The organism is Candidatus Venteria ishoeyi (assembly GCF_030378065.1).
Lineage (GTDB): Bacteria > Pseudomonadota > Gammaproteobacteria > Beggiatoales > Beggiatoaceae > Venteria > Venteria ishoeyi.
On the sequence record NZ_JAUCGJ010000013.1, the window covers coordinates 1 to 57671 of the forward strand.

The window sequence follows — 57671 nt, forward strand, 5'->3', positions numbered from 1 at the left end:
AAGCCAAACATAGCTCTCATGAGGCGTTCGTTTTTCTGTATTCTGTCAAGATTCAACATTTTTTTGGCTCTGTGGATGACTCAAATTACAAGTTTGTATGTTTTTGTCTTATTTGGCAACATCTCTATTTTAAGTTTTACCGTTAAACATTAGAGATAAATCTGTTCGCCTGAAAGGCGAAGGTTTTAACCTTGTGCATGGAAAATTAAATACTTAATACAATATGGAAGCAATTTTCAGTATCTTTAACAGTCAATGAAGCTTGCATTGAATTCAGGTAAAATAAGCCACTTTCCCAGCTTCTTTTTTTATCAGGATGCGTTTTTATCATGGCACACTTAAGTATTGAACAACTAAGCGAACAAGAACGGCAGCTTTCAGCGCGTTATCAGGGCTTTTTACAAGCCGGTTTAAATCTGGATTTAACCCGTGGCAAGCCCAGTACCGAGCAACTGGCTCTTTCTGATGCTTTAGACGGTATTTTGGCGGGCAATTATAAAACCCGTGACGGTGTGGATGTACGCAATTATGGCGGCATAAACGGTATTCCTGAAGCGCGTGAGCTTGGCGCAGCCTTACTGGGTGTCAGCTCTGAGCAAACTTTGGTGGGTGGCAACAGCAGCCTGACCTTAATGTATCAGTATATGATGTTTTGTATGTACATTGGTATACAGGGCGAAAACAGCGCCTGGTTTATTGAAGCCGCAGGCAAACCGGTTAAATTTTTATGCGTGGTACCCGGTTATGACAGGCATTTTACGATTTGTGAATCCCTGAACATAGAAATGATTAATATTGATATGACTGCAAGCGGCCCGGATATGGCGCAGGTTGAGGCTTTAGTTAAAGCCGACAATAATATCAAGGGCATCTGGTGCGTACCGAAATATTCCAACCCCAGTGGCGAGTGTTATTCAAAAGCAACTGTGCAACGCTTGGCGCAGCTTGGCAATATCGCGGGTAAAAATTTCCGTATTATGTGGGATAACGCTTATGCAGTGCATGATCTGGATACAGTGCTCGATTTAGCCAATATTATGGATGCCTGTCAGCAAGCGGGTATGACAGACAGCGTATTTATTACCGGCTCTACTTCAAAAATCACCTTTGCCGGAGCTGGTGTTAGTTTTGCCGGTAGTTCAGTTGATAATCTCAAGCATTTTAAAAACTGGTTGAGTGCGCAAACCATAGGCCCGGATAAGGTCAATCAATTGCGTCATGTGCGTTTTTTGAAAAATCATGCGGGTCTGCTGGCGCATATGGAAAAACATGCGCTGATTTTAAAACCTAAATTTGATCGGGTGCAGGAACATTTAACAGCGGCTTTAGAGGGGCAGGGTGTTGGGAATTGGACAATACCTCAGGGTGGTTATTTTGTGTCTTTTAATACCTTGCCGGGTCTGGCAAAAGAAGTGGTGCGTCTGACGGGAGAAGCGGGGGTCAAGCTGACACCCGCAGGCGCAACATTTCCTTATCAAACAGACCCCCAGGATTGTAATATTCGTATCGCGCCCAGTTTCCCCAGTCTGGAGGAAATTGATCAGGCAATGCCGGTGTTTATCACTTGCGTGCAATTAGCCAGTGTGCGCCAGCAGATAGCACAAAATAGCTAATTAAAAACCTGGAAGGTTTAAGCGGACAGTGCTGGTTTTATGCCGGAACTCATTGCTGGTTTTCAGCCTGCTTTGCCTTGCGCGCCAACAAAGCCGCATGAGCGGCTTTTTCTGTATCCATCAGAATTGCAATCCAGCGGGTTTCTGGGTAGGATTCCAGCACGATTTTGACCGTCATGGTGAGTGGCAAAGACAGTAACATGCCAACCGGCCCCAATACCCAACCCCAGAATAACAAGGACAGTAAGACCACCAGCGTTGACAAGCCCAGTCCCCGCCCCATCAAGCGGGGTTCGATAAAATTCCCCCAGAAGGTGTTAATAAATAAATAACCGATGGCGGTATAAAGACCGCTGACTGGGCCGAGCTGTAACAAAGCCAGCACCACGGCGGGAACGGCGGCAATCAAAGATCCGATATTAGGTACATAGTTCAGAAAAAACGATAAAGTTGCCCAAAGCAAAGGGTAATCCACACCCAGCAGCGTTAATAATAACCAAACACAAAAACCTGTGGCAAGACTGATAAGTGTTTTCAGCATGATATAGCGGTTGATGTTTTCCGCCACTTTTTCAAAATGTTTTTTGCTTCTTTCCGGTGTTTTTAAAATCACATCCAGTTTCAGCGGCACATGTACCGCTTCCTGTAACATGAAAATTACCAGCAATAAAATTAAAAATGCTTCCGACAGGATGTTGCCCACACCGCCAATAGTGCGGGTGGTAAATTCAATAATGGTGGTGGAGTTGAAATACTGGGAAAACAAATTGGGTGAGACTTCAATGTTATGTTTTAAAAACCAGCTTTGCAGATTATCTTCCCAGGTATTAAAACGCGCCTGATAACCGGGCAGAGATTGCTGGAAATCGGTGAGCGCAGTCGTCAGTAGAGAAACTAAAAACATTTGCAGAATAATCAGGATGGTGATGACCAGTAGCATTGATACGCCACCGGAAATCTGCCGCTGCTGCAACCAGACCAGCATCGGGGCGATGATGATGGTGAGAAAAATTGCCAGTAATAAGGGCACCAGCAACACTTGCGCGGCTTTCATGCCTGCAACGAGAATGACAAAAGCGGCGCTTAACAGTAAAAATCTGCCACTGATACCGATAGGGTGCATTTGATTCATGATATTCTCTTTTAAAGATCTTCCAGGTTTTTAAAACCTGAAAGATCTATTTATCTGTATATTTCTAAATCTTTATTAGTAAAAGATTTTCCAGTTGTTGTTTTACCGCAGTCTCACCATAATGCTGCTCAATATAGGCCTGACCTTTATCCGCCAATGCCTGCCATTGCTGGGCATTTTCATAAGCCTGGCACACGGCTTCAGCAAAGCTTGCCGTGTCATCGGCAATCAGTGCATTTTCACCATCTGTCAGACCCATGCCTTCTGCGCCAATTGACGTTGTCACCACGGGTAAACCCAAAGACATCGCCTGTCCCAGTTTGCCTTTCATGCCCGCACCATAACGCAGCGGAGAAACAAATAAACGTCGCTGATTAAACGCAGGTTCCACTTCATCCACCCAGCCGATGGTTTTTATGTATTCGCTGGCGAGGGCTTGCATATTGGTTTTCATATGACTACCCAGTAAATATAGCTTAATTCCCGGCAATTTTTTCTGAATCAAGGGGAACACTTCTTCAACAAAATAAAATACCGCATCTTCATTCGGTGCATGATCGTAATTGCCAATAAATACCAGGCCATCACGTTGTGCAAAACTTTGTGGGGGCAGTGTCGGGCGGGTGTGGATATTGGGCATCACGGCATATTGCAGCCAGGGTAAGTCTTTTTGCAGATGTTTACCATCTTCATCAGTGACGGTTAATACCAAATCAGAAATTTTACAATTATGCAGTTCTTTACGTTTGGTGATTTTGGCTTTGCGGGCAATTTCGACATCATTTTCAATCTCTGCCTGGCGCTGCTCACGGATATAGTGAATATCCACGGTATCGTAAAAAATCGTAGTTTCCGGTGACAGCAGGCGCACAAAGGGAATGTAACGAAAGCCGACTTCCACCCGTCCGATAAAGGCATAGTCATAAGTCAAATCATGCATCGCCTGTTGTATGGTGTAATCACCGTGATAGACGGCAATCCCCAGGTCTTCCAGTGCTTGTCGGTAACGCGGTGCGCTGTCGGCATTATCCGCCACAAAAGTGATGTGATAACCCAGTTTCACCCAGATTTTCAGCAGGGTATATAAACGCAGGGAAGCGGAATCCTGATCAAATTCCAGCAATGTGTCATTCACCACTAACACCGTTGGGCGTTGTGCGGGATTGATAAAATGACGGGGCTGGCTGAACGCACTTAAATGGGTCGGTAATTGCGCCTGCCAACGTCGGGAAAAAAGCTGCTGCTCGGCAAAAGTAACGGGGGGCGTGACAATGGCCTGAGCACGTTGGTAACTGAACTTGCTTTGATACAGACTGTGTTTGCCCTGCTGTTCAAATTGCATAAGCATGTCATTAAGCTGCATTAAGGGCTGGTCGTATTCTGACAATATTGACAAGTCAACCTGCACCAGAGCACTGCGGCGTAAACGTAGCAGTGTGCTGTGACAGGCATTTACCTTGCGTCTATAGTTATATTCAGGATGATCGACAGGCATACCTGCTGCCGGATATTTTAAGCCGCCATCGCGCACGGTAATCGCATAGGCCGCCTGAATACGTTGCTTTGCATCCAACTCGCAGGGTATCAACGCAGCAACCTGGGGATCGTGCCATAAATCGGCGGTTTGTTGTAAGAGATTGTTTTCCGGCAGGGCATGAACATCACATAAAAAAATGCTGTCAGCCGTGCTTGTCTTTGCTTCCTCAAGTAAAACCGGTAGCGCAGCCGTGTTTTTCACCACCCAGCCCTGGGCTTCACATTCGGCTTGCTGGCTTGCTGACAAGGCGGAACAAATCCACACTTGCGCGGTTTCTTGTTCAGCCTTTAGCCATTGCTCCCAACGATATAATAAGCTGCGTAACCTGCTGCCATCTTCTGCTAAAACCAGTCCGCTAACCAGCAATAAATGCTGTGCTGAAGTGGTGCTTAATACGTTGGAAAATTGATGGTTTTTGGGTGCAGCAGCAACTGTAGTTGATTCTAATGGCTCTGCGGATACCACTGCTTGTAACCAGGGTGATTTTTCCTGGCACCATACTGCCAGCGAAGCTTCAGGTCTGGCATCGGGGGAATCCAGTTCTATCCAGTAATTTTTACCCGCAGAATTGCTAATGGGTTCAAAACGAATCGGGTGAAATTGATTATCAAACACTTCCATGCCATCAAATTGCACTACGCGCACCACAGGGCCTGGTTTAACGTGATTGTATTCCCGGATAATCAGACGTAATTGACAAGAATTCACCCGCAGGCAGGTACCAAATAGTAAATCCAGACGATAAAAATCATTTTCCAGACAATATAAGGTGAAAGCCAGCACGGTTTTGGCATCGCTTAAAAAAAAGGGCTGTTTACCCAGTTTTGGGGTGTTTTCCATAAAACATGGCTTGTCTTCACTGCCTGCAATACTCATGAAATTGGGCTGTAATTCTGACAACGGATTGGGCGGTGGCAGGTGCTTGGTGTAATCTTCAGCCAGCATCAGCAGCCCTGAATTATGGGGCTTGCTCTGGTGGTTTTGGGTTTTGCCAAACAAAGCCTGTACTTGCTTTGCAATACTTTCCACCGCAGGCACATGGCGGCGCACTTGCGGCCAGCGTGATGCTTCCAGGCGCTCCATCAAACCGCGTAATTCGGCTTGTAAACGCTCATCACCCATTTGCAAGGCCTGTAAATCAGCAGTTTCATCAGCGTGTTCTGAATGGCTGCCCTGTTGCCGCACCCATGCAAGTAAACGTAAATAATCCTCTCGACAATCACCCTCACCGGCTAAGGCATAAGCGATAGGCTGCGCAATCAAAGCCCGTTCAAACGCGGGTTTGTTCATACCTGCGGCAAGTTGCTGGCTTAATTCATGCAACCTGTCACGTAATGCGGTATTTTCTGCTTGTAAAGATTGCAGTAATTTTTGTGTATCAGGTAAATCAGACATTTTTAAGAAATTCCGGGAAATAAAAATTCTTGAATTATAGCAAGCGTATAATAAAAGATTCAGATTCAAGCGCAAAAAAACAGGATATAAAAACCATGAGCATTGCGCCTTTGCAACTTCTGGTAATTGAGGATAACGAAGATGACTTTTTTCTGCTTCAAGATGCTTTAGATACCGCCTTCGATAAAGAAAATATCACAGTTGAGGCACGGCGTATTGATTGTGCAGCAGCTATGGAAGCAGCACTGCTTGAGCAGAGTTGGGATGTTATTATCAGTGATGTCTGCCTGCCAGATTTCAGCGCACAAGCAGCACTGGAAATTTATCAGGCGCAGCAGTTGGATATTCCTTTTATTATCATATCAGGGGTGATCCGTGAAGAGGATTCGGTCAGTTTACTGAAAGCTGGCGCACATGATTTTATCAGTAAAGAAAATTTTGCGCGCTTGGTGCCTGCCATTTTGCGGGAATTGGGCGATACCGCAGAACGTCACCAACATCAACAAGTTAAAATTGCGTTTCATAAAGATGAAGAAATACTGGAGCAGATTTTTGCAACCACTAATTTTCTGCTGGCGTACATGGATAAGTCCTTTAATTTTATCCGGGTGAATCGCGCGTATGCCGTGGCAGGAAAAAAGCAGGCTGAAGATTTTATTGGGAAAAATCATTTTCAACTCTATCCCAATCAAGAAAATGAAAAGATATTCCAAAGGGTTGTTGATACCGGAAAACCTTATTTTGTACAGGCAAAACCTTTTGAACATCCCGAACAAATAGAGCGTAACACCACCTATTGGGATTGGAGTTTAACGCCAGTGACTAATGCTCTGGGAGAAACTACTGGCGTTCTGCTTTCAGTGGTTGATGTGACTGATCGCATCCAGGCCCAGATTCATGCCGCACGTCTGGCAACAGTGGTGGAACAAGCACCCGTGAGTATTGTAATAACAGATACTGATGCGAATATTATTTACACGAATCCTTATTTTGAAAAAAATACCGGCTATTCTGCACAAGAAGTATTGGGAAAAAATCCCCGCATGTTGCAAAGTGGTGAACACAAATCAGATTTTTATGAAAATATGTGGGTGCAACTGACACAGGGGAAAACCTGGTTTGGGCATTTAATCAATCAGCGTAAAAACCATCAGCACTATTATGAAGCGGCATCGATATTCCCCATTAAAGATCAGGCTGGCAAAATTGTTAATTATGCCGCCGTAAAACGTGACATCAGCGCACAAATACAAGCAGAAAAAGAATTAAAACAGCACAAGAATAACCTGGAAGAACTGGTTACCGCCAGAACCAGTAAGTTGCAACAACTGGAGCAGGAACTTAAACAAATTTTTGAGCTATCTATTGATATGATCTGCATTGCCAGTATGGATGGTTATTTTCTTAAGCTTAATCCGGCATTTGAGGACATTCTGGGTTACAGCAAAAATGAATTACAAGCACAATCATTTTTTGCTTTTATTCATCCTGAAGATCGTCAAAAAACAAAAAAGATGATTCAAACCCAGTTGGGCAAAGGTATTCAAGTATTACATTTTGAAAACCGTTACCGTTATAAAACGGGTGGATATTGCTGGCTGGAGTGGAATTTTCACCCGGAACCTCAAGAACAAAGAATTTATGCGGTGGCGCGTGATATCAGCAAACGCCGACACATTGAACAACAACTCTTGCAGGCGAAAGAGGCCGCAGAAGCAGCAAACCGGGCCAAGAGTATTTTTCTGGCGAATATGTCACATGAATTGCGCACCCCCTTAAATGCCATCCTGGGCTTCTCACAGTTAATGACACATGCGCCTGAAGTCACATTAAAGCAACAAGAACAACTCAATACCATTAATCGCGCCGGTGAGCACCTGTTGACAATGATTAATGATGTGCTGGACTTATCTAAAATTGAAGCAGGCAAGACCGAGTTGCATCTGGAAAATTTTGATCTGCATAAAATGCTTAAAAATCTGCTTGAGATGTTTATGTTTCGGGCGCAAACTCAAGGACTGAGTTTGGAGGTGGAGATTGATGACAGTGTGCTTTGTTATATTCAGACTGATCCCGGTAAATTACGCCAGATCATCACCAATTTACTGGGTAATGCGCTTAAATTCACCAAAAAAGGGGGCATCACCTTACGCGCAGATTGTCGCCTTGATTCCGATCAGAAACTGTGGTTGCATATTGATGTCGAAGATACGGGGGTGGGTATTGAAGCGAATCAGTTACAGGCAATATTTAGCCCTTTTGTTCAGGCGTATTCGATACTTCAGATGGAGCAAAAAGGAACCGGGCTGGGGTTGGCTATTTCGCGTTCATTCATTGAATTAATGGGGGGCAGTATCCATGCACAAAGCACACCCGGAAAGGGTACTTTATTTCATTTCAAAATTCCGATAAAAAAATCAGCAGGCCCGCGCCTGTTGACAAAACTCAACAACTGGAAATCACCGGGTTAGATGCCAGGCAGCCAAAATGGCGGATTTTAGTGGTTGATGATGATGCCGTAAATCGCAGTTTATTGCAGGAACTTTTAGAACAGAAAGGGTTTAGCGTTTATAGTGCCGAAGATGGTTTTACAGCAATCAGTGCTTTTCAAAAGTGGTCGCCACATTTATTGTTATTGGATATGCGGATGCCGCTGATGGATGGTTATCAGGCTGCACGTAAAATCCGTGAACTGCCGGGTGGTAAAGCGGTTAAAATTATTGCCGTAACAGCCAATGTATTTAAAACGCAACGTGATAAAATTCTTGCTGCCGGATGTGATGACGTTCTTAAAAAACCTTATCATTTTAATGAATTATTTAAACATCTGGAGGACGCTCTGGGGGTGCGTTATACTTTTGCAGAAAAACAGCAGGAAATATCAACTGCAACACAGCTTTATTTACAGGCAGAAGACTTGACAGCACTGCCAGAAATACTGGTAAATGACTTATATGAAGCCACATTATCTCTGGATGAAGAAGCGATAGCACAAATTAATATTCAGATTCAGCAACAACACCCTGCCGTTGCAAAAGCAATTCAGGCACTGGTCAGTGAATACCATTATGAGCGTTTGCTGGAACTCTGTGAGCAAGCACTCAATATAGAATAATTAAGGAATCAGCAATGCCTGACAGTATTATGATTGTAGATGATAACCCCGATAATTTAGCCGTTTTAAAAGGCGTATTAAGCAACCACGGTTATCAGGTGCGTCCTACTAACAGCGGAAAAATGGTACTGAAATCATTACAACACCGCATGGTTGATTTGATTTTATTAGACATCCGTATGCCTGAAATGGACGGCTATGAGGTGTGCAGACAATTAAAAGAGAATCCGGAAACTCAGGAAATTCCGGTTATTTTTATCAGCGCCTTAGATGATCCCAGAGATAAGATTAAAGCCTTTGAAACCGGTGCGGTGGACTATGTTTCCAAACCATTTAATGAAATGGAAGTGCTGGCCCGGGTTTCCACCCATTTACAATTGCATCATTTACAGCAGGACTTAGCCCGCCAAAATGAAGTGCTTGAAGAATTGGTTGCCAAAAGAACAGAAAAGTTAAAGCAGAGTAATACCGCGTTAAGTGAATCAAACGCGGCTCTAGAAAAAGCCTTGCAGGTTAAAAATGAATTTCTGATGCTGATGAGCCATGAATTTCGTACCCCCCTCAATGGTATTCTTGGTATGACCAGCTTTCTGAAAAATACCTCAGATGAAACCCAACGGGAGAATATTGAAATCATTGATTCCAGCGGTTGGCGTTTATTAAAGCTGGTTGATAATATATTAGAAACCACCAAGCAAGGGACGATGGACAGTGCAACAAAAGTTCAACTGCATCAGGCAATTGATATCCGCCATTTGTGTGATGAAAGCCTGCAAACGATTGCACAATTAGCACTGAAAAAGCATATCACTGTACATTTAAACCCCAAATATCTGAAATTGCTGGAAATTCCAATGAACACATCACGCCTGCGTCAGGTTATTGGTAATTTATTGGATAATGCGGTGAATTTTAGTCCTGAGCATAGTCAGATTGGTATTGACATTCAATATGCGCAGGATTCTCAGCAACTCTTTATTGATGTTTGGGATAGCGCTGAAACTATTCCCAATGAGGAGCAACACAGAATTTTTGATCCCTTTGTGCAGTTATGCCCAATTACCACACGTTCACATGAAGGCCCAGGTTTAGGTTTAACTTTGGCACGTAATCTGGTTGAATTGCATGGGGGACAGATTCAGGTGACGGAGCGGGAAGAGCAGGGGAATATTTTTGAAGTCAGCCTGCCTGCCAAACCCATATAAGGAATTCGCTTTTGGCTTCTTTCAGCCGCTACGCGGCTGAAAACCGCCAGAAGCTCATGCTGGTTTTTGATAGATATGGGGTTGAATTTGGCTTTCAGCTTTTTCACAAACACTACGCAAGTGAAAATTGCGGCAATAGTGCTTGGTATAATCGTGGCAATAAATACTAATGTCACGGCACTGTTACCGTACACTGGCAGCGATAAACATAACAATATATCCATCCAAAATCAGAATAGAGAATACATATGTCAATATTGAAGTTTATGCAACAACGTCTGGATTTAGTCTGGAAAGGCTTTTTTATGGGGGCGGCGGATGTGGTGCCGGGTGTCAGTGGCGGGACGATGGCGCTGGTGCTGGGTATTTATGAACGCTGGCTGGCGGCAATTCGCTCATTTGACCGGGTTTGGCTACAACATATTATGCATTTTAATATGCAAGGCGCTTTGTTTCATCCGCAATGGGCTTTTTTACTGCCCTTAGTGCTGGGTATTTTTGCTGCGCTGATGTTTTTCACCCGGGTCATTCCTTTGCCAGAGTGGCTGCACACACATCCTGAAGCGGTGTATGGGTTATTTTTTGGATTGATAGTGGGTTCTATTATCACCTTGTTGCGGGATTTACAGGTTGAAAAAAATAGTTATTGGCTGTTCTGGCCGTTGGGCGCGGTGCTGGGTTGGTTTGTCGTGACCAGCGTACCAATGAGTACGCCGGATACCAGCTGGTTTATTTTTATTAGTGGTTTTCTTGCTATCAGCGCCATGTTGCTACCCGGTATTTCAGGCTCTTTTATTCTGCTCATTTTGAAAAAATATGACACCATACTCAATGGTCTGGGGCATTTTAATCTCTGGATTATTGTACCTTTTGCCTTTGGCGCAGCCACGGGACTGGTGATTTTCAGCCGCGTGCTGGGTTGGTTACTGGGGCATTATCATACTCAGGCACTGCTCAGTATTATCGGTGTGCTGACGGCTTCCTTGTGGGTGATCTGGCCTTTTCAGGAACGCACTTACGCGCTGATACACAACAAGGAAAAGCTCATCAGCACCACGCCCTACTTCCCCAAAACGCTTGACAGTACCTTGGTGTTATCTATGGATTTGATGATCGTAGGTTTATTGGTGGTGGTGCTGTTACACCATTATTCATCCAAACCTTCTACCACAATGGCATCCAGCCATTGATTAATTTTTTGGTTTAACGCGGCTTTTGCCTTGTCATCATCGCCTTGCAAATAAATCTTTCTGACTGAAACATACACCTGCTCTGGTGAATCGGCCTTGCTGTAAATATTAATGGTAAATGGGCAAACCGCAGCATTGGCCGGATCTAACTGCACCATGCGATGTGACATTAAAGCACTGCAAAACTCAATGGATTCGGCATGATGAAATACATTGTTAAAACCCAGGTCTTTTGCCGTGCGCTGCATCATTTCTGCAATATGTAAATAACCACTGACTTTCAACCCTTGGTTGGTAATGGCCATAACCATATTTTCTTTCACCATCTCAAACTCATCTGCCGCTTTGTAAGTAACCAAAGCATCAGTCTCACTGATTTTTTCAGCACAAACAGTCGTTGAAAAAAAACCAGATGATAAGACCAGGCAGGCAGAAAGTATTTTTAACATAAGATATGTCCTTTGGTGTTATAAGCTGAATTTCCTGACCCTAACGGATAACACCCCTTCAAGGGGGTTATCCATAAAATGACTCAGGTTTATTAAAAACGTGGCCCCGCATTCTTTTGTTGTTCCGCCTGTTGAATTGCCATTTTAGACTGGAGGATGGCTTTTTTAGCTAACTTAATCGCTGTCGCCTGATCACCGTCAGCCGCTGCTTTTTTTGCTTTTTTAATCACTTTTGCGGTATCACGCCATTGATATTCAACGGCGGCTGCTTGCTTGGTTACCGCCTCCGCTTCTGCAATGAGGGCTTCTGCCGAAGCACCTGCATTGGCGTTGCTGATACTGGGCGCGGAAGCACAACCAAATAAGAATAAACAAGTGATCAGATAACCAGATAATTTTTTCATAAGACCCTCCTTCGGGTATCAATAATCAAGAAAAATAGTGTATCATATAATGTTTTTTTATTAATGCAGCCAGAGGCAAAAACCACCGATAACGCTATCAGCAAGTCAAGATTCAAATAGGATCAAGGCATGCCTCTCCTCCCTGCACCGATTAACATTTATCATAACAGGATTTGCCTTTATGCGTATCGTACAAGAAGCCCTCACTTTTGACGATGTATTACTGTTACCCGCCTATTCCAATGTATTACCTAAACAAGTGACATTGAATACCCAGTTAACGCGGGACATACAATTAAATATCCCCTTGCTGTCAGCAGCGATGGATACCGTTACAGAAGCGCAGCTGGCAATTACCCTGGCGCAAGAAGGTGGTATTGGCATTATCCATAAAAATATGACCATTGCAGAGCAGGCCAGACAAGTGTTACAGGTGAAAAAATTTGAAAGCGGCGTAATTAGTGATCCGATTACCGTAACACCTGAAACCACCATCAGGGAAGTAATAGAACTGACCAGTACCCGCAGAATTTCCGGCGTACCGGTGGTGGAAAATAACAAACTCATGGGTATTGTCACTAACCGCGATTTGCGTTTTGAAACCGGTTTAGATAACCCGGTTAAGACCATCATGACCCAGCAGGACAAACTCATTACCGTCAAAGAAGGCGCGGAACGTGAAGAAGTTTTACATCTGCTGCATAAACACCGGATTGAAAAAATTCTGGTGGTCAGTGATGAATTTGAACTGCGCGGCCTGATTACTGTCAAAGATATTCAAAAAGCCACAGATTATCCGAATGCCTGTAAAGATGAACGCGAACGTTTACGAGTGGGTGCAGCCGTTGGCACGGGTGGAGATACCGATGAGCGTGTTGCCGCTTTGGTTGCCGCAGGCGTGGACGTATTGATTGTGGATACTGCACATGGACATTCCCAGGGCGTACTGGACGCAGTGCGCCGCACTAAACAAAATCATCCGCAGGTGCAGGTGATTGGGGGCAATATCGCCACAGGTGATGCGGCTAAGGCCCTGGTTGAAGCCGGTGCTGATGCGGTTAAAGTGGGCATCGGGCCGGGTTCTATCTGTACCACCCGTATCGTTGCAGGGGTTGGCGTGCCACAGATTTCAGCGATCAGTAATGTTGCTAAAGCCCTGGAAGGTACAGGTGTACCACTGATTGCTGATGGTGGTATTCGTTATTCCGGTGATATTGCCAAAGCGATGGTTGCTGGCGCGCATTCAGTGATGATAGGCAGCTTGTTTGCCGGTACCGAAGAAGCACCGGGTGACGTGGAGTTATTCCAGGGACGCTCTTATAAATCTTATCGCGGCATGGGTTCTCTGGGCGCAATGGCGCAGAAACAAGGCTCTAAAGACCGTTATTTTCAGGATACTGAAGATAAGGAAAAACTGGTGCCAGAAGGTATTGAAGGTCGCGTGCCTTATAAGGGCAGCGTATTAGGTGTGGTTCATCAATTGCTGGGTGGCGTACGCTCCAGCATGGGTTATACCGGCTGTGCCACGCTGGATGAAATGCGTACCCGTCCAGAATTTGTCCGCATCACCAATGCCGGATCGCGGGAAAGCCATGTACATGATGTGCAAATTACCAAAGAAGCCCCTAATTATCGGGTAGATTAAAGCTAAGGAAACATGCAAAAACCTGACTTTTTGCTGAATACCCGCACCCACTTTGCCAGTCATTTATTATTATGGCTGGTTTTTGGCTTCATGCTGATTGCAACAGTCTGGGCTTATTTTGCCGAGATTGATGAAGTCACGCGCGGTCAGGGGCGGGTAATTCCTTCGCGTCAGGTGCAACAGGTGCAGAATCTGGAAGGTGGTATTGTTGTTGAGTTAAAGGTCAGCGAAGGGGATATTGTCGAACAAGACCAGATTCTGCTGCGCATTGATGACACCCGCTTTGCCTCTTCTTATCAGGACAATAATCTGCAACGTCAGGTGTTACAGGCAAAAATCAAACGCCTGGAAGCAGAAACCCGGCAACAGCCATTAAAAATGCCCGAAACCTTACCAGCAGGCGAGAACTTCTGGGGTAATGAACAAGCCTTGTATTTTTCCCGGCAGCAGGAATTAAAAACGGCTATCAGTGTTTTTAAGCGTCAACTTGAACAAAAACAACAGGCCTTAAAAGAATTACAAGCCAAACAAGGTCAATTACAACGTAGTTATCAATTAGCCAATAAAGAATTAAAAATTACCCAGCCTTTAGTTAAACAAGGCATTATGTCGGAAGTGGAGTTATTGCGCCTGAAGCGTCAGGTGAATGACTTGCGCGGCGACATGAACAGTAATCAATTGACCATTCCACGCGCTAAAGCAGCAATTAATGAAGCCAAAGGTAAAATTGCAGCCCATCAAGCCACTTTCCTCTCCTCAGCATTTAACGAACTCAATGAGACCCAGGCCCAACTCTCACGCCTGCAAGCCAGCAAGGAAACCCTGACTGATCAGGTTACCCGCACCGCAGTACGCTCCCCCGTGCGCGGCACCATCAAAACCTTACATGTCAACACCATTGGCGGCGTGGTACAACCCGGCATGACGCTGGCGGAAATTGTGCCCTTGGAGGATAATTTGCTGATTGAAGCAGAAATCCGTCCTGCTGATATTGCCTTTTTACACCCCGGACAAAAAGCCATGGTCAAATTTACCGCTTATGATTTTGCAATTTTTGGTGGTTTACCGGCGCGTCTTGAATATATTGGCGCGGACACCATTCATAACGACAAGCAGGAAGCCGTGTTCCTGATTCGAGTACGCACGGAACATCATTATCTGGGCAGCAAGGAAAACAGTCTGCCGATTATTCCCGGCATGACCACATCGGTGGATATACTGACCGGGCGCAAGACCGTGCTGGATTATTTGTTAAAACCTTTTAACCGGATGCAGGAGCGGGCGTTGCGGGAGCGGTAAAGAATGGAAAAAAATAAAGATTCTATATTGATTTGTTTTAAAGGATGTTCAGTTTTATTGGGATACTATCCTTAATACTTTGGAACAGGAAAGATAAGTGAAAATTAATGATTTGCACCTTGAAAATTACCGTTGCTTTGATACCTTTAAGATAGATTTTCATCCTCAATTAACAGTGATTGCCGCAGAAAATGGGGGAGGAAAAACCGCTATTTTAGATGCAGTTACCGTTGCATTAGGTGTTTTTGTCGGTAATTTTGATGAAGGCAAAGGTAATGGTTTTGTCAATGATGATGTACAATTACGCAGAACTTCACAGACCCCCATCACAATGGAAGCGCAATATCCATTGAGCTTAGAGGCTAGTGGCGATATTGCAGGTACGCCCCAAACCTGGAAACGCACACTCAATGGTAAAAAATCAAAAACAACAATAAAAGATGCAGTTTGCTTAAAAACATATGCCAAAAAATTACAAGTACAGGTTAGAAACGGGGAAACCGTGACACTGCCTTTGTTAGCATATTATGGAACAGAGCGTTTATGGCGAAAAACCAAATTATCTAAAAATCGTAAGGCCAAACATTCAAGATCCAGAATGATGGGATATGATGAATGCCTCAATCCAGCCTCTAATTATCTTGTTTTTGCAGATTGGTTCGCGGCACTTGAACGTGCGGATTTTGAGCATAGACTGCAACAGGCTCAGGAAAAACAAACACCGACCCATTCTGAATTTCATCCTTTACTTCAAAGCATCAAACAAGCAGTAAATATCTGTCTGCGTATCAGTGGTTGGAAAAATTTACATTATCGCGCAGGTTTAGAAACTTTAGTGGTTGAACATGATGATTATGGAATCCTGCCTTTTGCGCAATTGAGTGATGGTATTCGTAATTTACTCGCCCTGGTAGGTGATATTGCCTATCGCGCAGCCCGTCTCAATGCCCATCTTAAAGCCAATGCTGCCTTGGAAACTATAGGCATTATTTTAATTGATGAAGTGGATTTACACTTGCATCCACGTTGGCAGCAAACGGTTTTACACGATTTAACAACGGCTTTTCCCTTATTGCAATTTATTGTTACCAGCCACAGCCCCCAAGTACTCAGCACGGTAAAAAAAGAACAGATTCGACTGCTAAATGCTGGTGAAGTACATGCGCAACAACCTGCTATCAACCCTTATGGGCGAGAAAGTCGAGAAGTTTTGGAAGATATTTTTCATGTCAATTCCAGAGCACCAAGAGATGTAATAGAAGAAACAGGTTTGCTCAATGATTATTTGAAACGGGTTGAAAGCGGTGATTATGACAGTCCACAAGTCAAGGAATGGCGCGAACTGTTAGAGCAAACATTTGGCGTAGGTGATATTCATTTGCAAATGGCTGATATGGTTATTCATCAATGGCAGGCAAAAAAGGTAAATTGATATGAAGTATTTAGCGCCAGCCAGTCATACCCCTTATCAATTAGAACAACGCCAACAACAAACTATTCCAGGTAATGAGCAAGAGGCAACATCTGCCTGGAAAAATTTTAGCTACAAGAAAAAAGTGGAAGATGCCTTATTACCACGCCAACAAGGACTTTGTGCCTATTGTGAAAACCGATTGGATAGCGATATGGGACAACATATTGAGCATGTTCAGCCAAAATCACGTTATCCAGAAAAAACCTTTGACTATGATAATTTAGTACTTTCTTGTCGCGACAGCGATGCCTTAAAAGGTGGTGTTGATATTTCAGATTCCAGTTGTGGGCACTATAAAGGCAGTCGCTACAATGCAGGAAAATTTATCAGCCCAATAGATGCCGATTGTGAACACTATTTTTTCTACTCCCTGACAGGTGAAATATTGGTCAGCGATAAGTCATCTACAGAGGAACAAGAAAAAGTAAATTATACCGTTAATGAACTACTGAATCTTAATTGCAGACGCTTAGTTCGCGAACGCGCAGATATATTATTGGAAGGTTTTCGTATTTTGCAGGATTTAAAGAATCAAGAAAATGATGAAGTCTTAAAATATTTTTTGGATTCTGAATTACAAAGCACCAATGGTAAATTACAATCCTATACCAGTATTCGAGAGCAACATCTCAAATCATATTATCCAGATGCAAAAAAATAAAAGACGGAGTCTAATCTCATGAAATGGTATCGCGTTGCACACGCTGATGAATGCCCTCCTGGCAAAATGTTACGGGTTGAAATTGCAGGTAAACGTATTTTGATTGCCCATGTAGAAGGTGTCTTTTATGCGCTGGATGATACCTGCACGCATGAGGATGCCTCCTTGTATACCGGCTGCTTAAAGGGTAAATCAGTGAAATGCCCCTTGCATGGCAGTTATTTCAGTCTGGCAACGGGACAGCCCAGTGAAGAACCGGCAGAGGAGCCATTGCAAACCTACGCTATCAAACAGGAAGGTGAAGCACTGTGGATTGAATCTATGCCGGAAAATGCCTCATAAGGCGAGTAACACAGGAACAAACATGCCACATTTGCTGATTTCCGCCGCGCACAAATCCTCCGGTAAAACCACGGTCAGTATTGGCTTGTGCGCCGCCCTGCGCCAGGCGGGTGAGATTGTACAGCCATTTAAAAAAGGCCCGGATTATATCGATCCCCTGTGGCTGGGAGAAGCCGCGCAACGTCCTTGTTATAATCTGGACTTTTATACCATGGGCCATGAAGAAATTCTGCGCAATGTATCCTGTTACAGTCAGGGCAGTGACATCAGCCTGATTGAAGCCAACAAGGGCTTATATGATGGCCTGGATATTGACGGCAGTAACAGCAATGCGGCATTAGCCCATCTGCTGCAAGCACCAGTGGTATTGGTGCTGAGCACCAAGGGCATGACCCGGGGCATTGCGCCACTGATTATCGGCTATCAGGCTTTTGATCCCAAGTTGAATATTGCCGGGGTGATTCTCAATCAGGTGGGGGGAACGCGCCATGAAGCAAAGCTGCGCGCAGTGATTGAACATTATACGGATGTGCCGGTATTAGGCGCAGTGCATAAAGACCCGGCAATGGTGATAGATGAACGTCATTTAGGACTGATGCCCAGTAATGAAAATCAACAGGCGCAGCATAAAATTCAGCAAATTGCTGACCTGGTGGCAGCGCAAGTGGATTTGGCACAATTAAAAACACTGGCAGCACAGGCAACATTACCTCCCGCGCCCGTTTGTCCACCGCCAGGCGGTCAACATAGCAAGCGAGTGCAAATAGGCATACTGCGTGATGAGGCTTTTGGTTTTTATTACCCCGGTGATTTGCAGGCGCTGGAAAAGGCTGGCGCAGAGTTACATTTTATTGATGCACTGCATGACACACGTTTGCCGAAAATAGAGGGTTTATTCATTGGTGGCGGTTTCCCGGAAACCCAGGCAGCACAATTGGCAGACAATAAAATACTACGCCGGGCAGTGCGTGATGCGGTAGAATCCGGTTTGCCGGTTTATGCCGAGTGTGGCGGTTTGATGTATTTAGGCCGTCAGTTACATTGGCAGGGGCAGGCTTACCCCATGACCGGCGCTTTGGCACTGGATACGGTGATGCATGAAACGCCTCAAGGCCGGGGTTATATTCGTTTACAGGAAACTGGCTTGGGTTTATGGGGCTTAAATGATAAGCAGGGACTACCTGCGCAGTTCAGTGCTCATGAATTCCACTATTCCCAGGTCATTGCACTTGACCCGAAGCTGACATTTGCTTATAAGGTATTGCGCGGTCATGGTATTAATGGCAAACAAGATGGCATTATTTATAAAAATACCCTGGCTTGTTATGCGCATTTACGAGATGTGGATAATAATCCGTGGACCCAACGTTTTGTGAATTTTATCCAGCAAATTAAAGAGAATAGTAAAGAGCATACTCATGTCTGATATAGCCAGTTATTACAAATACCATGTTTTTTTCTGTACCAACCAACGTGCAGAAGGCGAGTCCTGCTGTCAAAGTTTTGATGCACTGGCAATGCGGGATCATGCAAAAAAACGTTGTAAACAATTGGGTCTGGTGCGCTCTGGCACGGTACGCATCAATACCGCAGGCTGCTTAAATCGCTGTGAATCCGGGCCGGTTATCGTGGTCTATCCGGAAGCTGTTTGGTATAGCTGGGTAGATCAAAGTGATATTGATGAGATTATTGATGAGCATTTAGTCAATGGTCGTATTGTAGAACGTTTGTTGATTCGGTGAATACCAAACCTGTCTGAATCGTTATAGCTTGACGAAACATCAGGGTAAGATGGATAATATCATCGCGATCACATTTTGCGATTGTAACGGTTTAACCGTTGAGTTTCTTACCCTTTATGCGAGGAATAAAAATGAAAAAGATATTTTTTGATCGTTTGAGTGTACTTACGATTGTTGCGGCGTGTGGGATTACAATGATGCCAGCGAGTGTAATGGCTAACGATTGTGAAACTTTGGAAAAAGCAGCAAAGAAGTACTGGTCAACATGTGATCCTATGGAGGCTGATATAAAAAAATATGCACAACAAAAAGATAAAGCCGACAAGGAAAAAGACTCTGGAAACTATGCAGAGGCTGCCCGTATAATGGGAACTGCATCGGGACTTAGTGCTCGAATTAAAAAGCTTGCACCTAAATGTGACAAGCTATTGAAGAAGGCAAACAAGATCCGCGATTCCATTGATAGACCAGAGGACTGTGATAAATAATACCAAGAAAAATTTACAGACACCCACTTAAATACCAATATAAAAATCTTGGTTATTGTTATGTGTCTTTAATTTTTTTTGCGGTAAACGAGGGAAAAATTGCCTTTAACAACCCGTTTGGTAGTGTGTGATTCAAAATATACTACTTTATGAGATAAAAATAACTGGGTTTAGGCTATCTTTTCAGATAGCTTAAGCCTATAAATATGCTATAAATTGCTTGCTTTCATTACTATCTACCCACTGGCTATTTTCAATAATACCCGTGACAATCAATCATCCATTAGTAAGTGCCGTAGCATAATCGAAGCGTTCAGACTCATCACAACTGTGTATCAGATTTCCGTTAGTTTCTATATGCTGGGAGTTATGGTGTTCAACTTCAGTAAGCGTCTTATTCATCAAATCTACTTCATGTTCTTCATGGTGAATATTATAGCTACACATAATCTAAACAATCATGCCTGAATGTACTGCACAAACCCTGCTGTTAGATGGTCAGGCCGGGGCTATAGAAACCCGTATTGACTGTCCTCAATCAGATAGCTCCCCCCTAATCATTGCCATTATTTGTCATCCACACCCTTTACATGGTGGCAGCATGGATAATAAGGTGGTATATATGCTCAATAGCGCCTTAAAAAATGCAGGTGCAATCACTGCACGTTTTAATTTTCGTGGGGTAGGTAAGTCGGCTGGCAGCTTTGACCACGGTATCGGCGAAACTGAAGATTTATATCAGGTGACTGAGTATTTACAGCAAGCTTATCCACAAGCGCAGCTATGGCTGGCAGGTTTTTCCTTTGGTAGTTATGTGGCATTTCGTGCGCATTTTGCCTTAAAGCCACAACGCCTGTTATTAGTCGCGCCACCTGTACAACGTTTTGCATTTGCAGAGACTGGTACAGGCCAGTTGCTTAAACAACCGACCTTGGTGATACAAGGTGGAAAAGATGATGTCGTAGACCCCGAGAGCGTAAAAACCTGGATTGATACGCAGCAACGACAAAGCAATGCCTTAAGGGATATCTTATGGCTGGAAGAAGCCGGGCATTTTTTTCATGGTTTACTGATTCCCTTGCGGGAGAGTGTACAACAATGGCTGGAGAAATAAGAATGGATGATCCACAACGTGTGCTGCAACAACGTCTGTTGACTTACCAACAACAACACCCAAAAGTGGTGACACCCGTCATGCTGCAATATTGGCAACAATGGTTAAGCTTATATTTCAGCCCACCCGAAAAAAAACAATCAGCCACAAGCAAAACCCCGGTGCATACCGAGCAGCAACAATTACGGGAATATCTGGCAAATCAATATCTGCGAGGGGCAGGCATTGAAATTGGTGCCTTGCATAACCCCATAAAACTACCATCCACGGCGCAGGTATCCTATCTGGATCATCTGCCCAATGAATTATTACGCCTGCACTATCCCGAATTGTGCCACCGTGAACTGGTGCCGGTTGATATTATTGATGATGGCGAGCAGTTGAATACTGTTGCAGATAACAGTCAGGATTTTTTAGTTGCCAATCATTTTCTGGAACATTGTGAAAACCCCTTACGGAGTATACAGCAGCATTTCCGGGTGTTGAAGCCGGAAGGTATTTTATATTATGCCTTGCCAGATAAACGTTTTACTTTTGATAAGCCACGCGAAGTCACGCCATTTGAACATTTATTACGTGATGATCAACAAGGTGTTAAACATTCCCGCGCCAAGCATTATCAGGACTGGTCGTTACAAGTGAACCAAAAGCAAGGGGATGAGCATGAAGCCTGGTGGCGTTTTCTTGAAATTGCCGATTACAGTATTCATTTTCATGTTTGGGAACAAAAAGATATGCTGGAATTATTGCTGCGAGGCGGTAAGTATTTAGGTGTTTGTTTTGAATTTGAAGCTTTTTTTCGCAATCAGGATGAAAATATTTTTATTCTGAAAAAAATCGACTCATGACCACGCCCACTACTGAGTTATCCCAATTACAATTTTATCCCATGACACCCGCTGATTTGGAGCAGGTCATGGCTATTGAGCAGCAGGCTTATCAGATTCCCTGGACCCAGCGTATTTTTTCCGATTGTCTGAAAACGGATTATGCCTGCTGCTTAATGCGTCAGGCCGAAGATTTGCTTGCTTATGGCGTGATGAGCGTGGCGGTGGGTGAGGCACATATTTTAAATATCTGCGTACAGCCACGTTACCAGGGCCAGCAACTGGGTTATCATTTGATGTTGCACCTGATTAAACTCGCCAAAAAACATGGTGCTAAAACGATGTTCCTGGAAGTACGACCCTCTAACCGTGCAGCCTGCGCCTTATATGAAAAACTGGGGTTTAATGAAGTGGGTCTGCGTAAAAATTATTATCCCGCAGAACCCACCCACTACAGCACAAAAAACCAGCGCGAAGATGCGCGGATTCTGGCACTGGAATTAGCCCTGTAAAAAACAATATCTTAATCGCTAAAAATTGCCTGCTCATATTTATTTCCTCGCTGAGTATTTGTTTTCCTGGCATCAATGAAACCGACTCATGTTATACTTCCCGGTCTCTTTGACGCATACCAAATAAGTAATTCATATGGATAATTTTACCCCTGAATTAGACCAAGCACTACGTAAAGTCTATTTATTTAACAAACTGACTGATGAGCAGATGCAGCAATTAGTGCCTAATATGAAGCACCTCAATCTGAAATCAGGCACTTATCTTTTCAGGCAAAATCAACCGGCACGTTATTTTTATGTATTATTAACGGGGCATGTAAAGCTATTACGGCTCTCTGCGGAAGGGGGAGAGAAGGTAATCGAAATCATTTCACGCAATGATACCTTTGCCGAAGCTTTGATGTTTATGGAAAAGCGCCTGTATCCTGTTGATGCACAGGCATTATTAGACAGTGAAGTGCTGGCGATATCCAACACTGATTTTCTGCAATTATTGTCCGAATCTTTTGATACCTGTCAACGTATCCTGGGTGATATGAGTTTGCGCTTGCATCATTGGCTGGATGAAATTGATAATTTGACACTGCAAAATGCCAGCTATCGCCTGGTCAATTACCTGCTGTGCCAAATTCCCACCCAGCTTGAAGATAATCAATACGATATTTATATTGATTTCCCCAAACAGGTATTGGCTTCCCGCCTCTCTATCAAACCAGAAACACTTTCCAGAATTTTGCACCAATTAACGAACAAAGGTTTGATCACGGTTGAAAAACGGGTTATTCATGTACTTAATGTGCAGGAATTCCGTAGCTGTTGGCAGGCGTAATGGGACTTCTGGATATGGATTTTGAAGCCGCCGCCAATATCATGTTGGATTTCGTGCTTCAGTGCAAACGTGGCGACCATGCTGGCTCACGCACACTACCCTGATTACCGGCAACCGCCAGACGCTGCTGAATTTGACCATCACTGGAAACCGCAGCCAGACTAGGCCCAGTGGCATAAATAATCATTTGTCCATTAGGTGCAAACGCGGGGGATTCATCCAGGGTGGTTTGGGTCAAGGTAAGCAGTTGTCCATTGCTTAAATCCTGTACAGCAATACGATAACCGTGTTGGCTGCCATTGATCAAAGCCAGTTTTTGCCCATCGGGCGAGAAGCGGGCGCGACTGTTGGAACTACCGGAAAAACTCAAGCGTTGTGCCTGTCCGCCTTTCGCTGAAATGCGATAAATCTGCGGTTTACCACCACGATCAGAAGTAAAAACCAGACTCTTGCCATCCGGTGCCCAGTCGGCTTCGGTATCAGTGGCACGGTTAAAAGTCAGGCGTTGCAGACGACGGTTACTTAAGTCCAGCAAATAAATTTCAGCATTGCCATCTTTAGATAAGGTCAATGCCAGTTTTTGACCATCAGGCGACCACGCAGGTGCGCTGTTTAATCCAGGCCATTTGGCAACCGACTCGCGCTTACCACTGCTGATATGCTGCACATAGATTTCATTGCGTTTATTTTCCAGCGAAACATAAGCCAGTTTTTGTCCATCAGGTGACCAGGCTGGCGACAGGATCGGCTCATGAGAGCTAAAAATTGCTTTGGCATCCGCACCATCCATATCCGCAATATTTAACTGATAAGGCTTCTTGCTGCTGTGCTTGACTGAAACATAAGCAATGCGCGAATCAAACGCCCCCACTTCCCCGATGAGGGCTTCATAGACTAAATCACTAATGCGATGCCCGATGCGGCGCAGATTATCATTGCGTGCAGGAAAGCTGAATCCCAGGACTTGTTCTGCTTTAGGAATATTAAACAGTTGAAAGCTAACATTATAAGCTCCGCCCACGCTGGTGACTTGGCCGATTAATAAATAATCTGTTGCCAATGTGCGCCAGGTTGGGAAATTCACCTGATCGCCGGAAACGGGTTGTTGTGGCAGGCTGGCAACTGCTAAAGGCGAGAAATGACCACTACGCGCCAAATCATTACGAATAATTTTTGCAATGTCCGTGCTGACTGCGCCTTGTCCCGACCCGCCAAATGGTACGATAGCAATGGGCAGGGTACTGTCTGCGCCTTTGGTGATTTCAATGGTTAATACCGCATGCGCAGAGCTGCTTAAAAAAAACAGCAGCCATAAAGCGGATAAAAATTGTTTGAACATAATGCTTCCTTATTGGGGACGGAATTTTAGATTCAGCGTTCTGAAATGGTTTTCAAATAATTGACTGTCTTTAGGCGTTGGTAAAGGCGATGCATTCCACACCGCATTTTCAGCAGAGGTATCAAAAGCCGGATTGCCACTGCTGACAATCACCCGCGCGTTTAATACTTCACCTGAAGCAATCATACGAATTTCCAGCGTGCATTGCAGACTTTTGGCAGCACCTGGTATGGGTTGCCAGACCCCCCAGATTTTTTGCTGAATGGCCTGCTTCGTACTATTTAACTGGCGTGTTTGTTGAACGGTGCTGAGTTGGCGCTGCGCAGCTGCTTTTGCCATTGCTTCGCGTTGTTGTTGCGCGGCTCTGGCTTTTGCTTCCTGGCGTTCTTTTTCGGCCTGCGCCTGTCGTTTAGCTTTTTCTGCCGCAGCTTGATGTTTGCGCTCAGCGTCTGCTTTGCGTTTTGCTTCTGCTAAACGTTGTTGCTTAGCCTCTGCTTTGCGTTGACGCGTCGCGGCTTCTTCAGCCTTACGCTGTGCTATTTTTTTCTGCTCAGCAGCCTGTTGTGCTTTTTCAGCTTGCACTTTACGCGCTTGCTCGGCTTTTTCTTGCTCTGCTTGTTTGCGCCGTTGCATAAGCTGGGCTTGCTTTTTTTGTTCAATACCTTGTTGTTCTATTAAAAGTTCTGCTGCCGCCTGTCGCTCTTTAGCCGCCTGAATTTGCTGCGCCAGTTGCGCTTTGCTGACTTGCATTTCCTGGTCACGACGCTGTTGCTCAGCCTGAACCTGTTCCTGTACCTGCTGCAAAGCTGTTTGCGCCGCTTTTAAGGCTTCGCTCTGAGCTTCCAGGCTTGATTCCCGCTGTTTTAAAGTGGTTTCCGCCTGTTTTATCAGACTTTCACGCTGCTGCATCTTTTCCAGCTCAGTTTTAGCTTGCGCTTGAGTTTGATTTAATAATAAATCTGCTTCCTGCTGCTGTTGTTGAATGGTTTGTTGTTGTTGCGCCAGACTCAGTTTCTCTTGCGCCAGTAAGCTTTGTTGTTGTTGCAACTGTGTTTGCTGGTCTTGCAGATGCTGATTTTGAGTATCCTTGCTTGTCTGCACGACACTGAGCGCCGCATTAACCGCCGTTTCTGAGATCGTTTGCGCAGGCAGGCTGGCAGAGGCGCAATCCTTGTTTGCGCCGGATTTATGCCAGTTCTCCCCCGCACTGATAAAAAACAGGCTCAGCATCAATATATGTGCCAGCAGCGTTAAGAGTAACACCCAGACTTTTTCAGTAAAATCTGCCATATCTTAAGCAATCAGTATGAAATCTGGGCAACTTTTAACGCCACATACATGGCATTTATGATTTTTCATCTTCCGTTGGTTCAACCACTTCAATCGGTGCTTGCGCTGATTTTGGCCAACTGCGGAAAGGAAAAGGTTTTTCTTCAGTATTAAACGTCAGATAACGGATAATCTGATAACTATAAATACTTAGGTGCTCGCCAAATTCCAACAGACGCTCATTGACTTTGCCGGTAAATAACAAGCTACCAAACTGAAAAATGATAATCGTGAGAATAACAATACGCGCCACGCTATAAATGACAAGAAATAATAATAAAAAAAAGCCGCGTACCCAGGTTGGGAAAAATAAAATATGATCTTTCATTGTGCCTCTGAATAAAGTGAACTATAATAACCGGTTTTTTTAGACGACAAGAACTTTTCCCTGCCGCACTAAAATTTTACCCTGAAATACTAAAATGGAATACTAAAAAATAGAATTTTAGGCGATTAATGAAAAAGAATATACCAGATTGTGGTGAATTTTTGTTCGACTTCAAGTGTGGCTGAGGAAAACGGAGATTATTTATGTATGCAGTAATTAAAACCGGTGGCAAACAATACACCGTACGTGAAGGCGATAAGCTGAGAGTTGAGACCCTGGATGCCGAAGCAGGCGCAAACATTGAATTTGACGTATTGATGCTGGGTAATGATGAAACCGTTAAGGTCGGCACACCTATCGTTGAAGGCGCTAAGGTCACCGCATCTGTACTCGAACATGGACGCCACAAAAAAGTGACCATTATTAAATTCCGCCGCCGTAAACATCATCGTAAACAGATGGGGCACCGCCAGAATTATACCGCGCTGCAAATCGACAGTATTACCGGTTAATCATCCGCTGTTACGCAAAAGCTTCTTTTTCACCGGTTTTGAAACGTGAAAAAACCGCTTTTGCTTCACGCTGATTTGCATTTGCGTGACATCAATTAATTATTGTTTATCGAAAAAAGGATATTTTACTCATGGCTCATAAGAAAGCAGGCGGTAGTACCCGCAATGGTCGCGATTCCGAATCCAAACGCCTAGGCGTTAAATGCTATGGCGGCGAAGCCGTTAGAGCAGGCAACATCATTATCCGCCAACGCGGCACCCGTTACCATGCTGGCCCTAATGTCGGTATTGGTCGTGACCATACTTTGTTTGCCTTATCCGATGGTCAAGTTAAATTTGAAATCAAAGGCAGCAAAAACCGCCAGTTTGTTAGCGTGATATAACATGTAGGATGGGCAAAATAATGCATGCCCATCTTTATAATAATGATGGGCACACTGTGCTTTACCCATCCTGCGGTTCATAAAAAATCCAGCTTTTAGCTGGATTTTTTACTGGTATTCCCTGCCTTATATCCCAATTCACACTATTTTTTAGAAGCACGCCCTCATGAGTACAGATCCTTTTACCACGGCAACAGATGATTTAAGCACCTTAAATGATTTTGTGCGCTGGGGAGCCAGTTTGTTTAATGAACACCAACTTTTTTTTGGTCACGGCACGGACAACGCCATTGACGAAGCAATGGTATTGGTCTTACATGCCTTGCATTTACAAGCTAATCCCCCGGAAAGTTTCTGGAGTGCACGCCTGACCCGCAGCGAAAAAAACAGCATCATTCATTTGTTCCAGCAGCGCATTAATGCGCGTATGCCAGTCCCTTATCTTACTCATGAAGCCTGGTTTGCCGGTCTGTCGTTTTATGTGGATCAGCGGGTATTGATTCCGCGTTCACCTTTTGCAGAACTTATTCAGCACCAGTTTTCACCCTGGCTGGAAGCAGAAGATATCCATCAGGTATTGGAACTGGGTACGGGTAGTGGCTGCATCGCCATTGCCACCGCACTGGCTTTACCACACAGCCAAGTGGATGCAGTGGATATTTCTCCTGATGCCTTGCAAGTTGCACGAAAAAATATCAGTGATTATGGTTTGGAACATCAGGTACAGGCCATAGAAAGTAATTTATTTTCGCAATTAAGTGGACAGCGTTACGACCTGATTATTGCCAACCCCCCTTATGTGGACGCGCAGGAAATGCACGACCTACCTCCAGAATATCGTCATGAACCGGAACTGGGACTGGCTGCGGGTGAGGATGGCCTGGATTTGGTGCATCACATTATTAAACAAGCAACAAATCATCTGAATCCTGGTGGCGTACTGATTGTTGAAGTAGGTGCCAGTGAACAAGCCATGATTGAAACTTACCCTGATTTAGCACTCACCTGGCTGGAATTTGAACAAGGTGGTAGTGGTGTTTTTTTAATCAGGAATGAGGATCTTAGTTTTTAGTCTTATTTCATCCACGTTCCTTAAAACAGAAGAGTTCTAACAATGTCTGTACGTTTAAAAACCCAGTGGCATAAAGAAAAAGCCCGTTCCCTGGAAGAAACCGCCTCCACCACCGCATTTATCATCTGGCGCATCAGCACCCAGACGCTGCTGGAACTGGAAAATGAAGGTTTTATGACTTACAGCAACGAGCATCGTTTGCAAGTAGTCGGCGAATGCTTGGCCTTTCTACTCCAGGCTACGGATCGTCTGGTACACGCCGATAAAATGCCCGATAGTGTGCGTCACAGCTTTATCAATGCCGTTGCCCTGCATTTACTGCGCACTTATGAAGAAAACCACCAGGAACTCTATGGCAGTGGTGATTACCGCCAGGTATTGCTGGATTTATTTAATAAGCAGGCTGAAGCTTATGCGCCTTATGCATTTGCCGGTGGTGAAGCTAAACTGGATTTTCTGCGCCATTTTGCCACGAGTGTCGGCGCAGTATTAGGCGACAGTAAAAATAAACATTGGATTATTGAACAAATTACAGAAATTAATGGCCCGAATATGGTGAAATCATTGCGTAAAGCGGTAAACGAGCTATTTGATTAAAACCAGCCTTGCTGAAGTGCCACAGAAAGAGCATTAGTGAAGAATATCTGCAAACTTCCGCGCTTTCTGCGGCTAAAAAATTTCCTTTTAATAAAGCCGCTAAAAACGCAGAAGGACGCTGAATAGGCAATACCTATGGAATACACACCATGATCATAAAAAAATACTTTTAATTCACACCACAAAGCAGACGCCAAAACACACGCCTGCATAATGTTTAACTAACAAATTAACTTGCCAAAAACGTGGTTTTATGAGACGCTAACGGGCTTTTTTAACCAGCTATTTTGTCACTTTACACGGGAGAGTGTAACATGAGTACAGAAGGCGTAGATATGAAACGACGCCGTATGCTGATTGGTGCAACCTCAGCAATCAGTGCGGTAGGTGTCGGTTTTGTCGCAGTACCCTTTATTAAGTCTATGCAACCAAGTGCAAAAGCACAGGCCGCAGGTGCGCCGGTTGAAGTCGATATCAGCAAACTGGAACCCGGTCAGATGCTGACCGTGGAATGGCGAGGCAAGCCAGTCTGGGTTGTCTATCGCACCGAAGAAAACCTTAAAGATTTACCCGCTATGGATGGGGGATTACGTGATCCCAACTCCGAAGTAAAAAGTCAGCAACCTGAGTATGCCGCCAATCCAGCGCGTTCTATTAAAGGTAAAGAAAAATATGCGGTTTTAGTTGGTATCTGCACCCATCTGGGTTGTTCACCAACGCATGTACCTTTAGGTGCGCCAAACAGCCCCACAGAGGACTGGAAAGGTGGTTTCTTCTGTCCTTGTCATGGCTCGCGCTTTGATTTGGCTGGTCGTGTTGCCCAGGGTGTGCCAGCGCCTACTAACTTAGTGGTTCCGCCTCACGCCTATCTGTCTGACACCCGCCTGATTATCGGCGTTGATCAAGGAGCAGCCTGATGAAAGCATTAGTCGCTATGCGTGACTGGGTCGATGAACGTTTCCCCATGACCGAAACCTGGAACCTTCATCTCGCCAAATATTACGCGCCAAAAAACTTTAATTTCTGGTATTACTTTGGCTCACTGGCATTAATGATGTTTGTGATTCAGATTGTTACTGGTATTTTCCTGACCATGAATTACAAGCCTGATGCTTCATTGGCATTTGCCTCTGTTGAATACATCATGCGCGATGTCGATTGGGGCTGGTTGATTCGTTATCTGCACTCTACCGGCGCTTCTTTCTTCTTTATCGTCGTCTATCTGCACATGTTCCGTGGCTTGATGTACGGTTCTTACAAAAAACCCCGCGAATTGCTGTGGGTCATCGGTATGTTCATTTATCTGGCACTGATGGCTGAAGCCTTTATGGGTTATCTGCTGCCTTGGGGGCAGATGTCCTTCTGGGGCGCGCAGGTGATTATTTCACTGTTTGGCGCAATTCCCTGGGTAGGCGAGACGCTGGCTTTATGGATTCGTGGTGATTTCGTGATTGCCGATGCGACCTTGAACCGTTTCTTTGCATTCCATGTGATTTTAGTGCCCTTTATCCTGGCAGCACTGGTTTTTGTTCATATCATTGCCTTACATGCTGTGGGTTCTAATAACCCTGATGGTATTGAAATCAAGAAAAACAAAGATGCTAACGGCATCCCTGTTGATGGTATTCCTTTCCATCCTTATTACAGTGTCAAAGATATTGTTGGTGTGGTATTTTTCCTGATGATTTTCTCAGCCGTGGTATTTTTCCTGCCGGAAATGGGTGGCTGGTTCCTGGAAAAAGATAACTTCATCCCGGCTGATCCATTAAAAACACCTGAGCATATCGTACCTTTGTGGTATTTCACGCCATTTTATGCAATTTTGCGCGCAGTACCGGATAAATTCCTCGGTGTTGTTGCTATGGGTGGTGCTATTGTTGTGTTATTTCTCCTGCCTTGGCTGGATCGCAGCAAAGTTAAATCCATTCGTTATAAGGGTCTGATATTCAAAACTGCCGTATCCATTTTTGTCGTCAGCTTCATCATGTTGGGCTGGCTGGGTACACAACCGGCAACCCCTGAATTGACCCAGTTGGCACGTATTTTCAGTGTTCTGTATTTTGCTTTTTTCCTGCTGATGCCAATCTATTCAGTCATGGATAAAACCAAACCCGAACCTGATCGCGTCACTTTTGATGCGCACTAAACGGAAAGGAATGTTTATTATGAAAAAACTGTTACCTTTAACGGCCTTTTTCTCCGCTTTGCTGAGCGCATCCGTGGCTTTAGCTGGCGGTGGTGGCGCGCATTTAATGCACGTAGATACTGATATGAATGATCAGGGTTCACTGCAAAATGGTGCCAAGCTGTTTGTGAATTACTGCTTAAGCTGTCATTCTGCTTCTTTTATGCGTTTTAACCGCATGGGTAAGGATCTGGGTTTGACCGATGAGCAGGTTAAAGAAAACCTGATGTTTACCACCGACAAGGTGGGCAACACCATGGAAATCGCAATGGATAGCAGCGATGCTGAGCGCTGGTTTGGGGTCACCCCACCGGATCTGAGCGTGATTTCCCGTGCTCGCGGCAGTGATTGGCTGTATACCTATTTCCTGAGCTTTTACAAGGACGACAGCAAGCCACTGGGCATTAATAACCTGGTATTCAAAGATGTGGGCATGCCTCACGTTTTAGGAGACCTGCAAGGTGGTATTCCTGAGCCGGTTTATAAAACGGTGAAGGATGATAAAGGTCATGAGCATCAGGTGATTGAAAAAGTTGCAGTTCCCAAAGGAAGTATGAGTGACAGCGAATACGCTAAACTCAATGCAGACTACGAGCGTAATGTTCGTGATCTCGTGAATTTCCTGGAGTACATGGGCGAACCTGCAAAAATGGTACGTTACAGTTTAGGCGTTAAAGTCATTTTGTTCTTACTGTTATTGTTTATTTTTGCCTTTGCCCTTAAAAAGGAATACTGGAAAGATATTCATTAATTTTTTCAGGTACTTGCCTGAAAAAATAGCATATTAAAAATAACACCGCTTTACGCGGTGTTATTTTTATGGAAGACAGCATGTAAGTCATAACTATTTTCGGCCTTGGTCGCAAATCCCTCACCTGTTTGTAATTCGGCGATTTTTTATACCTCCCACAGAGGTGCAGAGGCACAGGGATGCAGAGAGTGCCTTGAAAATAGATCTAAAACCTCTGCGCCTCCATGCCTCTGTGGGAAAAAATTTGATAGATTGATGACCAAGGCCACTATTTTCAAAATAATAATTTTTTTTTAGTTGTTCCTTCACAGGTAGGAATCCGGATTTTATAAAAAGAGAAAAAATATGAATAAAATGCGATTAAATATTTGTTTCATACTGTTTGCTTGTTTCTGGGGGATTTCCCAATCAACTCAAGCAGCAACGGATTGTAATGCTGCGACAGAAATTCCAGTTAGTGAATGTCAGGCTTTGTTAGCGTTTCACGCCAGCACAGGTGGTGAAAATTGGACAAATACTGCTACAAATTCCTGGAATGTAACAAATACACCTTGTGGTTGGAAAGGGGTAACTTGTGATACTGGGCATGTAACAGAACTTGAATTAAAAGAAAATAATCTTGTAGGGACGTTACCTGATGTTGCTTTGCCTGGTTTAACAGAGCTTTTTTTGGAAAAAAATCAGCTTAGTGGAACTATTCCAGACTTTAGTAATTTATCCCTATTGAAAAGACTTGTCTTGGGTTATAACCAATTAACCGGTTCGATTCCTGATTTTACCAATATACCTAATCTAACGACACTTGCTTTATATGGTAACCAGCTTAGTGGGCGTATTCCTGATTTCAATCATTTAACTAAAGTGGAAACGCTTGCTTTAGCAGAGAATCAATTGACTGGTTCAATTCCTGATTTTAGTAACTTGCCTAACCTTAAAAGAGTTTTTTTAGATAAAAACCAGTTAACAGGGATTATACCCAATTTTAACAATTTACCTTTATTAGAGATACTTTCTTTACCAGAGAACCTGTTAAGTGGTTCTATTCCTGATTTTAGCAATCTACCTAGTCTTACAGAAATTGCTTTATGGGATAATAAATTGACAGGTAGCATTCCAGATTTTAGTGAATTGCCAAATTTAGTGAGCTTGAATTTGTTTGGTAACCAGCTTACAGGAAGTATTCCTGACTTTAATAATTTGCCCATATTAGAAAACCTTGTTTTATCTGGAAGTACTAATAACCTGACAGGAATAACTCCAAATTTCAGTAAGTTACCTAAGTTAAAATTATTGTATTTAGGCGGAAACAGCTTAAGTGGTCCAATTCCAAATTTTAATAATACGCCAGAATTGGAAGCTCTTTCTTTAGGAGGTAACCAGCTTATCGGTTCTATTCCTAATTTTAGTGACTTACCTAATCTTATAACGCTTCATTTAGATAACAATCAATTAACTGGAAACATTTCTAATTTTAACTATATCTCTAATCTAACCGAGATTAATTTGAGTCATAATCAGCTATCTGGAAGTATTCCAGATTTTAATAATTTACCTGTATTAGAAACACTTTCATTGGCAGACAATCAGTTGACTGGTTCAATTCATGATTTCAGTAACTTGCCTAATCTTAACAAACTTTCTCTAAATGTTAATCAACTAACAGGAAATATTCCAAACTTTAACAATTTACCCATATTGACGGAACTTTATTTGTCAGGGAATCAGCTTAGTGGAAGTATTCCTGATTTTAGCAACTTACCTAAATTAACTTTCCTTGTCCTAGAAAGAAATAGGTTGTCTGGAACTATTCCAAATTTTACCAGCCTTCCTTTATTGGAATACCTTGTTTTAGGAAATAATCAGTTCAGTGGCACTATTCCTGATTTTACTAATCTGCCAAATTTGATAGACCTTTATTTAGGATTTAACCAATTACAGGGTTCGATTCCAAATTTTAGTCAATTACCTAAACTGGATAGATTGAGTTTAGTAACTAACCAATTAAGTGGTGAAATCCACAATTTTAATAATTTACCCTTACTAAAAGAGATTTATTTAAGTTTCAACCGATTGAATGGAAGTATTCCTAATTTCAATGGTCTACCTAACCTCACTCATCTGGTATTAAGGCATAACCAATTAACGGGAAGTGTTCCTAACTTTAACCTGACGCAATTAGAAGCACTCTTATTAGATGAAAATCAACTTAGTGGAACAATCCCTAATTTCACTGCTTTTAATTTACAAAGTTTAACGGAAGTTAATTTTTATCAAAATTGTCATCTTTCCGCATTTAATGATGCGCAGAGTGCCATTTTAAGTGAAAAAAATACCTTGCATCAATTTTTCGATGGATCGGGGACTGCTATACCTTTTCCTGTAGGAGCCAACTTTACAAGTGTCAGCAGTAAGTGTGGCAAGTCCCTTTTTGGCGTAACAACCAGCGCAATTGGTACAGGCAGTGGAAAAATAAGCGGCTACGGTAATTATGCGTCAGGTGATACCGTGACTTTAACCGCTACGCCGGACATTGGCAGCAGTTTTGTTGGTTGGAGTCCCGCTTCTTGCGCAACGCCTTTTGCCTTGACAGGAAACACCGTTTGCACCGCTGAATTTGTGCGTATGCCATCAGACCCGGCACAATGTACCATATTTAACGCCAACGCACCCAATCTCGAAATACCTTGTGTAGTCGTTAATAACACAGCTTACCGCGTTAATATGAATCTTGTGCCAACTGGTGCGTTACACTTTGAAGTGGATAATACCTCTTTAATACCAACAACAGTCACGCCAGCGGAACAGTGCGCAATTTATCCCTTTGCTGAGGAAAATCGTTTGCGCTTAAATTGCGTGGATGTTAATAGTGACAAGTTGTGGGTGGAAATGGCAATTGTACCAAATGCACCTGGGATTCAATTTGAAGTGGTGGATTATGGCTTATAATTTTACTGTCAAACCATCAGTTAAAAATCTGAAACTAATAATTCATATTTGGTGATGGATAAAATATGCCGCGCCAGTTCCTGTTAAGGGAACTGGCGCGGAATACGTTTTAAAAGGAAAAAACAATGGAAACGATGCCAATGACATCGCAACGTCCCTATTTCATTCGGGCTATCTATGAATGGATTATTGATAACGACTTAACCCCTTATGTTCTGGTTGATACTGAAATGGAACAGGTCGAGGTACCACAAGAACATATTCAGGATGGCAAAATTATTCTGAATTTATCCCCTTCGGCAATTCAAGGTCTGGATATGGGAAATGAATGGATCAGCTTCAGTGCGCGTTTCAGTGGCCGCAGTATGCATTTATTATTTCCCGTTACTGCGGTACTGGCAGTTTATGCACAGGAAAATGGACAAGGCGTTACTTTCCCACCAGAGCCTGTTGCAGAACCAGCTAAAGCACCTGAGCCTGTGACCCCCCCCAAAAAAGGTAAACCAGTATTAAGACGGGTAAAATAATTTATCCTAAAAAATCTTAGGTTAAGTTCAGTAATGATAAAATTACATTGGGATTTACCGAAGATACTGTACGCAGTCGGGGATTATTATGCTTAAATTATCTAAAGCGCATTGGTCATTCGGATTGATCATGCTGTTTTTAATATTATTGCTGTTATTCTGGATTGGTAGCCGCCCCCCCAGGGTTTTAGTTATACAAAGTTATTCTCTGGACTATCCCTGGACAGCCGATCTGGATCAGGCCATTCATAAAGTTTTAGATCAAAAACCTTATGAAACGCACTGGTTATTTATGGATACCAAGCGCAACCCGGATGCGGCATCCAAGCAAGCAGCTGGAGAAAAGGCACGCGCACTGATTGAAGAATGGGAGCCTGAAATTATTCTGACAGTAGATGATAACGCCCAGGAATACGTGGCAAAACATTATGTGGATAATGAAGACATACAAATTGTATTCAGTGGCGTGAATAAAGATCCCAGAACCTATGGTTACACCAATGCGAGTAATGTAACCGGTCTGCGGGAGCGGCTGGATTATATCAATATTAAAAGTCTGCTATTTTATCTGCTACCGGCAGGACAACGTAATTTCATCCATATTTCAGATAATACTGCTTCTTCGCAAGGCCGCCGTAAAGAACTTGAGGCTTTTAACTGGAAGCCACTGGAATTTAAAGGATCTGTCCAGGTAACAACCTTTGATGAGTGGAAACAAGCCATTAAAGCCGCAGATAAAATTGCTAAAGTACTGGTATTAACGCAATATCATACTATTTTGCGCGCTCAGGACTCTAATGAGCGGGTGCCGCCCAGTGAAATCATAAGCTGGACTCAAAAAAACTCAAAACTGCTGATGATTGGTTTATTTATATTCCATGTAAAAACAGGTGGTACGATTGCGGTGGGTCCCAATCCTCAGGAACATGGTTATGATGCTGCAAACCGGGTTATTGCGTTATTGGAAAAAAACACGACACCAAGGGCTTTAGGCATTCAGGATAATAAAGACTTTATTTTGTTTATGCGCAATAAAGATGACAGTATTTCCAAACGCTCTCTTGAAAAACTTGACTTGTCAATTATTTATGATGCTTATGCTTTGATGGGGCAAAAACGATTGGAGTAAACGGATAACCCCCCTTAAAAGGGGGAGGGTATCCGTAAAGTTGTTTACCTAAAAGGTTATACCGTAGGAGATCAACGAATACGATTAGCGGGTGGCATCATATTATTATTGTAGGGGTTGTTTCTGGGCATATTACCTTGTGGATAACCATAAGGTTGTTGATAAGCACCGCCATAAGGATTTCCCCCAGGATAAGCACCACCCGGATAATAGCCTTGCCCACCATAAGGTGCACCTTGATAATAACCGCCTTGTGGTGGGTAACCATAAGGGCCATAATCCTGATTATAATCACGATAGTCTCTATCGTTATTACGGTTATTTTTATTTCCCCCCATAAACTTAGAAGGATTCATCATATCCATCGGATTAAACGCATGGACATAAGCCGGACTCAACAGGCTCAAGCTACCTAATACGATTGCCGATAAACTAATCACTGAAAATTGATTCGTATATTTTTTTTTCATAAATAAAGTCCTTTGATAAAAGCTATAAAATAAATCTATTTCTCATAAAAATCAAATTGCCAGTCCCATGCGGGAAATAGAAAGTCCTGAGTATGACCTACATCGAAATTATCCGCAAGATAGTGAATTAGTGTTTTAAGTTATCACTGTCTGGGTTTGTATCAAAATGATAATACTCCTGGCTTAACCAGGCGGCAGTATCATTAATTTCTGTATCAAACCAGCCCAGTCCCAGGTTTTGATTACATGCCTGCACTTGGTTATCCAGTTTATTTTTATCCGTTACTTTGTGATCAGCACGGGTATAAATGGTTTTTTCATCACCAAACATAGAAATATGGCAGGCTTGACAATGTTTCTGATGTAAAACCTGACCATTTTTTGGGTTAATGTCATCAGCTGCCTGCACAGACAAGATCAGACAAAATGGCAGGCTACCGATCAAAGCAATAAATGATAATTTATTCATAAAAATATCCTTACATCAGTTATTGAGATAAGTGCGCAATGCGCACAGGCGCAGGCGGATGTGAGTCATAAAATGCAGAATAGCAGGCATCTGGCGTTAAGGTGCTGGCATTTTCCCGGTACATTTTAACTAAAGCCCGTATCAGATCTTGTGCATCAGCTTGCTGGGCGGCAAAATCATCCGCTTCAAACTCATGTTTACGCGATAAACGCGCCATTATGGGCGAAATAAAGGCTGTAAATACCGGCAACACCAGCATAAATAAAATTAATGCCATATAGCTTGAAGCTTCCGTTACGCCCAACCCAAGGTAAAACCAGTTTTGCTGCATCAGCCACGCCAATAAAAACAAACCTGATAAGCTCAGCACAGCCATCATCACTAAGCGTTTAACCACATGCTTGCGCTTAAAATGTCCGATTTCATGGGCCAGCACCGCTTCAACTTCTGCTGCTTCCAAACCTTCCAATAATGTGTCATAAAATACGATACGTTTGTTTTTGCCAAGGCCAGTAAAATAAGCATTACCATGCCCGCTGCGTTTGGAGCCATCCATCACAAAAATGCCATCACTGTTGAGTCCATTACGCTGTAATAAATGTTCAATACGTTGTTTTAATTCTCCCTCTTCCAGAGGATTAAATTTATTAAATAAGGGTGCGATAAAGCTGGGATAAGCCCACAGCATCAGCAATGAAAAGCTCATCCATACCAACCAGACTGTCAGCCACCAGTAACTGCCAGCGGATTCCATCAGCCAGAACACCAGTGCAGCCAACGGTGTACCAATAAGTAGCATTAATACCAGCCCCTTCAGGTTATCGTTGATAAACAGCTTTAAATTACTGCGGTTGAAATCAAAGCGGCTTTCAATCTTAAACGTGCGGTAATAACCCGCTGGCAACTCAATAAGATGATTAATCATTAAAAAGCTTAATAAAACCGCAACCCCCGTCCAAACTGGCGACCATCCCAGTGTTTGCCAGAACTGATCCAGCCCGTTGAGCAGGCCGCCCACCGTCCAGGCTAATAGCAGTAAAACTTCCAGTGGTAATAACAACAGACTGAAATGCGCCTTGACCTGGGTGTAATCTGCTGCTTTCTGATGTTCTGCCAGGGTGACTTGTTCACTGAAGGCATCAGGAACCTGCGCGCGGTGTTTTTGTACCGCACCTATCTGACGGCGGGTCAACGTCCATTGTAATATAGCGCCCAGCAGCAGTGTGATGATAAAAATCCAGCTAAACAGATTCATTGCAGTTTTGTCTCCTATAGATTTTCAGGTAATGATTTCCCGGTAATGATAATACCTGGCCTGTTAACAGTGCTCAATTTGGAAAATTAATAGCTGAAAATCTATAATAAAGGCTGAGTAAAAAAATTAAAATTCATAATAAACTTCCACAAAAATAATCCTGGTGAGAAGGCTACTGCCTTCTCACCAGGATTATTTTTTAGTCAATAAAAAACTCTTGTTTGAACTTGATTTCATGGGTCTTGCCCTGGTGTTCGGCATCAACATCCACTTTAAAATTCAAAGTTTCGGCATTATCGATCCGGACTTCACCAATGTAATAAATGGCCTCGCCTTCACGCACTTCTTTTATTTTAATGTTTTGTAATTGCCCATTAAGATTAGTGGCAGTTGCACTGACCTTAGCTGCAACCGCATGATCTTGTGGATTTTTAGCGGAGCCTTTTTTACGCACGGAAATATTCAGCAATCCCCGGTGTTTGCTGCGACTCAGCTTATACTGTTTCGCAACATCCGTAGTCAGAATACTGGTGTTGATCGCATTATAATGAATGACATAATCGCCAACTGTTGTAAACTGTGCTGCGGATAGCGATAAACTCAGTACCCCCAGAAACAGACCGACTAAAGCACTAAAATGGAACTTTTTCATGGTTTTTCTCCTTTTGGAAACCGCTCATTATGGAACGAGGATGAAATAAGAACCGAAACCGGGCGATGGAGAAAAAGGCCAGCCTGGTTTCGGGAATTATAAAATCCTCGCTCCTATGTTAAAATACCAATAAAATTGAACGGTTTTTGTTGGTGGTGTTTTCAAATATAATTAAACTTGAGAATTTTACAAGGTTTTTTTCATAAAAAAGATAATTAATGAACATAGACTGGCAACAATATGCAAGCCAATACCGCATTTTTTTAAACCGTTTGCAGCAGATTCAACGCTTTGCTCATCCCGCACTCGCTTACCCACTGGCTGCGCGCATTGCGCATCATTACAGTCCTAATAAGGAGATGCAGGCAAATATCTGTCAATCTTTTGCGCAGGCTGCAAATAAACCGGAAATACCGCTTAAAAAATTCTGGTCACATTATCTGAATCATGTGGGCGCGACAGACTTAAATACCTTTATGTATCGGAAAATGACACCACAATGGATAAAACAGCGCGTAAAAATTAACAGCCCGGTTACTCTGGAAAGTTTGAGAAAACATGACAGAGGCTTATTTGTGATGACTTATCATAATCACTATCCCCATTTTCTGGGCGTGGTACTGGGACAAATGGGGCTTGAGGCAGGCTTAAAAAGCCATTTGATTGCTATGGATATTACAGCCAGTCCTTTGTATGATTATTTGCGCGAAGAAGCTGAGGCTTATTATCGTGATTGTGAAAACTGTTTTGCCGGTGGTCAGTATTTGTATATGCATCAAAATCAACCAATAGCCGCCATGCGTAAATTACATCAAGCTTTGCGCAATGGTGAAACAGTGATCAGCTTAAATGATTTTCCCAGCCCATTTATTTCCAAGCGCAATTTGGAACTATCAGTTTTTGGGTATCAATACGCCTTTCCGGTGGGTACGCTGGAAATTGCACTGCGTCAGAAAACCCCGGTTGTTGCGGCCTGGATACGCTGGTTGGGTTGGGATCGATTTTGTCTTGAAGTGCGCCCATTAGCTACGGAAAATGGTTTGGAAAATGTAATGGCACAATATCTGGAAATTCTGCAATCACAACTGGTAGTTGCTGACCCCGCCTTGTGGGAAGGCTGGAAATGGCTGACACCTGAAATGAAAGTGAGCTTATGAACCTAACACCAATTAAATATCTACAAGTTGAAACCACAACCACCTGCAATCAACGTTGCCAGTTTTGTCCGGTTTCTACCAGCCACCGACCTAAAGCCAGTTTATCCCTACACGATCTTGAGCATATTTTAGAAGACTTAAAAGATCAGCCTTTAGAAGCGGCTTGGATCAATGGCTTTAATGAACCCACCTATGACCGTCATCTGGTGGAAAAAGTACAGCGTTTACATGCAGCAGGTATTGATATTCGTTTAAACAGCAATGCCTCAGGCTTAAATCCAAAATTGATTCAACAATTGCTGGCTGCGGGTGTGCGCAGTTTTACCATTAATATTTCAAGCATTGATCCACAACGCTATAAAGAAGTACGAGGCAGCAGCAATGTCGAACAAGTCATTACTCATGTAGAAGCCTTATTAGAACAGGCGCAACAGCAAGGCAATGTGGAAGTGGTGCTGCTGGTTTTAGGCCAGTTGGATAAACAGCATGCCAAGGATATTCAAGCAATTACCCAACATTTTTCTGATACGGCACAAGTATCCATTTGCCCGGTGGCTGATTTTGCCGCAGGAGCCACTGACATGCTGAAACTACAGATTCACCATAAAAAATTGCATGGTTGTAGCGGCTTGCGTCACGTGCAATGGCTGCATGTCACGCCATCAGGGCAAGCCATCTTATGTTGCCAGGATTATGCTGAAAACTATGTGGTGGGTAATATTCACAAGCAAACACCCACTGAAATTTTACACAGTGAAAAGTTTGCACAGTTGCGGCGTTGGGTAGAAGGTGAAGAAGACGCGCCAGAAGATTTTATCTGCCGCAGCTGCGTGTTTGCAGTGGGAGAAGAACCTTATCAGGAAAAAATGCAGTTTTATTTTTGCAGCCAGTGTTTATTGCCTGAACAGTTGGGTTTTGAAAAAAGTTGTGGACACTGCGTGTTACAAGCCTATCACCCCAGCCTGAAAAGCCATTTAAAATCATAATATTAAACAGTGGAGGATTCTGGACGCTTACGCCCAGACCCTTGCTCCTAACCACCCTGTGATAATGTGAACGGTGATTCGAGCAAGGGCGTGCAAAGTAGTCGTATTTTACAGTTTACAGTTGCACAAAAACGAGCAACTGATAACCTCTTTATCTGGAATAACTCCTGCCTTTTTCTTTTGAAATCTGACGTTTTTTAACCGCTTTATAACGTTGCAGGTAGACATCATATTCTGCGGTGATGTTTTTTGTATCCTGTTCTTTATCTTTAATTGAATTTTCAATTACTTTAATTTGCGCTTCCAGATTTTTAGAATGTTTAGCCAGACGTTCCCTGTCTGTTTTGGAGGAGGCATCACTGCGCGTTGCTAATTGTTTTTCCAGTTTCCGCTGATTTTTAAGTGTATTCTGGTAAGATTTTAATTGCCCCTTGGTTATACGAATACCTTGTTCAATACGCATTAACTGACTATCACGCGCCAGGATAATATCGTTTTCTGTTGGATATAAATCCAGTAGGCGGCGATCTTCTTCAGCCTGTCTTTTATCTTTTTTCTCCTGCTCAAAGCGCTGTTGTTCTGCCTCTATCAGTGCTTTGATTTCTGCTTCGGTTTTATCGCGCTGGATAACTTCAACAACGTCCCCGCTATCATTTCGGATTTCATGTTTTTCTTTCACATATTGCTGAGGAATGACATTACCACATTCCATAATACCGTCTTCATTGGTCCAGCATTTGATATCTTCTGCAAAGACAGTAGTGGTATTAAATAAACAGGCCACGCTTAAAATCAGTTGTCCCAGATGTGTTCTTTTATTCATTTTAGTTTTCCTTGACTAAAGCGTGTACCGTATCAGCAATTGATGTGGCTAATGTTTTTACCTGTGTAATATCACGGCCTTCCACCATCACCCGAATCAAGGGTTCGGTACCAGAGGGGCGCAATAAAACGCGGCCTTGTCCGGCAAGTTCAGTTTCTGCTGCTGCGACTGCCTTGCGTACAGCATCGGTATTGAGTACCTCTTGTTTTTGTGGCAAGGCAACATTAATTAACTGTTGGGGGCATTTTTCCATGCCCATGCACAGTTCCTGTAAAGTTTTTGCACCTTGCACCATAATTGCTAATACCTGCAAAGCCGTGATAATGCCATCACCTGTTGTCGTATGATTCAGGCAGATAATGTGCCCGGAAGACTCACCACCTAACAGACCCTGATGCTTTCTTAATAATTCAATGACATAACGATCCCCGACTTTAGCGCGTAAAAAAGGGATGTTGAGTTCTTTAAACGCTTGTTCCAGGCCAAAATTACTCATCAAGGTACCCACCACCGGGCCACTTAATTTTCCTGATTGTTGTCTGGCTTTAGCAATAATAAACAGAATTTCATCACCATCGACTTCCCGCCCCTGGCTGTCTACCATCATCAGGCGGTCACCATCACCATCCAGAGCAATACCTAAATCTGCCTGGTGCTCTTGCACCGCAGCTTGCAAGGTTTCGGTATGCGTTGCACCGCAACCCTGGTTAATATTCAGGCCATCAGGTTGTGCGCCGATGCGGATGACTTCAGCACCGAGTTCCAGAAAGACATTTGGCGCAATATGATAAGTTGCGCCATGCGCGCAATCGACCACCAGTTTTAAGCCAGTAAGACTGAGGTGGGTGGAAATACTGCTTTTACAAAACTCAATATAACGCCCTGCGGCATCGTCAATGCGTTTGGCCTTACCCAACTCTTTAGCAGCCACGGTGGTCATGGGTTTATCCATTTCCGCTTCAATTGCGAGTTCAACCTCATCGGGCAGTTTAAAACCCTCATGGGAGAAGAACTTGATGCCATTATCCTGAAACGGGTTATGCGAGGCACTGACTACAATGCCAGCACTGGCGTGGAAAGTACGGGTCAGATAAGCAATGCCCGGGGTTGGCATAGGGCCAAGCAAACGCACATGCATACCCGCCGCCGATAGCCCTGCCTCCAGGGCAGACTCCAGCATATAACCGGAAATCCGGGTATCTTTACCAATTAAAACGCGGCGGCGATGTTGTTTATTACCCAACACCCGACCGGCTGCCCAGCCCAATTTGAGGACAAAATCAGGGGTAATGGGATAATCCCCCACTTTGCCACGGATGCCGTCGGTGCCAAAATACTTACGTTGTTGTGTCATGTACGTTCCTTAATATGCGCTTGCCCGTTGCAACGCAGCTGCTAATTCATTTTTACGCACGGGTTTGGACACATAATCATCCATACCCGCTTGCAGGCATTCTTCCTTATAACCTTGCATCGCATGAGCAGTCAGCGCAATAATATAAGGTTGTTTGATTGCTAATTTGCGAATTTCTGCTGTCGCTGTCATGCCATCCATTTTCGGCATTTGCATATCCATTAATACCGCATCATAAGTTTTTGCCTGAAGTGCGGTGACAGCTTCCAGCCCATTATTCACAATGTGTACAGCATAACCTAATTTATTCAGGAGTAACAAAGCCACTTTTTGGTTGAGTGGGTTATCTTCTGCCATCAGGATACTTAATGTTTTGATATCAGCTTTTGTTTCTTCCTGTGCTTTTTCTGCTGCCGGGGGAATATTGGTTTTTAAAACATCTTCAGTTGCCAGCGCTGTATCGCTTAATAAAGCCTTTAGACTTTGATGAAGTGATTTCAGCTTCAATGGCTTATGCACATAAGCATTAAATAAGTCCTGATTTTCTTCATCTTTCCAGGCCATGCTGCCTAAAGATACCATTAATAAGATAGGTACATTTTTACAGTTCGCTTGCTCTCGCAGGTGTTGACACAGTATCAAACCATTCCCCTGGGATAATTCCATATTGATAATGATCAAATCAAATGGACAAACAGGCTGTTGCGCCAAATAGGCATAGGCTGCTTCTGGATCACCTTGGCTTTCAATCTGGAGTCCCCATTGCAATAAATGCTGCTCCAGCCACTGCTGGGTTGCCAGATGGGACTCCACCAGAAATACCCGCTGCGTAGCGCTGCCCTCAGGAAGCAACGCCTTATTTAACCAGGCTGGTGGTGGGTAATGCGGTTTCAGGTGTATGCTAAAAATAAAACGGGAACCTTGCCCCGGTTCACTTTCAACGCGAATCTGCCCATCCATGAGTTCCACCAGTTCTCTGGAAATTGTCAGGCCCAGACCCGTGCCGCCAAAGCGCCTGGTCGTGCTGGAGTCAAGTTGGGTAAATGGTGTGAATAAATTTTCTATTTTTTCTACCGAAATACCGGACCCGGTATCAGAAACTATAAATTCAAATTCTGACAGCTCTGCGCTTAATCGCCGATAGGATACATCAACAATAACCTCACCCTGTTGGGTGAACTTCACCGCATTACTGAGTAAATTGACCAGAATCTGTCGCAACCGGGAAGCATCGCCAAATGCTGAAGCCGGTGTATTGTCGGCGATACGCCCCAGTAATTCCAAATTTTTTTGCATGGCACGTTCGGTAATTAAATCCAGCGCATTTTCAACGACCGCGTATAAATTGAAACTACTCTGTTCTAACTCCAGTTTACCTGCCTCAATCTTGGAAAAATCAAGTATATCATTGATTAAACTCAATAAGGCTTCACTGCTGCTATGAATGGTATCAGTATAATCCTGTTGTATGGCATTTAGTTGGGTATCCAGCAATAAGTCAGACATGCCGATAACTGCATTGAGCGGGGTACGAATTTCATGACTCATATTTGCCAGAAAAGCCCCTTTTAAATGACTGGCAGATTCTGCGGCAACCTTGGCTTTATGTAAATCAGCAATGGTTTGTTGTAAATTCTGATTGAGGTGAGAGAGTTCCTGATTACGCTGAGCCAAAGCAGCATTCGCCTCATCCAGTGATTCCTCATGTGAATCCACCAATGCCAGGGCTTGTTCTTTTTCTGCCTGTAAGTTCAATTCATTTTTGCGAATATAACGAAAAATCATAAAACCGATCAGCAGGCTCAGTACTAATGCCATGATCCCGGCACCGCCAAATAGCCAGCGTGCTTCTTCATAGGCCAATCCTGCCGCTTTGCGTTCATTCTCCATGGCCTGCTCCTGAAATGCCAACAGTTCTGTCAAACCATCCAGAGAATGCTCATGTAAAGATATTTTTTGTTCTTGTATTAATAGCAACGCTTCAGTATCACGATTTTCAACTAATAATTGTGCAATCTGGTTACGAATACTCGAATAACGCTGGGTACTCAGACGCGAGCGATCTAATTGTCGATGCTCCACAAAGGTTAAGGGCATTCTTTCCAGTTGGCGACGTGTGGCGATGAATTTACCTGCCAGCATATGATATTGCTGAAACAAATCATCACGCAGAAAAAAATCATCTGTCATTGACATCGCATATAATGTCAGTACACGTTGGGATACCAAAAAATTTAAACGGTGTACCAGCTCACTTTTCTGATGATGTTGATTGATGACTGCCAACAAATGCGTGTTAATTTTTTCAATACGATCCAGGCCAAGGAAAATTAATCCTATCAAAAGCAAAGCAACGATAATAAAACCTGAAAATACAGGGAAACGTGTATTGAGATGGTGCAGAATATATTGGGTAAATTTCAAAATAGGGGCTCTTGAGCATAACCGCTCATCATAACAGTCAAATTTTGTTAAGAAACGTAATACCAATCACATCATATTCCCTAACTTTTGTTTCCAAAAGGTAACATAACAGATTTATTTTTGTTTCGGGAACGAAAGCAATATAATATCATCAATTACTCAAATAGTTGTTGTACATTTTCTGCTGCTCATCCCATTGTAGCGCGATCCTGGTAGAGCACAATCGGGCATTCAATTAATATCAGATTATCAACCATTAACTGACAGCATTACTCATCACTACAGACATCCAGCTTGTTTAATTCTAATTCCTTATAGCATATGACAATATTAAAATCGACCCTAAACCCAACTGTTAAATCATCTACGCAAGCTGTGCCAGATCCTGAACTTGATCAATCAAGCATGGTTGCAGCATTTAATCGCGCTGCTTCTCATTACCAGGGGGCGGCAAAGTTACAACAGGAAATTGCCCAGCGTTTGCTGGCGCGTTTAGCTGCGGATACAACGCTGCAACCGCAGTGGATTTTAGATATGGGCTGCGGTACCGGTATGTTAACCCGGGGCTTGGCTGAGTTATATCCTAAAGCCCATATTGTTGCGCTGGATATCGCACCAAGCATGTTAAGCGAAGCCAGAAAACAGTCGCCGCGTTGGTTCTCACGGCAATTATTTTGTGCCGCAGATGCTGCCGAGCTACCATTTAAGGCAGATAATTTTGATCTGGTTGTCTCCAATCTGATGTTGCAATGGTGTCCAGATTTTTTACAGGTATTTAACGAAGTTGCGCGAATTTTATCGCCACAGGGGCATTTTTTATTTTCCAGCTTTGGTCCAGACACATTGACGGAACTGCGCGCCAGTTGGGCCAGCGTTGATGATAAACCACATGTGAACCAATTTATTGACTTACATGCCTTAGGTGATGCTTTGCAGCAAGCCGGGTTACAACAACCCGTGATGGATGTTGATCGCATTACCATGACTTTTGATGATGCACTGGCGCTAATGCGTAACTTAAAAACCATCGGTGCGCATAATGTTGCACATGAGCGGCGACGTGGTTTATTAGGTAAGGCAAAGTTACAGCGTGTTATTCAGGCTTATGAAAGTTATCGACAAAGTGATGGGCGACTTCCCGCCAGTTATGAAGTGACCTATGGTTATGCCAAAGCGATAGCGGGCGTATCAGGAAAATTAGCCAATATTGGCATTAAAGTGATATAAAACATGCAAAATCTTGAAAATCAAAACATTGAACTGCAACTGTTATTACAGGCCATTTATTTAAAATATGGTTATGATTTCAGGCAGTACGCAAAGGCCTCGATTAAGCGCCGGGTGTTATATCATCTGGAAAAACATCATTTATCAAATATTTCACAAATGCAGCACCGACTGCTGCACGATGTGGCTTTTTTTGATTCTTTGCTGTTGGATATGTCGGTTAATGTCACGGAAATGTTCCGCGATCCTGCCTGTTACCGCGTATTGAGAAAGGAGGTGTTACCGGCATTAAAAGACTTCCCGCATATTAAAATCTGGCATGCAGGCTGTGCCACGGGAGAAGAGGTTTATTCGATGGCCATTTTGCTCAAAGAAATGGGCTTATATGAGCGTACACAAATCTATGCCACAGATATCAATGAAAAAGTATTAAAACAAGCAAAAGAAGGGGTATTCCCTATCAGCCGTTTGCGTCAATATACGCAAAATTACCAAAAAGCGGGTGGCACGGAATCTTTTTCAGATTATTATCATGCACAATATGAACATGTGGTGATGGATCGCAAGTTACGGAAAAATATTTTATTTTCTGATCATAATCTGGCAACGGATAATGTGTTTGGCGAAATGCACTTGATATTATGTCGTAATGTCTTAATCTATTTTGATCGTGGCTTACAAAATCGGGTATTAAATTTATTTGATGAAGCTTTGATTAAAAGTGGTTTTTTGTGTCTGGGTTCTAAAGAAAGTCTGAATTTTTCTACGGTAACTGAACACTTTGATGTGATTGCCAAAACCGAGAAAGTCTATCGTAAAAAAAATGAGGAAAAGACATGAAACATGAACCCTGTCGATTGTTATGAGCCAAAGAGAAAATCAGTTTCAGGCAGTGGTTATTGGTGCATCGGCAGGTGGCATCCATGCATTGCAGCAGGTTTTAATGCCATTGCCAGCAGACTTTCCATTGCCAATCATTGTGGTACAACATCTGCACCCTGATGCAGGTGCTTATTTGCCGCAGTTACTGGATAATAAGTGCCAACTGAAAGTTAAACAAGCCGATGAAAAAGAATTCGTGCAGGCGGGCTGGGTCTATCTTGCGCCACCTGCATACCATTTATTAATCGAAGAAGATCACAGTCTGTCACTGTCTTTAGAAGCGCCCGTTAGTTATTCAAGGCCTTCTGTGGACGTATTGTTTGAATCAGCCATATTCGCTTATGGTAAACGTTTAATTGGTATTATTCTCACAGGCGCTAACAGTGATGGCGCGCTGGGTATTAAAAAAATCAAGCAAGCAGGCGGCTACGTCATTGTGCAAGCACCCGAGACGGCTGAAGCGGATGCCATGCCCAAAGCAGCCATTGCTGCGGTTGCAGGCAATCAGGCTGTCGATAAAATTCTGGCTTTAGACCAGATTGGTCAATATTTGTTACAGTGGGTTAATCGAAATTTCTTAGGAATACGCATGAAATAAGTCGGGTTAATCAATATGTCGCTTAAGCCAAAAGTCATTCTAACTGCATTTCTATTGTTATCGATTCTATTATTGAGTGTCGTGGGTTTGTTTATGCTCGATATTCAACGCCAGGCAGCAGAAGAATTACAACAATACCGTAAAGAAGCCGTCGCTATCGTGCAGGATAAATTGAAAAACATGGTGGATCTGGCCTATACCACTGTTGACAATATTTATCAGAACGGTCAAAAAGCAGAATTTTTAGAAAAACGCTATGGCAGCAGTATGAAACCTATGGTTGATATGGCGTTGTTGATATTAAACCGCAAAATCAACCTTATCCAGGAAGGTGAGTTATCTCTGGAAAAAGGGCGTATCCAGGCCTTAAAAGCCATTCAAAATATTCAGTTTAATCTGCATCAGACGTGGATAGCTGATCTACATAATATTGTTGAACCCACAAAACAGCATTATAAACACCAGGTTTGGGTTGCTGATGCCGGACAAATGCCGCCGGTTTTACTGGTTCATCAACTATTTTCTGCTACGGTTGTCAATAATCAGGAAAGACAGGCTGATATCCAACGTTTTTTCCAAAGCTTGCACCAGCAGGATCTCATCCAGAATGCTGGTTTTTTGCGGTTTACAGACACTCATCAGCACACTTATTTATGTTATGCACAGGGTTTTCCACAATGGGACTGGGTGGTAGGCACCTGTATGAATCTGGAAGAAGCCTATCGTGAAACACAAGCGCGAATTCAGGCTAATATCCGGCAAATACGTTACGATAAAGGCATGGGTTATTACTGGTTAAATAATACCGAGCGCCCTTATCCACGCTTTGTCATGCACCCCATAAAGCCGGAATTGAATGGGCAGTTATTTAAAGGTCAACAATATCACACGGTTGCTGGTGGAAAAAATATAGGGCAGGCTTTTCTGGAAGCGGTCGATAACGCAGAAGGTGGCGGTTTTGTGCGTTACTCATGGCCTAAGCCCGTTGGCGAACAAAAAATACCCATGCCCAAGTTATCTTATGTACGTTTATATAAGCCACTGAACTGGATTATTGGCACCGGCGTGTATATTGATCATATTGAAGGCCATGTCGCGCAAAAGGATCAGGAGATGACAGCAAGGTATTATCAGTTGCTGCGTAATACCAGTTTGCAAACTTTGGCTTTATTTATATTGATGGGTTTTTTTCTGGGTTTTTTAATGAATTACCTGCTCAAACCCTTGCAACAAGTTAATGCGCAGTTGCAGATGCTGGCAAGAGGGACACTGCCGCAACAAAGTATAGATTATCGAGGACAGGATGAAATTGGTGGAATCATTCATGCATTCAGAGTTTTAAGTCAGCGCATAAAAACCACGATCAATCAGGCAAAAGCGATTGCCGATGGTGATTATTCACAGAAAATCAAAGTACGTTCCGATTCTGATCAACTGGCCCTGGCTTTATCTGATATGACGCGCTCCTTACAGTCAGCCACTGAACATAACATTGCTCAGGATTGGTTAAAAACCGGTCGCACTGGCTTACATGAAGCCATGTTAGGCGATCAGAGCATGTTGGAACTGGCAAATCATATCATTGCTTATCTTACGCAATATACGACGGCTAAAACGGGGTTGTTTTATCAATTACAGGTTTCTAATGACAGCCAGCACCCCATACATTTGACATTAATAGCCAGTATTGGTTTTAACCATCGCAAAATGCTATCTAATCAAGTGTTACCGGGACAGGGTATTGTTGGTCAGGCGGCTTTAGAAGAAAATAGTTTTTTAGTTCAAGAGAACAACGAATCGGAAACCTTAATCGACAAACCTTATGTTTTTGCCTTGCCATTTTTATATGAGTCCAGTTTACAAGGTGTCATCGAACTGGGGTTTGAAAATGAACCCTCAGCATTACATTTGGAATTTTTGGAGCAGGTTGGGCAAGATATCGCTATTACAGTGAAAGCCACAGAGACCCGCAGTCAGTTAAAAAAACAAAATACATACGATTAAAATTATGAAAATTTTTCACTTAAAATTATTACTGGTTATTGGCATCAGCACTTTGCTATTCGTTGGTTTAACGGTTTATTTGTTTAACCAATCTTATTCCTGGAATCTCGCACTACAACAAATTCAGGAAAAACAGTTTTATTTTCAGGAATTTGAAAAGCTTGAAACACAAAAGCTATCTGCTGCATTAAGCATGTTAGCAGATAATCAAGCCTTAAAAGCAGCCTTCCTCAAACAGGACAAAGAAGCCTTATATCAATTAGCATGGCCCTTATTTGAAAAACTCAAACAAAACAATCATATTACTCATTGGTATTTTCATCTGCCCACGCCCAGCCAAAAAAATTTTTTGCGGGTACACAACCGTAACAAAAACGGTGACACAATTACTCGCGCAACTTACCTGATGGCGAGCAAACAAAAACAGGAAGCGGCGGGTAAGGAACTTGGTAAAACAGCATTTGCCTTGCGTGTCGTACACCCCTGGTTCGATCAAGGCAAGCTCATCGGTTATCTGGAATTGGGCCAGGAGATTGATGCCTTGCTTGAGGCACTCCAACAAAAGAATGAGCAATATGATGTTATTGCCTTAAAAAAATACCTGGATCAGGAAAAGTGGGCGCAAGTGCGTACAAATCAAGACTTGCGGGATAACTGGGCGGATAATCCCCATCTCTTACAGGTCAGTCATGTGCAGGCAATGACACCCGATTTAAGCCGCCTGAAACCTTTGCTGGAATCATCAGTCAAACAGGCGCAACTGCTGGGTATTCAACGGATGGAGACGGGGGAAATTTACAGCCACGGACTGTTTCCTTTATATGATGCCAGCAACAATAAAGCTGGCGCGGTGGTGGTCTGGATCGATATCAGCCAGCAATTGCAGTTGCGCTGGAATATTTATTTAAGTTTATGGCTTGTGCTCGGTCTGCTTATTCTGCTGGTTTTTGCTGGCTTTTTGAAATATTTTTTACTGAATCCAATTTACAAAATTGAATACCTGGCTAAAATCATAGAAAAAATGACACTGGGTGATTTTAACGCGGAGCTGGTGCAAAATAATGCCCTGCTGAAAGCATCGGGAAGTGGTGATTTATTGTTGCAGGCGGTTGATAACAGTATCGCTTCCACCCTTAAATTAAAAACCAATATGCAGGCAACCATTGCGCAAACACGCTTAATCAGCGCAGGTCAGTATGATACGCAACTTGAATTACTGTCCCGGCAGGATCAGCTCAGTCAGAGCTTGAATGAAATGATGCTGGCATTGCAAAAAAGTGTGCAGGACAGTCAACAAAAAAACTGGCTGGAAACCGGGCATAGCCAATTAAATGCCACTTTACGCGGCGAACAGGATATGCTGCAACTGGCTAAAAAAACCATTCAATTTTTATGCACCTATCTGGATGCCAAAGTCGGCACCTTTTTTATCGCCAAAACAGAATATGATAAAGCTGGCACTGAGACCGAGGTTTGTTTTCAACTGATTGCCAGTTATGCCTACAGCCAACGCAAAACCCTGGCAAATCATTTCAAACTGGGTGAAAGTCTGGTTGGGCAGGCAGCCTTAGAACAACAAACAATCGTTATTAAAGAACCACCGGCAGATTATATCCAGATTCAATCCGGGCTGGGTAAAACCACACCAGGTAATATCCTGGTTATCCCTTTTATTTATGAAAACAATGTTAAGGGTGTGATTGAACTGGGTTTTATGAACCCACTTAGCGTGGAACAGGAAACCTTCCTGGAGCAAGCCATGCCGGTGATTGCAATTACTATCAATCTTGCACAGTCACAAACCCAGACACAAACATTGCTGGAACAAAGTCAGGCTCATGCCAAAATATTGCAAGAGCAAAGTGAAGAACTGCAAAGCCAGAGCGAAGAATTGCAGACGCAACAGGAGGAGTTACGCCAGACTAATGAAGAGCTGGAAGAGCGTACTCACGAACTGGAGCGCCAGCGTCAGGACATCGGTCAACAGAACCAGCAACTGGAAGAAACCAAAAAAACACTGGAAACCAAAGCACTGGAACTGGAGCGCGCCAGCAAATACAAATCAGAGTTTCTGGCCAATATGTCACATGAACTGCGCACGCCGCTGAACAGTTTATTAATTCTGTCAAAAATGCTGGCAGATAATAAACCGCATAATCTTAACGATAAACAAGTGCAACACGCAAAAACCATTCATCGCGCCGGCAATGATTTACTGACCCTGATTAATGAAATTCTGGATTTATCCAAAGTGGAAGCCGGACGCATGGAAGTCAATCCTGAAGACATTATGTTAACTGAACTGATGCAGGATTTTGAACACCGCTTTGATCATGTGGCGGCAGAAAAACACATTAATTATCAAATTGAATTAGATGAGGCTGTATCTGAGCAACTGCATACCGACCGGCAACGCTTGCAGCAAATATTAAACAACCTGCTGTCCAATGCTTTCAAGTTCACGCCTGAAAATGGCAAGGTGATTTTAACTATCCACCCTGTGAGCAATGAACCTGAAATGCTGGCAATTGCTGTGCAGGATTCCGGCATTGGTATTCCAGCCGATAAACAGGCGATGGTGTTTGAAGCATTTCAACAAGCAGATGGCACCACCAGTCGGCGTTTTGGTGGTACCGGGCTGGGTTTGTCGATTTCCCGTGAGCTGGCGGGCTTGCTGGGTGGCAGGCTGGCATTAGAGAGCGCAGAAGACAAAGGCAGTACCTTTACCTTGTATTTGCCACAAATATTCAATGCTGCCACTACCGCCTCTGTAACAAATAGCAGCAACATTATGAAGCCGCCTGCCAGCACTGAAAATGCAAGCAAAGCAGATCCTGAAAAACCAATAGCAGAAATCCAGGCAGCAGAAGAAGTAACCGCGCCAAGCAACACGCCGCAAGCAACTGCTGTTGTGGATAATCCCGATGATCGGGCGCAAATCAGTGAGTTGGATAAGGTCTTACTGGTGATTGAAGATGATCCGGGATTTTCACAGATTTTACTCGATCTCGCGCATGAAAAAGATTATAAATGCCTGTTGGCAGAAGATGGTAAAACAGGTTTGCAACTGGCAGAAGACTATCATCCCGCAGGTGTTATTTTAGATGTTGGCTTGCCACAGGTTGATGGTCTGACCGTTATGGAACGTTTAAAGGAAAACGCCAAAACCCGCCATATTCCTGTGCATTTTATCTCTGCCAGCAATCAAGGCAGTGATGCGCGTGATATGGGCGCAGTCGGTTATCTACTTAAACCCGTCAACCTGACAGAATTAAGCGAAGCATTTAAGAAAATAGAACACTTCAGCGCCGATCATCTGAAAAACCTGCTAATCGTCGCCAAGCAGGCAAAACGTGAAGCTGAAATTTCAAAACTGGCAGGCGGTGATGGCATCCACACTAAAACCTGTGCAGATATGCAGGAAGCCTGGGAAGCTTTGCAAGCGCATACTTATGATTGCATGGTCATTGATTTGGAAGCGGCTGAACAAAAGCAGCTACAGCAACTGGCGCAACAACAAAAAACCACACCACTACAAATACCCGTGATTATTTATGCCAATCGGGAATTCAGTCAGGAAGAAACGCAATATGTAGAAGATTGTAATCCACATTTGACGGTAAAAACTGTGCGTTCCCCTGAGCGCCTGTTAGATGAAACTTCCCTGTTTTTACATCAACTGGAAGCCGGATTACCGGATGAAAAACGTGAATTACTACGTATGGTGCATGACAAAGAAGCTATTTTACAAAACAAACAAGTGTTAATTGTGGATGATGATATTCGCAATCTCTATGCGCTCAGCCATTCCCTGGAAGAAAAAAACATGGAAGTATTTGGCGCGAATAACGGCAAGGAAGCACTGGCCTTGCTGGAAGAAAATCTCCATATCAATATCGTCATCATGGATATTATGATGCCGGAAATGGATGGCTACGAAACCATGCGCGCAATTCGTGCGGATTCCAGATTTTATAAGCTGCCGATTATCGCTTTAACCGCTAAAGCGATGAAGGCGGATAAAGCAAAATGTATTGATGCCGGTGCTAATGACTATTTAGCAAAACCCACGGATATGGATAAACTGTTAACCTTGTTACGTGTCTGGTTGTACCAATAAATGGGAGAATACGCATGACTGTTTTTAAAGCCTCCAGTGATCAGGTTGAAATATTAGGTGCAGCGATTATTCCCGTACTTAAAGGCATACCGGTTTCTTCTGTCAGCAGCAAGTTATTACAAGAGTATCACTTGGAAAACCCGGTTGCCGATCAGTATTATAATCAGCAACAGTATCTGGATTTGCTGAAAAAGATAAACACTTACATGGATATGGTATTATTTGGTATTGGACAGAACATTTTTCTGGAAGCCGTTTTCCCCCCTGATATCGATACCTTTGAAAAAGTTTTTTTAGGTCTGGATCAAGCCTATCACCTAAATCATCGCGGTGGTGAGATTGGTCATTACAACACCCAAAAAATTGATGAACAGAGCTATCTGGCAGATTGCGATAACCCCTACCCCTGCAATTTTGATCAGGGTATCATCCAGGGAATTGCTAAATATTTTAATCAACGCATACTCATTGAGCATCAAACTGAGGCATGCCGCATGAAAGGAGATGAACATTGTATTTATGAAATCAGTGTTCTGTAATTCATGGAAGATATTCAAATACTGATTGTCGATGACAATCAAAACAATTTATATACACTACGCACCCTGCTGGAAGAACATATTAAAGCCGTTGTGCTGGAAGCAGACTCCGGTACTGCGGCATTAACGCTGTTGTTGAAACAACATGTCGATCTTATCATTATGGATGTGCAAATGCCGGATATGGATGGTTTTGAAACCGCAACATTGATTCGTGGTCGCAAAAAAACCCGGCATATCCCTATCGTCTTTCTGACCGCAGCCTATAAATCCGAAAACTTTAAACAAAAAGGGTTTGGTATTGGTGCGGCTGATTACCTGACAAAACCCATAGATGAAGCGCAACTCATCAGCCGGATTCAGTCCTATTTACGTTTTATTGAGCAAGAACGTCTACATAATCAGGTTTTATCCCAGACTAATCTGAAATTACAGCAAGAAATGCAGCACCGCGAAGAAGCCCAGGCCAAACTTGAACACCTCAGTCATCAAAATCAGACAATTCTGGAAAATATGGCAGAAGGTTTATTTGGGATAGACCTGCAATGCCGCACGACATTTGTCAACCCGGCAGCCACTCATATTTTGGGTTATCAGGCAGAGGAACTGATCGGCTTGCTGCAACATGATGTGATTCATTACGCCATTGCTGATGGTACGCCCACCCCCAAACACGACTGCCCGATTTGCAACGCATTGAAAAAAGAACAGTCCTGCCAAATTGACAATGAAGTATTTTGGCACAAAGACGGACATGCCATTCCGGTTGAATATAATGTTGCTATAATTCATGAAGATGATTTAATGACAGGCGCGGTGGTGACTTTTCGTGACATCAGTGAGCGCAAAAAAAATGAACAGGCATTAAAAGCAGCTAAAGAACATGCAGAGTACGCCAACTATGCCAAAAGCCGTTTTCTTGCCAATATGAGCCATGAATTACGCACGCCACTCAATGCGATTATTGGTTACAGTGAAATGCTCGGGGAAGAGGCAGAAGACCTGGCATTAGATGATGATTTTTCTAAAGATTTACAGAAGATTCAACATTCAGGACAACACTTGTTAGGTTTGATCAATGATGTGCTGGATATTTCCAAAATTGAAGCGGGTAAAATGACGCTGGATCTGGAAACCTTTAACCCTGAACTACTGATACAGGAAATAATAGAAACCAGTCATCCTTTGCTTAAACAAAAAAATAATCACTTAAAGCTGGAATTCCCTCCACAATTTTTTGAGATACAAAATGATTCGGTTAAATTAAAACAAGTGTTGCTGAATCTGATCAGCAATGCCTGTAAATTTACTGAAGAGGGTCAGATCACCTTACACATTAGCTATCATAAAAGCCCGGAAAATACCACGCAAAAAATATATGAATATATTGAATTTGCAGTGCAAGATAATGGTATTGGCATGACTGAACAACAACAGAAAAATCTGTTTCAACCTTTTATGCAGGCAGATAATTCCACCACGCGCAAATATGGCGGCAGTGGTTTGGGTCTGGCAATCAGTCAGCGCTTTGTCAAAATGATGGGCGGCAAGATCCAATTACAAAGTCAATTTGGGCAGGGCAGTTGCTTCACCATACAACTGCCGTTAAAAGTCAATCAGCAGCAACTCGAAAACCGTATTGCCGAACAAAAACTACCCGGTCATACGTTGCCACAGCATGGCACGGTTATTCTGATTATCAGCCCACATGAACAAAATAACCTGATTTTGCAACAGTTTCTTGATGAAAATGCCTATGCCAGTACGACCTGCTCAGAGGTTGAAACAGGTCTTAAGCTTGCCTGTAAATTACGCGCAGATTTAATTCTAATGGATATTGAGCTGGTCAGTGATACGGTGATTAAGCACTTTAAAGAAAACCCGATACTCGAAGATACCCGCTTGATTCTGATCAATGGACAAGATACACAGGCAGAAAAACAGGATTTGCCAGAGCTTGCTAAAATGTTGCCTTACCCCACAACGCAAACAGAGGTCATTGAGTTATTGCAACAATACCAACTGCATCATTTCAGTCGACCACTGGTCATGCTGATTGAGGATGATGAGCTTAGTCGCAAATACACCAGCGTAATTTTTCAGAAGGAAAACTGGCGTGTTTTCAGTTGTGAAAGCGCACAAATCGCCTTAGAGCATTTGGAAAAGCGCAGACCCGATTTAATCGTATTAGATTTAAATATGCCGAATATGGATGGTTATGAGTTTCTATCTCATCTACATCAAACCAGTATCAATGTACCTGTTATTATTATTACCGGCGAGGAACTGAGCCAGGAACAACGGTTACGGCTTGAAGGTCAGGTGATTGCCATTTTTCATAAAGGGCATTACCGTACCAAAGCGTTAATCGCAAAATTGCATAATTGCTATGCTCACGAATCGCCGGTAGAAACGTAGCACTGCTATGTCTCTACACCTTTACATCTACGCTGATTGTTTATGACCCAAACGCCACTTTCCCTGCTCAATCAAATTTTTGGTTATCATCAGTTTCGTGGTGATCAGGCAGAAATTATCGATCATATTATTAGCGGTAATGATGCGCTGGTTTTAATGCCTACCGGTGGCGGTAAATCTCTGTGTTATCAACTACCCGCACTGTTACGCCCCGGTATT

The 57671-nt window shown here is 43.2% G+C and carries 52 protein-coding genes (1 of these 52 running past the window's edge); 38 read left to right on the forward strand and 14 right to left on the reverse strand.

The window, feature by feature from the left end; all coding sequences use genetic code 11:
- Positions 1 to 329 precede the first annotated feature (329 nt).
- The gene (locus QUF61_RS05910) at positions 330 to 1613 is read left to right on the forward strand and encodes an aspartate aminotransferase type Ic (protein WP_289680926.1); all 1284 of its coding nucleotides are present in this window, start codon (positions 330 to 332) and stop codon (positions 1611 to 1613) included.
- Positions 1614 to 1662: 49 nt separating this feature from the next.
- Here the strand turns inward: QUF61_RS05910 and QUF61_RS05915 are convergent, their stop codons facing one another.
- Entirely contained in the window at positions 1663 to 2745 is a 1083-nt protein-coding gene (locus QUF61_RS05915; RefSeq protein ID WP_286019424.1) for an AI-2E family transporter, read from the reverse strand.
- 64 nt (positions 2746 to 2809) lie between these two features.
- The gene (locus QUF61_RS05920) at positions 2810 to 5677 is read right to left on the reverse strand and encodes a glycosyltransferase (protein ID WP_289680927.1); all 2868 of its coding nucleotides are present in this window, start codon (positions 5675 to 5677) and stop codon (positions 2810 to 2812) included.
- Between the two features lie 95 nt (positions 5678 to 5772).
- Between QUF61_RS05920 and QUF61_RS05925 the strand changes: the two genes are divergently transcribed.
- From QUF61_RS05925 to QUF61_RS05945, 5 genes are all read left to right on the forward strand, one after another.
- Positions 5773 to 8148: a PAS domain S-box protein gene (locus QUF61_RS05925; protein ID WP_289680928.1), complete on the forward strand. Its 2376-nt coding sequence runs from the start codon at positions 5773 to 5775 to the stop codon at positions 8146 to 8148.
- A gap of 29 nt (positions 8149 to 8177) precedes the next feature.
- On the forward strand, positions 8178 to 8792 hold the full coding sequence (locus QUF61_RS05930; protein ID WP_289680929.1) for a response regulator: 615 nt from the start codon (positions 8178 to 8180) through the stop codon (positions 8790 to 8792).
- Positions 8793 to 8806: 14 nt separating this feature from the next.
- Positions 8807 to 9997, forward strand: coding sequence for a hybrid sensor histidine kinase/response regulator (locus QUF61_RS05935; protein ID WP_289680930.1), 1191 nt, complete (start codon positions 8807 to 8809; stop codon positions 9995 to 9997).
- An 11-nt stretch (positions 9998 to 10008) separates the two neighbouring features.
- Complete coding sequence (locus QUF61_RS05940; RefSeq protein ID WP_289680932.1) at positions 10009 to 10167, forward strand: hypothetical protein; 159 nt, start codon at positions 10009 to 10011, stop codon at positions 10165 to 10167.
- Between the two features lie 78 nt (positions 10168 to 10245).
- Positions 10246 to 11187 carry a DUF368 domain-containing protein gene (locus QUF61_RS05945; protein WP_289680933.1) on the forward strand — a complete coding sequence of 314 codons (942 nt, stop codon included), beginning with the start codon at positions 10246 to 10248 and terminating at the stop codon, positions 11185 to 11187.
- On the opposite strand, the gene QUF61_RS05950 is transcribed toward QUF61_RS05945, so the two are convergent.
- Together QUF61_RS05950 and QUF61_RS05955 are read right to left on the reverse strand one after the other, a co-directional pair.
- On the reverse strand, positions 11145 to 11636 hold the full coding sequence (locus QUF61_RS05950) for a DUF302 domain-containing protein (RefSeq protein WP_103920856.1): 492 nt from the start codon (positions 11634 to 11636) through the stop codon (positions 11145 to 11147). The genes QUF61_RS05945 and QUF61_RS05950 overlap by 43 nt on opposite strands.
- Positions 11637 to 11728: 92 nt before the next feature.
- Positions 11729 to 12040 carry a SoxXA-binding protein gene (locus QUF61_RS05955; RefSeq protein ID WP_103920855.1) on the reverse strand — a complete coding sequence of 104 codons (312 nt, stop codon included), beginning with the start codon at positions 12038 to 12040 and terminating at the stop codon, positions 11729 to 11731.
- A gap of 181 nt (positions 12041 to 12221) precedes the next feature.
- Here QUF61_RS05955 and guaB point away from each other — a divergent pair, with 181 nt between their 5' ends.
- From guaB to QUF61_RS06015, 12 genes are all read left to right on the forward strand, one after another.
- Positions 12222 to 13685 (forward strand): IMP dehydrogenase, encoded by a 1464-nt coding sequence (gene guaB, locus QUF61_RS05960; RefSeq protein WP_103920854.1) that lies wholly within the window; start codon positions 12222 to 12224, stop codon positions 13683 to 13685.
- 12 nt (positions 13686 to 13697) lie between these two features.
- On the forward strand, positions 13698 to 14984 hold the full coding sequence (locus QUF61_RS05965; RefSeq protein ID WP_289680936.1) for an HlyD family type I secretion periplasmic adaptor subunit: 1287 nt from the start codon (positions 13698 to 13700) through the stop codon (positions 14982 to 14984).
- 97 nt (positions 14985 to 15081) lie between these two features.
- Entirely contained in the window at positions 15082 to 16416 is a 1335-nt protein-coding gene (locus QUF61_RS05970; protein ID WP_289680937.1) for an AAA family ATPase, read from the forward strand.
- A 1-nt stretch (position 16417) separates the two neighbouring features.
- A complete protein-coding gene (locus tag QUF61_RS05975) occupies positions 16418 to 17119 on the forward strand; it encodes a retron system putative HNH endonuclease (protein WP_289680938.1) in 702 nt (233 codons plus the stop codon).
- Between the two features lie 18 nt (positions 17120 to 17137).
- Positions 17138 to 17461, forward strand: coding sequence for a Rieske (2Fe-2S) protein (locus tag QUF61_RS05980; RefSeq protein ID WP_103919470.1), 324 nt, complete (start codon positions 17138 to 17140; stop codon positions 17459 to 17461).
- Positions 17462 to 17483: 22 nt separating this feature from the next.
- Positions 17484 to 18887 (forward strand): cobyrinic acid a,c-diamide synthase CobB, encoded by a 1404-nt coding sequence (locus QUF61_RS05985; RefSeq protein ID WP_289680939.1) that lies wholly within the window; start codon positions 17484 to 17486, stop codon positions 18885 to 18887.
- Positions 18880 to 19203 (forward strand): (2Fe-2S) ferredoxin domain-containing protein, encoded by a 324-nt coding sequence (locus QUF61_RS05990; protein WP_289680941.1) that lies wholly within the window; start codon positions 18880 to 18882, stop codon positions 19201 to 19203. The genes QUF61_RS05985 and QUF61_RS05990 overlap by 8 nt, the downstream gene beginning before the upstream one ends.
- 131 nt (positions 19204 to 19334) lie before the next feature.
- Positions 19335 to 19691 carry a hypothetical protein gene (locus QUF61_RS05995; protein ID WP_289680942.1) on the forward strand — a complete coding sequence of 119 codons (357 nt, stop codon included), beginning with the start codon at positions 19335 to 19337 and terminating at the stop codon, positions 19689 to 19691.
- A gap of 460 nt (positions 19692 to 20151) precedes the next feature.
- A complete protein-coding gene (locus QUF61_RS06000) occupies positions 20152 to 20805 on the forward strand; it encodes an alpha/beta hydrolase (protein ID WP_289680943.1) in 654 nt (217 codons plus the stop codon).
- Between the two features lie 2 nt (positions 20806 to 20807).
- A complete protein-coding gene (locus QUF61_RS06005; protein WP_289680944.1) occupies positions 20808 to 21653 on the forward strand; it encodes a methyltransferase domain-containing protein in 846 nt (281 codons plus the stop codon).
- Positions 21650 to 22144 carry a ribosomal protein S18-alanine N-acetyltransferase gene (gene rimI, locus QUF61_RS06010; RefSeq protein WP_289680945.1) on the forward strand — a complete coding sequence of 165 codons (495 nt, stop codon included), beginning with the start codon at positions 21650 to 21652 and terminating at the stop codon, positions 22142 to 22144. The genes QUF61_RS06005 and rimI overlap by 4 nt, the downstream gene beginning before the upstream one ends.
- A 136-nt stretch (positions 22145 to 22280) precedes the next feature.
- Positions 22281 to 22976, forward strand: a complete 696-nt coding sequence (locus QUF61_RS06015) for a Crp/Fnr family transcriptional regulator (protein ID WP_289680946.1) — start codon at positions 22281 to 22283, stop codon at positions 22974 to 22976.
- 58 nt (positions 22977 to 23034) lie between these two features.
- Here the strand turns inward: QUF61_RS06015 and tolB are convergent, their stop codons facing one another.
- The 3 genes from tolB to QUF61_RS06030 are packed head-to-tail and all read right to left on the reverse strand — an operon-like array spanning position 23035 to position 25972.
- The gene (gene tolB, locus QUF61_RS06020) at positions 23035 to 24315 is read right to left on the reverse strand and encodes a Tol-Pal system beta propeller repeat protein TolB (protein WP_289680947.1); all 1281 of its coding nucleotides are present in this window, start codon (positions 24313 to 24315) and stop codon (positions 23035 to 23037) included.
- 9 nt (positions 24316 to 24324) lie between these two features.
- The gene (tolA, locus tag QUF61_RS06025; protein WP_289680948.1) at positions 24325 to 25605 is read right to left on the reverse strand and encodes a cell envelope integrity protein TolA; all 1281 of its coding nucleotides are present in this window, start codon (positions 25603 to 25605) and stop codon (positions 24325 to 24327) included.
- A gap of 55 nt (positions 25606 to 25660) precedes the next feature.
- Positions 25661 to 25972: a DUF4389 domain-containing protein gene (locus QUF61_RS06030; protein ID WP_289680949.1), complete on the reverse strand. Its 312-nt coding sequence runs from the start codon at positions 25970 to 25972 to the stop codon at positions 25661 to 25663.
- Positions 25973 to 26175: 203 nt separating this feature from the next.
- On the opposite strand from QUF61_RS06030, the gene rplU reads away from it, so the two are divergent.
- From rplU to QUF61_RS06080, 10 genes are all read left to right on the forward strand, one after another.
- The gene (gene rplU, locus QUF61_RS06035) at positions 26176 to 26484 is read left to right on the forward strand and encodes a 50S ribosomal protein L21 (RefSeq protein WP_289680950.1); all 309 of its coding nucleotides are present in this window, start codon (positions 26176 to 26178) and stop codon (positions 26482 to 26484) included.
- 131 nt (positions 26485 to 26615) lie between these two features.
- Positions 26616 to 26867 (forward strand): 50S ribosomal protein L27, encoded by a 252-nt coding sequence (gene rpmA, locus QUF61_RS06040; RefSeq protein WP_289680952.1) that lies wholly within the window; start codon positions 26616 to 26618, stop codon positions 26865 to 26867.
- Positions 26868 to 27033: 166 nt separating this feature from the next.
- Positions 27034 to 27939 carry a 50S ribosomal protein L3 N(5)-glutamine methyltransferase gene (prmB, locus tag QUF61_RS06045; protein WP_289680953.1) on the forward strand — a complete coding sequence of 302 codons (906 nt, stop codon included), beginning with the start codon at positions 27034 to 27036 and terminating at the stop codon, positions 27937 to 27939.
- 42 nt (positions 27940 to 27981) lie between these two features.
- Complete coding sequence (locus QUF61_RS06050) at positions 27982 to 28536, forward strand: hypothetical protein (RefSeq protein ID WP_289680954.1); 555 nt, start codon at positions 27982 to 27984, stop codon at positions 28534 to 28536.
- A gap of 314 nt (positions 28537 to 28850) precedes the next feature.
- Positions 28851 to 29453: a ubiquinol-cytochrome c reductase iron-sulfur subunit gene (gene petA / locus QUF61_RS06055; RefSeq protein ID WP_289680955.1), complete on the forward strand. Its 603-nt coding sequence runs from the start codon at positions 28851 to 28853 to the stop codon at positions 29451 to 29453.
- Positions 29453 to 30682: a cytochrome b gene (locus QUF61_RS06060; protein ID WP_289680956.1), complete on the forward strand. Its 1230-nt coding sequence runs from the start codon at positions 29453 to 29455 to the stop codon at positions 30680 to 30682. Before petA ends, QUF61_RS06060 begins: the two co-directional genes overlap by 1 nt.
- A gap of 19 nt (positions 30683 to 30701) precedes the next feature.
- A complete protein-coding gene (locus tag QUF61_RS06065; protein ID WP_289680957.1) occupies positions 30702 to 31472 on the forward strand; it encodes a cytochrome c1 in 771 nt (256 codons plus the stop codon).
- 345 nt (positions 31473 to 31817) lie between these two features.
- Positions 31818 to 34418 carry a leucine-rich repeat domain-containing protein gene (locus QUF61_RS06070; protein WP_289680958.1) on the forward strand — a complete coding sequence of 867 codons (2601 nt, stop codon included), beginning with the start codon at positions 31818 to 31820 and terminating at the stop codon, positions 34416 to 34418.
- 125 nt (positions 34419 to 34543) lie between these two features.
- Positions 34544 to 34945 carry a ClpXP protease specificity-enhancing factor gene (locus tag QUF61_RS06075; protein WP_289680959.1) on the forward strand — a complete coding sequence of 134 codons (402 nt, stop codon included), beginning with the start codon at positions 34544 to 34546 and terminating at the stop codon, positions 34943 to 34945.
- A gap of 88 nt (positions 34946 to 35033) precedes the next feature.
- A complete protein-coding gene (locus tag QUF61_RS06080; protein ID WP_289680960.1) occupies positions 35034 to 36074 on the forward strand; it encodes an ABC transporter substrate-binding protein in 1041 nt (346 codons plus the stop codon).
- 71 nt (positions 36075 to 36145) lie between these two features.
- Here QUF61_RS06080 and QUF61_RS06085 read toward each other — a convergent pair whose 3' ends face one another.
- The 4 genes from QUF61_RS06085 to QUF61_RS06100 form a co-directional block, all read right to left on the reverse strand.
- Positions 36146 to 36544, reverse strand: a complete 399-nt coding sequence (locus QUF61_RS06085; protein WP_289680961.1) for a hypothetical protein — start codon at positions 36542 to 36544, stop codon at positions 36146 to 36148.
- Positions 36545 to 36671: 127 nt separating this feature from the next.
- Positions 36672 to 37013, reverse strand: a complete 342-nt coding sequence (locus QUF61_RS06090) for a hypothetical protein (protein ID WP_289680962.1) — start codon at positions 37011 to 37013, stop codon at positions 36672 to 36674.
- A gap of 19 nt (positions 37014 to 37032) precedes the next feature.
- Positions 37033 to 38268 (reverse strand): M48 family metallopeptidase, encoded by a 1236-nt coding sequence (locus QUF61_RS06095; protein WP_289680963.1) that lies wholly within the window; start codon positions 38266 to 38268, stop codon positions 37033 to 37035.
- A 199-nt stretch (positions 38269 to 38467) separates the two neighbouring features.
- Positions 38468 to 38920 carry a DUF4426 domain-containing protein gene (locus QUF61_RS06100; RefSeq protein ID WP_289680965.1) on the reverse strand — a complete coding sequence of 151 codons (453 nt, stop codon included), beginning with the start codon at positions 38918 to 38920 and terminating at the stop codon, positions 38468 to 38470.
- 218 nt (positions 38921 to 39138) lie between these two features.
- Here QUF61_RS06100 and QUF61_RS06105 point away from each other — a divergent pair, with 218 nt between their 5' ends.
- Positions 39139 to 40077 carry a lysophospholipid acyltransferase family protein gene (locus QUF61_RS06105; protein WP_289680966.1) on the forward strand — a complete coding sequence of 313 codons (939 nt, stop codon included), beginning with the start codon at positions 39139 to 39141 and terminating at the stop codon, positions 40075 to 40077.
- Positions 40074 to 41063: a radical SAM/SPASM domain-containing protein gene (locus QUF61_RS06110; protein ID WP_289680968.1), complete on the forward strand. Its 990-nt coding sequence runs from the start codon at positions 40074 to 40076 to the stop codon at positions 41061 to 41063. The genes QUF61_RS06105 and QUF61_RS06110 overlap by 4 nt, the downstream gene beginning before the upstream one ends.
- 151 nt (positions 41064 to 41214) lie before the next feature.
- On the opposite strand, the gene QUF61_RS06115 is transcribed toward QUF61_RS06110, so the two are convergent.
- The 3 genes from QUF61_RS06115 to QUF61_RS06125 are packed head-to-tail and all read right to left on the reverse strand — an operon-like array spanning position 41215 to position 45664.
- Positions 41215 to 41886: a hypothetical protein gene (locus tag QUF61_RS06115; protein WP_289680970.1), complete on the reverse strand. Its 672-nt coding sequence runs from the start codon at positions 41884 to 41886 to the stop codon at positions 41215 to 41217.
- A gap of 1 nt (position 41887) precedes the next feature.
- Positions 41888 to 43240, reverse strand: coding sequence for a phosphoglucosamine mutase (gene glmM / locus QUF61_RS06120; protein WP_289680972.1), 1353 nt, complete (start codon positions 43238 to 43240; stop codon positions 41888 to 41890).
- Between the two features lie 9 nt (positions 43241 to 43249).
- Positions 43250 to 45664 (reverse strand): hybrid sensor histidine kinase/response regulator, encoded by a 2415-nt coding sequence (locus QUF61_RS06125; protein ID WP_289680973.1) that lies wholly within the window; start codon positions 45662 to 45664, stop codon positions 43250 to 43252.
- Positions 45665 to 46039: 375 nt separating this feature from the next.
- Between QUF61_RS06125 and bioC the strand changes: the two genes are divergently transcribed.
- The 8 genes in view from bioC to recQ are tightly spaced (at most 42 nt apart) and all read left to right on the forward strand, a layout consistent with a single transcriptional unit that may run on beyond the window.
- Positions 46040 to 46891 (forward strand): malonyl-ACP O-methyltransferase BioC, encoded by an 852-nt coding sequence (gene bioC, locus QUF61_RS06130; RefSeq protein ID WP_289680974.1) that lies wholly within the window; start codon positions 46040 to 46042, stop codon positions 46889 to 46891.
- Positions 46892 to 46894: 3 nt separating this feature from the next.
- Positions 46895 to 47731, forward strand: a complete 837-nt coding sequence (locus QUF61_RS06135) for a CheR family methyltransferase (protein ID WP_289680975.1) — start codon at positions 46895 to 46897, stop codon at positions 47729 to 47731.
- Positions 47732 to 47753: 22 nt separating this feature from the next.
- Positions 47754 to 48371: a chemotaxis protein CheB gene (locus tag QUF61_RS06140; protein WP_289680976.1), complete on the forward strand. Its 618-nt coding sequence runs from the start codon at positions 47754 to 47756 to the stop codon at positions 48369 to 48371.
- A 15-nt stretch (positions 48372 to 48386) separates the two neighbouring features.
- Positions 48387 to 50375, forward strand: a complete 1989-nt coding sequence (locus QUF61_RS06145; protein WP_289680977.1) for a cache domain-containing protein — start codon at positions 48387 to 48389, stop codon at positions 50373 to 50375.
- 4 nt (positions 50376 to 50379) lie between these two features.
- Positions 50380 to 54495 (forward strand): response regulator, encoded by a 4116-nt coding sequence (locus tag QUF61_RS06150; protein WP_289680979.1) that lies wholly within the window; start codon positions 50380 to 50382, stop codon positions 54493 to 54495.
- A 14-nt stretch (positions 54496 to 54509) separates the two neighbouring features.
- Positions 54510 to 55034: a hypothetical protein gene (locus QUF61_RS06155; protein ID WP_289680980.1), complete on the forward strand. Its 525-nt coding sequence runs from the start codon at positions 54510 to 54512 to the stop codon at positions 55032 to 55034.
- A gap of 3 nt (positions 55035 to 55037) precedes the next feature.
- A complete protein-coding gene (locus QUF61_RS06160) occupies positions 55038 to 57452 on the forward strand; it encodes a response regulator (RefSeq protein ID WP_289680981.1) in 2415 nt (804 codons plus the stop codon).
- Between the two features lie 42 nt (positions 57453 to 57494).
- On the forward strand, positions 57495 to 57671 hold the start of the coding sequence (recQ, locus tag QUF61_RS06165) for a DNA helicase RecQ (RefSeq protein WP_289680982.1). The gene runs 1986 nt beyond the window's last position; 177 of the gene's 2163 nt are visible here — the first part of the coding sequence; its start codon is at positions 57495 to 57497; its stop codon lies off the right edge, out of view.

What these genes read in the sequence shown, in the direction of transcription:
- QUF61_RS06140 (WP_289680976.1), top strand. Translation starts at nt 47,754, where the DNA reads ATGAGCCAAAGAGAAAATCAGTTTCAGGCAGTGGTTATTGGTGCATCG.
- QUF61_RS05950 (WP_103920856.1), bottom strand. Translation starts at nt 11,636, where the DNA reads ATGTTAAAAATACTTTCTGCCTGCCTGGTCTTATCATCTGGTTTTTTT.
- glmM (WP_289680972.1), bottom strand. Translation starts at nt 43,240, where the DNA reads ATGACACAACAACGTAAGTATTTTGGCACCGACGGCATCCGTGGCAAA.
- QUF61_RS06005 (WP_289680944.1), top strand. Translation starts at nt 20,808, where the DNA reads ATGGATGATCCACAACGTGTGCTGCAACAACGTCTGTTGACTTACCAA.
- QUF61_RS05955 (WP_103920855.1), bottom strand. Translation starts at nt 12,040, where the DNA reads ATGAAAAAATTATCTGGTTATCTGATCACTTGTTTATTCTTATTTGGT.
- QUF61_RS06155 (WP_289680980.1), top strand. Translation starts at nt 54,510, where the DNA reads ATGACTGTTTTTAAAGCCTCCAGTGATCAGGTTGAAATATTAGGTGCA.
- QUF61_RS05980 (WP_103919470.1), top strand. Translation starts at nt 17,138, where the DNA reads ATGAAATGGTATCGCGTTGCACACGCTGATGAATGCCCTCCTGGCAAA.
- QUF61_RS06115 (WP_289680970.1), bottom strand. Translation starts at nt 41,886, where the DNA reads ATGAATAAAAGAACACATCTGGGACAACTGATTTTAAGCGTGGCCTGT.
- QUF61_RS05925 (WP_289680928.1), top strand. Translation starts at nt 5,773, where the DNA reads ATGAGCATTGCGCCTTTGCAACTTCTGGTAATTGAGGATAACGAAGAT.
- QUF61_RS06160 (WP_289680981.1), top strand. Translation starts at nt 55,038, where the DNA reads ATGGAAGATATTCAAATACTGATTGTCGATGACAATCAAAACAATTTA.
- QUF61_RS06095 (WP_289680963.1), bottom strand. Translation starts at nt 38,268, where the DNA reads ATGAATCTGTTTAGCTGGATTTTTATCATCACACTGCTGCTGGGCGCT.
- QUF61_RS06065 (WP_289680957.1), top strand. Translation starts at nt 30,702, where the DNA reads ATGAAAAAACTGTTACCTTTAACGGCCTTTTTCTCCGCTTTGCTGAGC.
- QUF61_RS05945 (WP_289680933.1), top strand. Translation starts at nt 10,246, where the DNA reads ATGTCAATATTGAAGTTTATGCAACAACGTCTGGATTTAGTCTGGAAA.
- guaB (WP_103920854.1), top strand. Translation starts at nt 12,222, where the DNA reads ATGCGTATCGTACAAGAAGCCCTCACTTTTGACGATGTATTACTGTTA.
- tolA (WP_289680948.1), bottom strand. Translation starts at nt 25,605, where the DNA reads ATGGCAGATTTTACTGAAAAAGTCTGGGTGTTACTCTTAACGCTGCTG.
- QUF61_RS06150 (WP_289680979.1), top strand. Translation starts at nt 50,380, where the DNA reads ATGAAAATTTTTCACTTAAAATTATTACTGGTTATTGGCATCAGCACT.
- QUF61_RS05985 (WP_289680939.1), top strand. Translation starts at nt 17,484, where the DNA reads ATGCCACATTTGCTGATTTCCGCCGCGCACAAATCCTCCGGTAAAACC.
- QUF61_RS05920 (WP_289680927.1), bottom strand. Translation starts at nt 5,677, where the DNA reads ATGTCTGATTTACCTGATACACAAAAATTACTGCAATCTTTACAAGCA.
- petA (WP_289680955.1), top strand. Translation starts at nt 28,851, where the DNA reads ATGAGTACAGAAGGCGTAGATATGAAACGACGCCGTATGCTGATTGGT.
- rpmA (WP_289680952.1), top strand. Translation starts at nt 26,616, where the DNA reads ATGGCTCATAAGAAAGCAGGCGGTAGTACCCGCAATGGTCGCGATTCC.
- QUF61_RS06000 (WP_289680943.1), top strand. Translation starts at nt 20,152, where the DNA reads ATGCCTGAATGTACTGCACAAACCCTGCTGTTAGATGGTCAGGCCGGG.
- QUF61_RS06105 (WP_289680966.1), top strand. Translation starts at nt 39,139, where the DNA reads ATGAACATAGACTGGCAACAATATGCAAGCCAATACCGCATTTTTTTA.
- QUF61_RS06015 (WP_289680946.1), top strand. Translation starts at nt 22,281, where the DNA reads ATGGATAATTTTACCCCTGAATTAGACCAAGCACTACGTAAAGTCTAT.
- QUF61_RS05910 (WP_289680926.1), top strand. Translation starts at nt 330, where the DNA reads ATGGCACACTTAAGTATTGAACAACTAAGCGAACAAGAACGGCAGCTT.
- QUF61_RS05935 (WP_289680930.1), top strand. Translation starts at nt 8,807, where the DNA reads ATGCCTGACAGTATTATGATTGTAGATGATAACCCCGATAATTTAGCC.
- QUF61_RS05995 (WP_289680942.1), top strand. Translation starts at nt 19,335, where the DNA reads ATGAAAAAGATATTTTTTGATCGTTTGAGTGTACTTACGATTGTTGCG.
- tolB (WP_289680947.1), bottom strand. Translation starts at nt 24,315, where the DNA reads ATGTTCAAACAATTTTTATCCGCTTTATGGCTGCTGTTTTTTTTAAGC.
- QUF61_RS06145 (WP_289680977.1), top strand. Translation starts at nt 48,387, where the DNA reads ATGTCGCTTAAGCCAAAAGTCATTCTAACTGCATTTCTATTGTTATCG.
- QUF61_RS05965 (WP_289680936.1), top strand. Translation starts at nt 13,698, where the DNA reads ATGCAAAAACCTGACTTTTTGCTGAATACCCGCACCCACTTTGCCAGT.
- QUF61_RS06060 (WP_289680956.1), top strand. Translation starts at nt 29,453, where the DNA reads ATGAAAGCATTAGTCGCTATGCGTGACTGGGTCGATGAACGTTTCCCC.
- QUF61_RS05915 (WP_286019424.1), bottom strand. Translation starts at nt 2,745, where the DNA reads ATGAATCAAATGCACCCTATCGGTATCAGTGGCAGATTTTTACTGTTA.
- QUF61_RS06135 (WP_289680975.1), top strand. Translation starts at nt 46,895, where the DNA reads ATGCAAAATCTTGAAAATCAAAACATTGAACTGCAACTGTTATTACAG.
- QUF61_RS06090 (WP_289680962.1), bottom strand. Translation starts at nt 37,013, where the DNA reads ATGAATAAATTATCATTTATTGCTTTGATCGGTAGCCTGCCATTTTGT.
- rplU (WP_289680950.1), top strand. Translation starts at nt 26,176, where the DNA reads ATGTATGCAGTAATTAAAACCGGTGGCAAACAATACACCGTACGTGAA.
- QUF61_RS05990 (WP_289680941.1), top strand. Translation starts at nt 18,880, where the DNA reads ATGTCTGATATAGCCAGTTATTACAAATACCATGTTTTTTTCTGTACC.
- QUF61_RS06085 (WP_289680961.1), bottom strand. Translation starts at nt 36,544, where the DNA reads ATGAAAAAAAAATATACGAATCAATTTTCAGTGATTAGTTTATCGGCA.
- QUF61_RS06030 (WP_289680949.1), bottom strand. Translation starts at nt 25,972, where the DNA reads ATGAAAGATCATATTTTATTTTTCCCAACCTGGGTACGCGGCTTTTTT.
- QUF61_RS06110 (WP_289680968.1), top strand. Translation starts at nt 40,074, where the DNA reads ATGAACCTAACACCAATTAAATATCTACAAGTTGAAACCACAACCACC.
- QUF61_RS06075 (WP_289680959.1), top strand. Translation starts at nt 34,544, where the DNA reads ATGGAAACGATGCCAATGACATCGCAACGTCCCTATTTCATTCGGGCT.
- QUF61_RS06100 (WP_289680965.1), bottom strand. Translation starts at nt 38,920, where the DNA reads ATGAAAAAGTTCCATTTTAGTGCTTTAGTCGGTCTGTTTCTGGGGGTA.
- QUF61_RS06070 (WP_289680958.1), top strand. Translation starts at nt 31,818, where the DNA reads ATGAATAAAATGCGATTAAATATTTGTTTCATACTGTTTGCTTGTTTC.
- QUF61_RS05975 (WP_289680938.1), top strand. Translation starts at nt 16,418, where the DNA reads ATGAAGTATTTAGCGCCAGCCAGTCATACCCCTTATCAATTAGAACAA.
- QUF61_RS06050 (WP_289680954.1), top strand. Translation starts at nt 27,982, where the DNA reads ATGTCTGTACGTTTAAAAACCCAGTGGCATAAAGAAAAAGCCCGTTCC.
- rimI (WP_289680945.1), top strand. Translation starts at nt 21,650, where the DNA reads ATGACCACGCCCACTACTGAGTTATCCCAATTACAATTTTATCCCATG.
- prmB (WP_289680953.1), top strand. Translation starts at nt 27,034, where the DNA reads ATGAGTACAGATCCTTTTACCACGGCAACAGATGATTTAAGCACCTTA.
- QUF61_RS06080 (WP_289680960.1), top strand. Translation starts at nt 35,034, where the DNA reads ATGCTTAAATTATCTAAAGCGCATTGGTCATTCGGATTGATCATGCTG.